This is a genomic window from Aliiroseovarius sp. (genome assembly GCF_030148435.1).
Taxonomy (GTDB): domain Bacteria; phylum Pseudomonadota; class Alphaproteobacteria; order Rhodobacterales; family Rhodobacteraceae; genus JASBTN01.
In genome coordinates this window covers 1-54,723 of sequence record NZ_JASBTN010000050.1, presented here as the reverse complement: position 1 = coordinate 54,723, position 54,723 = coordinate 1, and the positions used below count along the sequence as shown (strand labels likewise).

Sequence of the window (54,723 nt, the reverse complement as noted above, 5' to 3'; positions counted from 1 at the left end):
TCGTTGATGCGCTGAACGGCGCGGATTTCCTGGACGGCGAAGTGCACGAGCTTCCTGAGGAAGGCAGCCTGGCGCCGGACAGCTACGAGGTGCGTCCGGGCGACACCCGCGCCGACGTGATTGCACGTATGGCAGCCGCACAGGCAGAGCGTCTGGCCGCGGCCTGGGAGGCCCGTGCCGAAGGCCTGCCCTATGCCAATGCCGAGGAAGCGTTGATCATGGCCTCCATCGTCGAGAAGGAAACCGGTCTGGCCGAGGAACGCCGACAGGTGGCGAGCGTTTTCGTCAACCGCCTGAACCGGGGCATGCGGTTGCAGACGGACCCGACCGTGATCTATGGCATCACAAAGGGGCAGGGCGCTCTGGGCCGTGGGCTGCGGCAAAGCGAGCTGCGTTCGGACACGCCGTGGAACACCTATGTGATTGACGGGCTGCCGCCGACCCCGATTGCCAATCCGGGGCTGGAAGCGATCGAGGCCGCTTTGAACCCGGACAGCACGCCCTACCTGTTCTTCGTGGCGGACGGCACCGGGGGGCACGCCTTTGCCGAGACATTGGACGAGCATAACCGAAACGTCGCCAAGTGGCGTAAAATCGAGGCGGAACGGGCCAATCAGTAGGCCGGTGTCGGCGGAGAAAAAGTAAATAAATCATGAACATGCCGGGCGCTCCAAGGGGTGCCCGATTTGACAGGGCGCCCGGTCTGATGTAGACCCTGTGGCATGCTAGAAGAAATGGGCAGCGGCCCCGGGAGCACCCCGGCGGCCGCTTTTTCATTTCGCTCGTGCGGGGTCAGCATGAGAGGCAAGAGCACCCATGACTTTGAATACGCCCACAGGGAAGGAGATGGCTCCGGAAGAGATTCTGGAGCTGATAGAACGGCACTTTCTTCGTGCCTTGGCTGCGTTGGACGAGGCGCTGCTGCGGTTGAAGGATGGTGAAAAAGACGGCGCCCAGAATGTCGCGAAGACGACCAAGGAAGCCCGAATGGCGATGCAGAGTGTGATTGAAGAAAGGAAACGAGTTGACCAGGTCCGTAAACATGCAACCGGCACATGTGCCGAAGGAGAGCTTGACCTTGACGCAGCACGCGATGAGATCGGGCGCCGACTGGCTGTCCTGCAAGCCCAAGAGCGAGCAGGAAGCCTTTCTGAACAGTCTGAGTGACGGCGCGCTGATGGCGCTGCCCTATCTGTTCGAATTCTGGGCCCTGCCGCACCAGTTGCCGCCCGACGGCGACTGGCGCACCTGGGTGATCATGGGCGGGCGCGGGGCGGGCAAGACCCGCGCCGGATCGGAATGGGTCCGGGCCGAGGTCGAGGGGGGCTCCCCCCTGGCTGCCGGGCGGGCACAACGCATGGCGCTGGTGGGCGAGACCTTCGACCAGGTGCGCGATGTGATGATCTTTGGCGACAGCGGCATCCTGGCCTGTTCGCCGCCGGATCGGCGACCCGTGTGGGAGGCCTCCAAGCGGCGCCTGGTCTGGCCCAACGGGGCCACGGCGCAGGCCTTTTCCGCCCATGAGCCCGAAGCGCTGCGTGGGCCGCAGTTCGACGCGGCCTGGGTCGATGAGCTGGCAAAGTGGAAAAAGGCCGAAGAGACATGGGACATGCTGCAATTCGGTCTGCGCCTGGGCCGTCACCCGCGTCAGGTCGTCACCACCACGCCGCGCAATGTCGCAGTGCTGAAACAGATTCTCAAAACGCCTTCGACCGTCACAACCCATGCGGCGACTGAAGCGAACCGTGCCTGGCTGGCCGAGAGTTTCCTGGAGGAAGTGCGCGCGCGCTATGCGGGTACGCGGCTGGGGCGGCAGGAACTGGACGGGGTGCTGCTGGAGGACGCCGAGGGCGCGCTCTGGACCCTTTCGGGGCTGGAGGCCACGCGGACCGACGACCTGCCCGAAGGCATGCGCGTCGTTGTCGCCGTGGACCCTCCGGTCACTGGTCACGCGGGATCTGACGAATGCGGCATAGTGGTGGCTGGCGCGGTCACGGACGGCGACCCGAAGGATTGGAATGCGGTGATTATGGAAGATGCCAGCGTGTCGGCCTCCAGTCCGACCCAATGGGCCCGGGCCGCTTTGGACGCCGCCGCGCGTCACGGCGCGGACCGGGTTGTCGCCGAGGTGAACCAGGGCGGCGACCTTGTGGAAACCGTGCTGAGGCAGATCGACCCGCTGGTGTCGTTTCGCGCGGTGCGGGCGACCAAGGGCAAGTCCGCGCGGGCGGAACCCGTGGCGGCGCTGTACGAACAGGGACGGGTGCAACACGCCCGGGCCTTCGACGTGCTCGAAGACCAGATGTGCCGTATGACCTTGCGGGGGTATGAAGGCAAGGGCAGCCCCGACCGCGTCGATGCGCTGGTCTGGGCCCTGACGGAGTTGATGATCGATCCCGCCGCCCATTGGCGCCGCCCGCGCATGCGAACGCTCGGTTAAAGAGTTTTTTAACTCTTTCTGTGAGAGTGCCCACATCGGAAAGACGAGCGGCAAGTTATTGAGCCGCCTCGATTATTCCACCAGCCGCGGATCCGCCTTTGAGGGCGCGAAGAGGCGGCAACACGAAACGAGAGATGAGACCGGATCGGCGCAGCCCCTGTGCCGGAACGGGGAAGGTTTGCCCTGGCAACAGCCCGGGGAAGCACAGCCGAGAACTTAGGAGCTGACCGGAATGGTGTTTGATTTTCTGAAGCGCGGCAGTACCGATGCGCCCGAGACCAAGGCCTCGGCTGCGGGTCCCGTGATCGCCTATCACGGCTCGGGCCGGGTGGTCTGGAGCCCGCGGGACAGCGTGAGCCTGATGAAGACCGGTTTTTCCGGCAACCCGGTCGGGTTCCGTTCGGTCAAGCTGATTGCAGAGGCGGCTGCGGCCCTGCCGCTGGTTCTTCAGGATGCCGAACGCCGCTACGAGGAGCACCCGCTCCTGGACCTGCTGCAACGTCCGAACCAGGCACAGGTGCGTGCCGAACTGTTCGAGGCACTGTTCGGCCAGCTTCTCCTGACTGGGAACGGCTATCTGGAGGCGGTTGGCGGCGAGTCCGGCGCGCCGGGGGAGCTGCATGTGCTGCGTTCGGACCGGATGAACCTGGTGCCCGGCGCCGATGGCTGGCCGGTGGCCTATGATTATACGGTGGGCGCGCGCAAGCACCGTTTCCACCTGGGCGACGGCGTTTCGCCAGTCTGCCACATCAAGCTGTTCCACCCGCAGGACGACCACTACGGGCTGAGCCCGTTACAGGCGGCCGCGGCCTCGATCGACGTGCACAATGCGGCGAGCCACTGGTCCAAGGCGCTGTTGGACAATGCCGCGCGGCCCTCGGGCGCGATCGTCTACAACGGGGCGGACGGCCAGGCGCAGCTTTCGGCGGATCAATACGACCGCCTGCTGAACGAGATGGAGCGCTACCACGTCGGCGCCCGCAATGCCGGCCGCCCGATGCTGCTGGAAGGCGGGCTGGATTGGAAACCGATGGGCTTCTCGCCCTCGGACATGGAGTTCCAGAGCTCGAAGGAAAACGCGGCGCGCGACATCGCCACTGCCTTCGGTGTGCCGCCGATGCTGTTGGGCATTCCCGGTGACGCCACCTACGCCAATTACCAGGAAGCGAACCGGGCCTTCTATCGCCTGACGGTTCTGCCACTGGTGAGCAAGGTGACAGCCAGCGTGGGCCATTGGCTGAGCGAATTTTCTGGCGAGGCCGTGACGCTGAAACCAGATCTGGACCAGGTCCCCGCGCTGGCCGTCGAACGCGACCAGCAGTGGAAGCGCGTGGCCGAGGCCGACTTCCTGTCCAAGGACGAGAAACGCGCCCTGCTGGGGCTGCCGAAACTGTCGGACGGTGCTGAAGAAGGACAAGAAGAATGAGCGGAAACTACGAATTCCTGAGCCACACAGACTTGGGTCTGGAGCACAAGTTTGCCCGCCTGGGTGCGACCGCCGAGGTCGAAGAGGGCGTGCTGATCGAAGGCTACGCGAGCTATTTCGGCCAGGCCGACAACGGTAATGACGTTGTGACCAGGGGCGCCTACAGCAAAAGTCTGGCCGCGCTCGCGGCCAGGGATCGCACTGTAAAGATGCTGTGGCAGCATGATCCGTCGCAGCCGATCGGCATCTGGGACGAAGTGCGCGAGGATACGCGCGGTCTGTACGTCAAGGGCCGCATCCTGACCGACGTGGCGCGTGGGGCCGAGGCCGCCGCGCTGATCGGGGCGGGTGCGATCGACGGGCTGTCGATCGGCTACCGCACGGTCAAAGCCACCAAGAATGACAAGGGCCAGCGGCTCTTGCACGAGCTGGAGCTTTGGGAGGTGTCGCTTGTCACCTTTCCGATGCTGCCCAGTGCGCGGGTGGGGGCCAAGGGCGAAAGCCTGGAAGCCGCCCAGCTGCGTGAACTGGCCGCGACCCTTCAGGGCGCGCGCCGCATGCTGGCCCGCAAACCCTGAGCCAGCGATCCGAACCCCTGAAAAGGATCCCTAGATGAGCAAGAATGAGACGAAAGCTCAGGGCCGGTCGACTAAGGCGACCGGGCAGACCCCGGCTGATGAGGTAAAGACCGCGTTGGCCGATTTTGTGAGCGATATCAAAGAATTTCAAGACGACATTTCCACTAAACTTCAACAACAGGAAGAGCGACTGACCATGCTGGACCGGAAATCCCTGAACCCTGCCGCGCGCCCCGCGCTGTCCGCTGCCGCCGACATCGAGGCCCCCCATCAGAAGGCTTTCGAGGCCTATCTGCGTTCCGGCGATGATGACGCGCTGCGTGGCCTTGACCTGGAAGGCAAGGCCATGTCGAGCGCCGTGGCTGCGGATGGAGGCTATCTGGTCGATCCGCAGACTGCGGACACGATCAAAAATGTGCTGGAAGGCGCTTCCTCGATCCGGGCCATTGCCAATGTCGTCAATGTCGAAGCGACCTCGTACGATGTGCTGATCGACCTTTCGGATCTGGGCTCGGGCTGGGCCTCGGAAACCGGTTCCACCACCGAAACCGGAACCCCGACGATCGAGCGCATCACCATCCCGCTGCACGAGTTGTCGGCCCTGCCGAAAGCTTCGCAGCGCCTGCTGGATGACTCGGCTTTCGACATCGACACCTGGCTGGCCGGCCGTATCGCCGACAGGTTCGCCCGCGCCGAGGCGGCTGCTTTCATCAACGGTGATGGCACCGACAAGCCGACTGGTATCCTGACCCACCCGACCCTGGCCAACGACAGCTGGACCTGGGGCAATATCGGCTATGTTGCCACCGGCACCTCGGGTGATTTCGATGCCACCAACCCGGCCGACGCCATCGTTGACCTGGTCTATTCGCTTGGCGCCGAGTACCGCGCCAACGGCGCCTTCGTGATGAACTCGAAAACCGCAGGTGCGGTGCGCAAGCTGAAGGACCTGGACGGCCGCTTCCTGTGGTCGGACGGCCTGGCTGCGGGCGAACCGGCCCGCCTGATGGGCTATCCGGTGGTGATCGCCGAGGACATGCCCGACATCGGCGCCGATGCCATGTCGATCGCCTTTGGCGACTTCGCTGCCGGCTACACTGTTGCTGAACGTCCCGACACCCGCATCCTGCGCGACCCGTTCTCGGCCAAGCCGCATGTGCTGTTCTATGCGACCAAGCGCGTCGGCGGTGATGTGAGCGACTTCGCCGCGATCAAGCTCTTGAAGTTCGGCCTCTCGTAATCCGACTTCCTGAAGTTCGCGCCCGGGCAGCCCCGGGTGCGTTCCCCGGGCGCGCGCCAAGACCCCGTGTTGTCTAGCTGCTCCCCCTCCGTCCGAGCAATACGGAGGCGCGCGCCCATCCCACCCGATTTTGACGAGAGGGGCCCGGAATTTCGGAGATGATCCATGATGTTAGTCGAGCAGACCACAGTGCCGGGCGCGGCTCTGCCGGTCGCGGAATTCAAAGACCACCTGCGGTTGGGCACCGGGTTTGCCGATGACGGGGTACAGGACGGCGTGCTGGAGGCCTATCTGAGGGCCGCAATGGCCGCGATCGAGGCCCGCACCGGCAAGATCCTCCTGACCCGTTCCTTCAGCTGGACCCTGACCGCCTGGCGCGACCTGGCCGCCCAGGCCCTGCCGGTGGCCCCGGTCAGCGCCATAACCGGCGTGAGCATTACCGACCGCCTGGGTGTGGATGAGGTGATCGCCAGCAACCGTTATGTGCTGGAACCCGACATGCAGCGTCCGCGCCTGGTATCCACCGGGATCGTGCTGCCCGCCATTCCGGTCGGCGGCCAGGTCGAGATCGCCTTCGACGCCGGTTTCGGCCCCGCCTGGGTCGACATCCCGGCGGATCTGAACCAGGCGGTCATGCTGCTGGCCGGCCACTATTACGAACACCGTCACGACAGCGCGTCGGACGACGGGGTGATGCCCCATGGTGTGAACATGCTGATCCAGCGCTACCGCACCGTGCGCCTGTTCGGCGGGGGAGGTGCGCTGTGAGCGGGCCGGTCCTGAACCGCAGGCTGCTCCTGGAAGAGGCGCAGATGACGCCGGACGGCGCGGGCGGTTTCGACCGCAGCTGGGTCGAGCTCGGCGTGCTCTGGGCGCAGATCAAGCCGGGCACCGGCCGGGAACGGGGCGCCGAACATCTGACGGTCTCGACCATCGCGTTGCGCATAACCGTGCGCGCTGCCCCGGATGGCGCCCCCTCGCGGCCCAAGCCCGAACAACGCTTTCGTGCGGGCAACCGGCTGTTTCGCATTCTGGCGGTGACGGAAAGCGACCACACGGCGCAGTTCCTGACCTGCTTCTGCCAAGAGGAGGTCTCGGCATGAGTTACGGCGTTTCGGCGGCTCTGCAACAGGCGGTCTACCAGCGGCTTGTGGCGGATACGACCCTGGGCGGGCTGGTCTCGGGGGCGATTTATGACAGCGCGCCGCCGGGCATCGTCTCGGGCACCTATGTGAGCCTGGGGCCGGAGGACGTGCGCGCGCGGTCCGACATGACCACCTACGGCGCCCTGCATGAGTTCACCATCAGCGTCGTTACCGATGCGGCGGGGTTTCAGCAGGCCAAGGAGGTCGCGGTGGCGATCAGCGATGCGCTGGTCGATGCCTCGCTGGTCCTGGCCCGAGGGGTGCTGGTCTCTCTGAACTTCCATCGTGCACGGGCACGGCGGGTCGAGGATGACGACATGCGTCGCATCGACCTGGTCTTCCGTGCGCAGGTCCAAGACAACTGATTGATAAAGCGGAGTTATTCCTATGGTTGCCCAGAAAGGCAAAGACCTTCTCATCAAGCTCGACATGACCAATACCGGCACGTTCGAGACCATCGCGGGACTGCGCGCCACGCGCCTGAGCTTCAACGCCGAAAGCGTCGATGTCACCAGCCTGGAAAGCCAGGGCGGCTGGCGCGAGCTGCTTGGCGGGGCCGGGGTCAAATCGGCCGCGATCTCGGGCTCGGGTGTGTTCAAGGACGAAACCACCGACGAACGTGCGCGCCAGATCTTCTTCGACAACGAGGTGCCGAGCTTTCAGGTCATCGTGCCCGAGTTCGGCGTGGTCGAGGGCCCGTTCATGATCACTTCGATCGAATATGCCGGCAGCCACAATGGTGAGGCGACCTATGAACTCAGCCTGGCCAGCGCTGGCGAGCTGACTTTTACGGCGTTCTGATCATGGCCAATCCGTGGACGGGAGAGGTGGCGTTGATCATCGATGGGGAGCGCCATGTGCTGAAGCTGACGCTGGGTGCGCTGGCCGAGCTGGAAGAGGCACTTAAGACGGGCTCGATCGTCGAACTGGTCGAACGGTTCGAAAGTGGCGGGTTTTCCACCCGTGACGTGCTGGCGCTGATCGTGGCCGGGCTGAGGGGCGGAGGCTGGCGTGGCCAGCCTGTCGACCTGATGTCGGCCGAGATTTCCGGAGGGCCGGTCGAAGCGGCGAAAGTGGCGGGCCAGCTTCTGGCCCGGGCCTTTGCCCTGCCTGGTGAGACGTGAGCGAGGCGCCGCGGTTCGACTGGCCCGCCCTGATGCGCCTGGGCCTGAAGGGGCTGGGTCTGCGCCCGGCCGAGTTCTGGGTGCTCACCCCGGTCGAGCTGATGATGATGCTGGGCCAGGACGGCGGTGGCAGCGCGCCCCTGGGCCGCGCCCGGCTGGAACAACTGGCGCGCGCCTTTCCGGACAGGCAGCCAGACGCGGCACCGCAACTGAACGAAGGAGAATGAAATGGCACGGTTCAACGAAATCGGCGGCTTCGACGCCGAGGTTGATGCGCTGGAGACTTCGCTGGGCGGGGCTGGTGCGATGGCAGCGACCTTCAACACGGAGCTGCGCAATATGCAGGCCACGGTGGCCGATCTGGGCACCGACGTGAACGTGCTGTCGCGCGGGATCTCGGGCGGGTTGCGCAAGGCCTTTGACGGGCTGGTGTTCGACGGCATGAAACTGTCGGATGCGCTGCGCTCTGTGGCGCAGAGCATGGTCGACGCGACCTATAACGCGGCAATCCGACCGGTGGCCGGCCATTTCGGGGACCTGATCGGGGCCGCCGTCGGCGGGGCCATGAACGGGATTCTGCCCTTTGCCGACGGTGCGGCCTTCAGCCAGGGGCGGGTCACGCCCCTTGCCACCGGCGGCATCGTCTCGGGACCGGTGACCTTCCCGATGCGCGGCGGCGTGGGTCTGATGGGCGAAGCTGGTCCCGAGGCGATCATGCCGCTCACCCGTGGTGCCGATGGCCGCCTGGGCGTGCAGGCGCGGGGGAATGCAGCCCCGGTCAACATCACCATGAACATCTCGACCCCGGATGCGGCAAGCTTCCAGCGGTCGCAGAGCCAGATTGCCGCCCAGATGAGCCGCGCCCTGTCGCGCGGCCAGCGGCATCGCTGAGCGAAGGAGGGTAACACATGAATTTCCACGACATCCGCTTTCCACCCAATCTGAGCTTCGGTTCGGTGGGTGGCCCGGAACGGCGTACCGAGGTGGTGACGCTGGCCAACGGGTTCGAAGAACGCAACACGCCCTGGGCCCATTCGCGCCGCCGCTACGACGCCGGTGTCGGCATGCGCAGCCTGGACGATATCGAGACCCTGATCGCCTTTTTCGAGGCGCGCCGTGGCCAGCTTTACGGTTTCCGCTGGAAGGACTGGTCGGACTTCAAATCGACACTGCCCAACAGCGCGCCCGGCTTCGAGGACCAGGTCCTTGCCTGGGGCGACGGCGAGACCACCGAGTTTCAGCTGAGCAAGCGCTATGCCTCGGGAGCGTTCGAATATATCCGCCCGATCACCAAACCCGTTCCCGGCACGGTGCGTGTGGGCAACCAGGGCTCTGAATTGCAGGAAGGCCTGCATTGGGAGATCGACCTCTTGACCGGAGTGATCACCTTCGACACGCCACCCGACATCAATTCCGAGGTCACAGCCGGGTTTGAGTTTGACGTGCCGGTGCGGTTCGACACCGATCTGATTCAGACCTCGGTTGCCAGTTTCAAGGCCGGTGATGTGCCCAATGTGCCGGTGGTGGAGGTGCGTGTCTGATGACTCTTTCCGCAGAATTCGAGGCGCATCTCGCCTCCGGCCTGACCTCGGTCGCTCGCTGCTTCAGGCTGGAACGGCGCGATGGCACCGTGCATGGATTTACCGACCACGACGTGGACCTGACATTCGGTGGCACGCGTTACAAGGCCGACACCGGACTGACTGCACGCGCGCTGCAGCAGACCACAGGGCTGTCGATCGACAATACCGAAGCGCTGGGAGCGCTGTCCGACGCCTCGGTGAGCGAAGCCGACATTCGCGCCGGTCGCTATGATGGTGCGCGGGTTGAGGCCTGGTTGGTCAACTGGAACGACACCGACCAGCGGCTCATGCAGTTTCGCGGTACGATCGGCGAAGTCACGCGCGGGGCGGGGGGATTCCAGGCCGAACTTCAGGGCCTGACCGAGGCGCTGAACCAGCCGCAGGGCCGCGCCTATCAGGCGCCGTGCAGCGCGGTCCTTGGCGACGGACGATGCGGTTTCGATTTCGACGCGGTACCCGGCTATCAGGCCGAGGTCGCGGTGGAAGTGGTCAAGGCTGGCGTGATATTTCGTTTTGCCGAATTGTCGGGATTCACGGATCGCTGGTTCGAGAAAGGTCGGTTCGAGGTGCTGACCGGTCCCGCTGCCGGGTTGGTGGGCGTCGTCAAGAACGACCGCCTGTCCTCCGACGGGCGCGAGATCGAACTCTGGGAGGCATTGCGCGCACCGGTCTCGACCGGGGACATGCTGCGCATTCAGGCGGGATGTGACAAGCGGTTCGAAACCTGCCGCCTGAAATTTGACAACGCGGTGAGCTTTCGCGGCTTTCCGCACATTCCTGGTGAGGATTGGTTGATGACAACCCCGGTCGCCCCCGCGACAAATGGCGGGGGGGCTCTGGTCGTCGCATCGACCGGAACCGCGGGGTCAGGGGGCGGCGATGACTGATCGGGGCCATGTGCTGGCCGAGGCCGCCCGGGGGTGGATCGGAACCCCCTATCGTCACCAGGCCAGCGTACGCGGTGCGGGCACCGATTGTCTGGGATTGGTCCGGGGGGTCTGGCGTGAGGTGCTGGGCGGCGAACCGCAGGAAGTGCCGCCCTATACGGCCGACTGGTCGGAGCCCTCGCGCGAGGAAACCCTTTGGACCGCCGCGCGGTCCCATATGTCCGAGAAGCCCGTCGGCGAGCGGGCAACCGGCGACGTGATCCTGTTTCGCATGCGCGACCGGTCCGTGGCCAAGCATCTGGGGATCGTGGGCCGGACCGGTCCGCACCCCACTTTCATTCACGCCTATTCGGGGCATGGGGTGGTCGAAAGCCCGCTCTCAGCTCCATGGGCGCGCCGCATCGTGGCGTGTTTCGCATTTCCGAAGGGGATTTGACTGATGGCAACGATTGTTCTGTCTGCGGCCGGGGCCGCGCTTGGAGCTTCGGTCGGGGGCGGGGTTCTGGGGCTGAGCTCGGTGGTGATCGGGCGGGCGATCGGGGCCACTCTGGGCCGGGTGATCGACCAGAGTCTGCTGGGCGCGGGTTCCGACCCGATCGAGACGGGCAAAGTCGACCGCTTTCGCCTGATGGGGGCCTCCGAAGGGGCGCCGGTGCCACAGGTCTATGGCCGCACCCGTGTGGCGGGACAGGTGATCTGGGCGACGAAATTCCAGGAACACAAGGCGCGTTCCGGCGGCAAGGGCATGGCGCCCAGTCCCAAGACGGTAGACTACAGCTATACCGTCAGCTTGGCCGTGGCACTTTGCGAGGGCGAAATCACCCGGATCGGCAGGATCTGGGCCGACGGCGCGGAAATCGCGCCCGTGGACCTGAACATGCGCATCTATACCGGCGGCGAGGACCAGTCGCCCGACCCGAAGATCGAGGCGGTGCAGGGCGCGGGCCAGGCGCCGGCCTATCGTGGCATCGCCTATGTGGTGTTCGAGGATCTGGACGTGACCCGGTTCGGCAACCGTATCCCGCAGCTGAATTTCGAGGTGGTCCGCCCCGAGGCTCCCACCCAGGAGGGTGAAATTGCCCGCGGCACCCAGGCCGTGGCCATCATGCCCGGTAGCGGTGAATATGCCCTGGCCACCACCCAGGTCACGCGGCAGAGCGCGCCGGGGGTCTCGGTCGCGACCAACAGCAACTCGCCGTCGGGCAAGACCGATTTCGACACCTCGCTGGAGGTGCTGACGGACGAGCTGCCCAATTGCGGCGCGGCATCGCTTGTTGTGTCCTGGTTCGGCGACGATCTGCGTGCCAACAGCTGCACCCTGCGTCCGAAGGTGGAAAGTCGCGTGTCAGATGGCAAGGAAATGCCCTGGATGGTCTCGGGAGTGGCCCGTGCGGGGGCGGATGAGGTGCCAACCGATGCGGCCGGTTCGTTGATCTATGGCGGCACGCCCTGCGACCAGTCGGTGAAAGAGGCGATCACGGCGCTGGCAGACAGCGGCAAGTCGGTCACGTTCTACCCGTTCATCCTGATGGACCAGACCGAAGGCAATACGCAGACGGATCCCTGGACCGGCGCGACCGGCCAGCCGCACCTGCCGTGGCGCGGGCGCGTGACCCTGTCGATCGCGCCCGGTCAGGACAATACGCCGGATCAGACCGCCGCCGCCGAGGCCGAGGTCGCCGCCTTCTTCGGTACGGCCCAGCCGGGCGATTTCACCGTGACCGCGAACGGCGTCAACTACACCGGCCCGGCCGAATGGTCCTATCGCCGCATGATTCTGCACTACGCGCATCTCTGTGCCAGTGCGGGGGGCGTGGATGCTTTCCTGATCGGCTCGGAAATGCGGTCGCTGACGCAAATCCGGGGCGCGGGCAACAGCTTTCCGGCGGTGGCGCAGCTGGTGCAACTGGCCGCCGATGTGCGGTCGATCCTGGGGCCGGAGGTCAAGATCGGCTATGCCGCCGACTGGTCGGAGTATTTCGGCTACCACCCGCAGGACGGGTCGGGCGACCTGTTCTACCACCTCGACCCGCTTTGGGCCGACGACAATATCGACTTCATCGGCATCGACAATTACATGCCTCTGTCGGATTGGCGCGACGAGGAGGGCGAGGCGGATGCGGCCCATGGTTCGATCTACAATCTCGACTACCTCAAATCCAATATCCAGGGCGGTGAGGGCTACGACTGGTTCTACAGCACCGAGGCGGCAGAAAAGCTTCAGCTGCGCACACCGATCACCGACGGCGCATATGATGAACCCTGGGTCTGGCGAGCAAAGGACATTCCCAACTGGTGGACCCGCACGCACCATGAACGGGTGGGGGGAGTGCGCAGCGAAGCACCGACGCAATGGCTGCCCGGCTCGAAACCGATCTGGTTTACCGAACTGGGCTGCGCCGCCGTCGACAAGGGAACCAACCAGCCCAACAAGTTCCTCGACCCAAAAAGTTCCGAAAGCAGCCTGCCCAAATTCTCGAACGGGCGGCGCGATGACTATATCCAGCGTCAGTATCTGCGCGCCATGTTTGACTACTGGGGCGATCCGGCCAACAACATCACCGATGTTGAGACCGGCGTGCAGATGATCGACATGTCGCGCGCTCATGTCTGGGCCTGGGATGCGCGGCCCTTCCCCTGGTTCCCGGGCAATGTCGACCTGTGGAGCGACGGTGTGAACTACCCGTTTGGCCATTGGCTGAACGGGCGGGCTTCGGCGCGTTCGCTGGCCTCGGTCGTGGGCGAGATCTGTGAGCGGTCCGGTGTTGCCGATTATGACGTGAGCGCGCTGCACGGGGTGGTGCGCGGCTACGCCGTGAATTCGATCTCCGGCGCGCGGGCGGCGTTGCAGCCCCTGATGCTGGCCTATGGGTTCGAGGCGGCTGAACGGGAAGGCAAGCTGGTCTTTGCCTCGCGCAACGGGAACACCGACCAAGTGCTGGACCCGGAGGGGCTGGCCGTTACCGGCGAGCAGGACGTGACCCTGTCGCTGACCCGTGCGCCGACCGCCGACATGGCCGGACGCGTGCGGTTGAACTTCGTCGAGGCAGAGGGCGACTACGAGGTGCGGTCCTCCGAGGCTATCTTCCCCGACGAGGTCAGCCGCGCGGTGTCGCAATCCGAGTTTCCACTGGTGCTGCTGCAAAGCGAGGGTCAGGCGATCACCGAACGCTGGCTGGCCGAGGCCCGCGTGGCGCGCGACCGGGCCAGTTTTGCCCTGCCGCCCTCTGCCACCGGCGTGATGGCGGGTGACGTGGTCGAGATCGCGACCGAGGCGGGTTCCGAAACCTACCGCCTGGACCATGTCGAGCAGTCCGGCGTGGCCATGGTGAATGCGGTGCGCATCGAACCGGGGCTGTACGAGCCGTCGGACGCGGTAGAGCTGATGGTGCGCCCGAAACCCTTCGTGCCCGCCGTGCCGGCCTTCCCGCTGTTCATGGACCTGCCGCTGATCACCGGCGACGAGGTCGAACACGCGCCGCACCTGGGCGTGGTCTCGCAACCCTGGCCGGGCTCGATCGCGCTCTATTCGGCGGGGCAGGACGCGGGTTATGAGCTCAACACGCTCCTGACCGGCAACGCCACCATGGGGGTCACGGAATCCACGCTTTTTGCCGCGCGCCCCGGGCTGGTGGACCAAGGCCCGGCCTTGCGCCTGCGCATGTCGAACGGCACGCTGGACAGCGCCTCTCTGACCGAGGTGCTGAACGGCGCCAACCTGGCGGCCATCGGGGACGGGACGCCCGCGAACTGGGAGATCTTCCAGTTTACCGACGCGACCCTGGTCGAGGAGGGCGTCTACGATCTTACCGGCCGGCTGCGCGGACAGCTGGGCAGCGATGCGCTGATGCCGGATCAATGGCCGGTCGGCAGCTATGTCGTGCTGCTGGATGATGCGGTCGGGCAGATCCAGCTCAATGCGAACGAACGCGGGTTGGCGCGCCATTACCGCGTCGGCCCCGCCGGGCGCCCCTATGACGACCCGGTTTACCAGTACCGGATTGAGGCCTTCAGCGGCATCGGGCTGCGCCCCTATGCGCCGGTGCATCTTCAGGCCACGGCCAATGGCGGAGACCTCGATGTGGGCTGGGTCCGCCGCACCCGGTCCGAAGGCGACAGCTGGCAGAATGCCGAGGTGCCGCTGGGAGAAAGCGCCGAAAGCTACCTTGTGCGGGTGCTGGATGGCGAGAGCCTCCTGCGCGAGGAAACGGTTGTCACGCCGGCCTGGACCTATACGGCCGCCGCGCAGGGGGCCGACGGGGTGGGGCCCACGTTCAACATCGACGTGGCGCAGGTGTCGGACCGGTTCGGCCCGGGTCTGTTCCGCCGCCTCACGGTGGGCGGCTGACCATGCGCCCGCTGGGGCATGGAGACCTGTCAGCGGCGGGCTGCGCATTGCTGAGCGTGGTCCCCGCAGCGCGCCCGGCGCTTCTGACCCGCATGCTGGTAGAGGCGGAGGCCGCGGATGCCTACCGGCGCGACACCGGGCGGCTGCATCCGCTCTGGGGCAATGGCTCTCTAATGTCTGTGGCCATGGTCCGCCCGCGCAGGCGGGAGCCCTTCCTGGACGATCCGGACTATGCGGCCTGTCTGGCGATGATCTTTGACGCGGTTCTGGAACGGGCGGGGTGAGGGCCCTGCGCATGCATGCGAAGAGGTTTCACCCGGAGCGGCTGCGTCTCAGCGAGGTTTTCGCTCACTCCAAGCTAACCCTGCGCGCAGGAAATGCAGGTGGGCACGGTGGGGTCCAGCTCCAGCCGTCTCGGAGCGATGTTTTCCCCGCAGTCGGTGCAATAGCCGAACTCGTCTTCATCCATGCGGGCAAAGGCCGCGTGAATGCGCATCCGGTGGGCCTCGCGCCGGGCTTGGGTGGCCTTTGCCATGGCCTGGCCTTGTAGCGCGTCCATGCGACTGAGGCGGCCGACGGATTGCTGGTCCAGCGTCACCACCTTCTGCGCCTCGGCACCCAGATCATCCTCGTGATCCAGGGCGGCCAGTTCTTCCAGCAAGCGGGCGCGAAAGCGTTTCACGTCGCTGTCATTCATAGCCGAAATCCCTTGCATCACCCTTTGCCATTTGGTTTTGACAGCCTATCTGGTGTAAAATGAACGGGCAACATGCCCCGTCACTTGCCCGACCACTTGAAGGAGGCCCCCATGGCCGAGATGCGCGCAGAGCTGACCAAACTGGACCCGGTCTGGGATCGGATTACCCGCGAGGCGAAGGAAGTGATCGCCGACGAACCGCTGCTGGGCGGGCTGATCGGTGCCTGTGTGCTGCATCACAGGACGCTTGAAAAGGCGCTGTCCTACCGCTTTGCCGCCAAACTTTCGTCGAACGAAATGTCGATGGTGCTGCTGCGCGAAATCGCGGATGAAGCCTATGCCGACAGCCTCGACCTGGCCGAAGCCGCGCGGGCCGATATCTCGGCGATCCTCGAACGTGACCCGGCCTGCCACCGCATGTTGCAACCTGTCCTTTATTTCAAGGGGTTCCAGGCAATGCAGGCCTATCGTCTGGCCCATTACCTGTGGACACACGGGCGCAAGGATCTGTCCTATTTCATCCAGATGCGCTGTTCCGAGGTATACGGGATCGATATTCACCCCGGCGCGCGGATCGGCAAGGGGATCATGATCGATCACGCCCATTCGATCGTCATCGGCGAAACCGCAGTGGTCGGCGACAATGTCTCGATGCTGCACTCGGTGACACTGGGCGGCACCGGCAAGGAGGATGAGGATCGCCATCCGAAAATCGAGGATGGCGTTCTGATCGGCGCCGGGGCGAAGGTGCTGGGAAATATTCGCGTCGGACGCGGCACGCGCATTGCGGCGGGGTCTGTCGTGTTGAAAGACCTGCCCCCCCATGTGACCGTTGCCGGTGTGCCTGCCAAGATTGTCGGCGAGGCCGGGTGCGACAACCCGTCGGTGGAGATGGATCAGACCTTGGAAAGTTGCATGAAGAAGCAGATGTAATTTGTTGACAATAAACACAAAAGGCCCCGGAGATTTCCGGGGCCTTTTGTGTTTTCGGGGGCTGGATCAGGCGAGCATTGCCACCGGATTTTCCAGATTGTCCTTGATCGCGTTCAGAAGGTCCGCGCCCAGGGCACCATCGATCACCCGGTGATCAACCGACATGGTGACGGACATGACCGTGGCGACAGCCAGCTCGCCCTCGGCATTGACCACGGGTTTCTTCACGCCCGCGCCCACGGCCAGGATGCCGGAATGCGGCGGGTTCACGATGGCGTCGAAATTGTCGATGCCAAACATGCCCAGGTTCGAGATCGCGAAGCTGCCGCCCTGGTATTCATGCGGCGCAAGCTTGCGCTCACGGGCGCGGGAGGCGAGGTCCTTCATCTCGGCGGAAAGCGCGGAAAGCGACTTCATGTCGGCGTCCTGCAGAACCGGGGTGAACAGACCGCCCTCGATGGCGACGGCGACGGCCACGACCGAGGCCTTCATCTGCAGCACCCGGTCGCCGGCCCAGACGGCATTGGCTTCGGGATACTGTTGCAGCGCGACGGCGCAGGCCTTGATGATGAAGTCATTGACCGACAGTTTGACCCCACGGCCTTCCAGCTGCTTGTTGAGCTGGCTGCGGAAGGCCAAGAGCGCATCCAGCTGGATGTCGCGGCGCAGGTAGAAATGCGGGATGGTCTGTTTCGCTTCCGACAGGCGGGCGGCAATGGTCTTGCGCATCCCGTCGAGGCTGACCTCTTCGAACTCGCGACCCTCGTACATGCGGGCAACCACGTCGGCCGAGGGGCCGGTGGGTGCGGCGGCAGCAGCCGGAGCAGCGGCAGCCGCGGCGGGTGCCGGGGCCGGTGCAGTGGCGGTCGCACCTTCGACGTCGGCCTTGACGATACGGCCTTTCGGCCCCGAACCGGTGATCTGGCTCAGGTCCAGACCCTTGTCGGCGGCAATGCGACGCGCCAGCGGCGAGGCGAAGATGCGGGTGCCATCACCGGCCTGCGGCGCTGCCGGGGCAGGCGCTGCGGCAGCGGCAGGGGCGGCTGCAGGAACTGCTTCCTCAGCCGCAGCAGCGGGCGCTGCCGGGGCGCTGGCCGCAGCGTCGTCCAGGCTTTCACCCTCTTCGAGCAGGATCGCGATGGGGCTGTTCACCTTCACGCCTTCCGACCCGTCGGGCACCAGGATCTTGCCGATCACACCTTCATCGACTGCTTCGAATTCCATCGTCGCCTTGTCGGTTTCGATTTCTGCCAGCAGATCGCCCGAGGAGACCTCGTCACCCTCCTTGACCAGCCATTTCGCAAGCGTACCTTCCTCCATCGTGGGGGACAGGGCGGGCATCAGGATTTCAGTAGCCATATCTCTGTCTCCTTACCGGTAAGTGACGGCTTTGACGGCGGCGATCACCTCTTCGGTGGTGATCAGGGCCAGTTTTTCCAGGTTCGCGGCATAGGGCATGGGCACGTCCTTGCCGGTCATGTTCAACACCGGGGCGTCGAGATAGTCGAACGCCTGTTCCATCAACACCGCCGAGATATGGTTGCCGATGGAGGCCACCGGCCAGCCTTCTTCGACTGTGACGCAGCGGTTGGTCTTCATCACCGAGCGGATTACCGTATCCGTGTCAAGTGGGCGCAGGGTGCGCAGGTCGATGACCTCGGCCGAGATGCCGTCCTCGGCCAGCTTGTCAGCGGCTTCCAGCGCGTATGTCATGCCGATGCCGAAGGAAACGATGGTCACATCAGAGCCTTCACGCCAGATGCGGGCCTTGCCGAAGGGCACCGTGAAGTCATCCATCACCGGCACATCGAAGCTCTGCCCGTAAAGCAGCTCGTTTTCCAGGAAAACGACCGGGTTGTCGCCGCGGATCGCGGTTTTCATCAGGCCTTTGGCGTCGGCGGCCGAATAGGGCATTGCAACGTGCAGGCCGGGGATCTGCGCGTACCAGGCGGCGTAGTCCTGGCTGTGCTGGGCGCCCACGCGGGCGGCAGCGCCGTTCGGGCCGCGGAACACGATCGGGCAGGTCATCTGACCGCCGGACATGTAACGTGTCTTGGCCGCCGTGTTGATGATGTGGTCGATCGCCTGCATCGCGAAGTTGAAGGTCATGAATTCCACGACCGGGCGCAGACCGCCCATCGCGGCACCGGCGGCAAGACCGGCAAAGCCGTGTTCGGTGATCGGCGTGTCGATCACGCGCCTGGCGCCGAATTCGTCCAGCAGGCCCTGGCTGACCTTGTAGGCGCCCTGATACTCGGCGACTTCCTCGCCCATCAGGAACACGCTGTCGTCGCTGCGCATTTCCTCGGCCATGGCATCACGCAGGGCCTCGCGCACGGTGGTCTTGCGCATTTCGGTGCCTTCCGGGATTTCCGGATCTTCCGGCACCACGGTTTCGACCGGCGTCGCCGGGGCGGATGCGGTGGCCGGGGCAGGGGCCTCGGCTGCGGGGGCTGCGGCGGGGGCCGGAGCGGCCAGGTCATCGGCGCTTTCGCCTTCCTCGATCAACACGGCGATCGCGGTGTTGACCTTGACCGCCTCGGTGCCCTCAGCCACCAGGATCTTGCCCATGATGCCTTCGTCCACGGCCTCGAATTCCATCGTGGCCTTGTCGGTTTCGATTTCCGCGATCACGTCACCCGAGGTTACGGTGTCGCCTTCCTTGACCAGCCATTTGGCCAGGGTGCCTTCCTCCATGGTGGGGGAGAGGGCGGGCATGAGAATTTCGGTTGCCATTGTCGTGTCTCCTCCGGGGATCAGGCGTAGATGTCCGTCCACAGTTCTTCGACTGCGGGCAGGGGGCTTTCCTTGGCGAACTCGGCCGAGTCGTTGACGATGGCCTTGATCTCCTTGTCGATCGCCTTGAGGTCGTCTTCGGTCGCGTGTTTGCCGTTCAGAAGCAGGGCGCGCACACTTTCGATCGCGTCATGGTCTTCGCGCATCTTCTGCACCTCTTCGCGGGTCCGGTATTTGGCCGGGTCCGACATCGAGTGGCCGCGGTAGCGATAGGTCTTCATTTCCAGAATGTAGGGGCCCTTGCCCGCGCGGCAGTGGTCGGCGGCCTTCTGGCCGGCTTCCTTCACCGCCAGAACGTCCATGCCGTCGACCGCCTCGCCGGGGATCGAGAAGCTCTCGCCGCGCTTGAACATGTCGGGCATGGAGCTGGCGCGCTTCACCGCGGTGCCCATGGCGTATTGGTTGTTCTCGATCACGTAGATGACGGGCAGTTGCCACAGCGCCGCCATGTTGAAGCTTTCGTAGACCTGGCCCTGGTTGGCCGCGCCGTCACCGAAATAGGTAAAGGTCACGCCGCCGTTTTCCTTGTACTTGTCGGCAAAGGCCAGCCCGGTGCCGATCGGAACCTGGGCGCCGACAATGCCGTGGCCGCCGTAGAAATGCGCCTCTTTCGAGAACATGTGCATCGAGCCGCCCTTACCTTTCGACAGGCCGCCAGAGCGCCCGGTGAGCTCGGCCATGACGCCCTTGGGGTCCATGCCGCAGGCCAGCATGTGGCCGTGATCGCGGTAGGAGGTCAGGCGCTTGTCGCCCTCTTTCGCCGCGGCTTCCAGCCCGACGACGACGGCCTCCTGGCCGATATAGAGGTGACAGAAGCCGCCGATCAGCCCCATGCCGTAGAGTTGACCGGCCTTTTCCTCGAATCGACGGATGAGCAGCATCTCGCGGTAATAGCCGAGCAGCTCTTCCTTGGAAGTGTTTGGTTTCTTGGCGCTTTTGCGGGCAGCCATGAAGCATCCTCCTCTTGGTGCCGGGCCCGTGATCATCACCGCGCCGGACAATAGTTTAGCATTAAACAATCTTATACAGGAGGTGATCTCAAATTTCACCGAAAATTTCCGCAACGTCACGCAGCGCTGCCATGCACCAAACGCAACCGTCTGGCGAGTATTGATTTCAAAGGAAAATTCCGGAGTCAGTGGCGCGGCTCAGCGCAACACGACCTCATCCGCGCGCACCATGCCCAGCACTTCGCGGCCCTGCTGGTCCAGAAGATCAAGATCCAGGTAGTCGTCGGACAGGCGCAGGGTCTTGTTCGACAGCGCGTTGATCTCGGCAATCAGGCGGTCGCGCTCCTCGCGCAGATCTTCGGCCTCGGCGTCGATCTGGATGCGCCGGAACAGACCGTAATCGCCCTGTACGGAAGCAAAAGTGAAATAAAGGCCGAGTCCGACAGTCACCACGAAAAAGATGACGCCACCTAATCCTGTCTGTCTGCGCGGTCCGCTCATGTCTGCCTCACCATGCGCCTCTGTCGGGCGGTTTCGAACAGTATGACACAGGGTTGATGAGCTGTGAATCCCAAATCGAATCGTTCCAATGAAAAAAGGCGGCCCCGTGCAGGCCGCCTTTTGCCAGTGTGTTCCGGCCGGCGTCAGCCCGCGACCGAGGCGTCATAGATCGACTGGATCGTGTCCTTGATGGTCTCGTTGAACGCCTCGTCCGACTGCCGGGCCGACAGGCCTTCGGTCAGGGCGCGCGAGAAGCTGGCGATCATGCCGGTGTTCTGTGCCAGGCGCGAATTGGCCTCCTCGCGCGAATAGCCGCCCGACAGCGCCACGACACGCAATACGCGCGGGTGGTCGATCAGCGGTTTATAGAGATTGGCGGTTTCAGGCAGGGTCAGCTTCAGCATGACTTCCTGGCCTTCCTCCAGCGCGTCCAGCTGCGCGGTCAGGGCCGCCAGCAGCAGCGCTTCGGTCTCGGCCTTGTCGGCGATCGAGATCGAGATCTCGGGCTCGATGATCGGCACCAACCCGTGGGTCAGGATCTGCTTGCCCACCTCGAACTGCTGGTTCACCACCGCGTCCACGCCGGCCTTGTTCGCCGCCGAGATGACCGAGCGCATCTTGGTGCCGAAAACCCCGGCCGCAACCGCGCGTTCGCACAGCGTGTCGAGTTCCGGCATCGGTTTCATCACCTGAGCGCCGTTCTCTTCTTCGGCCAGCCCCTTGTCGACCTTCAGGAAGGGCACTACGCCGCGCTCTTCCCACATGTAGGTGGCGGTGGGTTTGCCGGCGATCTCGCGGTCCATGGTCATCTCGAACAGGATCGCGCCGACCACCTGATCCCCGGTGAAGGCCGGGGCCTGGCTGATGCGCGCGCGCATGGCGTGGATCAGGTCGAACATCTCGGCGTCCGAGCCGTATTCGCTTTCCTCGATGCCGTAGAGGCGCAGCGCCTTGGGGGTCGACCCACCCGATTGGTCCAAGGCGGCGATGAAGCCGTTTCCGTCGCGAATTTTGGTGAGTTGATCCTGGTTCGGCATCTCAAGTTCCCCATGGGTCTGATGAATGGCTTTTGACCAGCCTCTACCGCAGGGGGGCGCGGGTTTCAATCGCGGTGGCGCTAACGGGTCCACGCAGCGGGTTTGGGGCGGGCGACCGGTGGATGCCCACCCCCTGTTTTGTCCGCGCCTTGTGCGTCACTTGGTCAGGATCAGCTTGCCCGCGCGGGTAATGGTCAGCGTGTAGACCATGTCATTGAGCACGATATGCGCGCTCTTGCCGCTGTCGGTCAGCGCCAGTGCATCATGAGTCGGGCGGGTCTGGAAGTCGGCGGGACGGGTGGGGGCGGTCATGGGTGTGTTCCTTCGATCAGGTCCAGCAGGGTTTCGATGAAAGACATTGGGTCGCGCTCCTCATGGTGATGGAAAAGGGCGTCGGGCTGGGGGCTGGACAAGAATAATCTGACAAAAACACTAAGAAAAAGCAAGCAGCAAAATGAAAGCCCCGTCAGATCGACGGGGCTTTCAGGAAAATCCCATGTTTTCAGCCTGTTCAGCCTTCCAGCGCGGCCACGCCGGGCAGGGTCTTGCCTTCCATCCATTCCAGGAAGGCGCCCCCGGCGGTCGAGATATAGGTAAAGTCCTCGCCGTGACCCGAGGCGTTGATCGCCGCCACCGTGTCGCCGCCACCGGCGACCGAGGTCAGGCTGCCTGCGCCGGTCTGTCCGGCGATCACGTCGAGCATGGCGAAAGTGCCTTTCTGGAACGGCTCCATCTCGAACACGCCCAGCGGGCCGTTCATGATCAGCGTGCGCGCGTTTTCGATCACGCCCTGGATATAGGCGACGGTTTCCGGTCCCGCGTCCAGGATCATCGCATCGGAGGGGCAGGCATTGACTTCTACCGTTTCATTTGCGGCATTCGCGGCGAATTCACGCGCCACGACGATGTCGCGCGGCAGCACGATCTCGCAGCCCGCGTCCTCTGCCTTGGCAAGAATCTCGCGCGCGGTGTCAGCCATCTCATGTTCGGCCAACGACTTGCCCACGTCCACGCCCTGCGCGGCCAGGAAGGTGTTGGCCATGCCGCCGCCGATCACCAGGTGGTTCACCTTGGCCACCAGGTTGCCCAGCAGGTCCAGCTTGGTCGAGACCTTGGCGCCGCCGACCACGGCCACCACCGGACGTTCCGGTGCGCCCAGGGCGGCTTCGAGCGCCGACAGCTCGGCCTGCATCAGGCGCCCGGCGCAGGAGGGCAGCAGGCGGGCGATGCCTTCGGTCGAGCCATGGGCGCGGTGAGCGGCGGAAAAGGCGTCATTGCAGTAGACGTCGCCAAGCGCTGCGAGGGAGGCCGCGAACATGGGCTCGTTCCTGGTTTCCTCGGCGTGGTAGCGGGTGTTTTCAAGCAGCAGTACCTGGCCCGGTTCCAGCGCGGCCACCGCCTGTTTGGCAGGCGCGCCGATGCAATCCTCGGCAAAGCTGACGGGCAGGTCCAGGGCGGCCTCCAGCGCCGGGCGCACGATGGCCAATGACATGTCCGGCACGCGTTCGCCTTTCGGACGCCCGAAATGCGCCAGCAGCACGGGTTTGCCGCCCGCCGCGACGATGTCCTTCACCGTGGGCACGATACGCCGGATGCGCGTGTCGTCAGTCACCGCGCCATCCTTTACCGGCACGTTGATATCCACGCGGCACAGCACAACCTTGCCGTCCAGCTCCATGTCGTCGAGGGTCTTCCAGGCCATACGTCGTCTCCCAGGTGTCATTCGGCCCCCAGACACACCAAAAGCGCGCCTAGGTCAATCTGTCATGCAGGTGGCTCTTTCATCTTGTGGCCCGCGCGCTTAGTTTGGCGCCAACAAACGAACAAAGGAGAGCCTCATGGCCGACTACAAAGACCCCGAAAACACCATCCTGATGGAGCTGAAGGACGGCACCGTCGTGATCGAGCTGCTGCACGACATCGCTCCCAAACATTGCGAGCGCATGAAGGAACTGGCGCGGTCCGGCCAGTATGACGGCGTGGTGTTCCACCGGGTAATTGACGGGTTCATGGCGCAGACCGGCGACGTGCAGCACGGCAAGGACGCCGCGAACCTGCGCATGGCGGGCACCGGCGGCTCGGACCTGCCCAACCTGCCGGCCGAGTTCTCGGGCATTCCGCACGACCGCGGCACCCTGGGCGCGGCCCGGTCGCAGAACCCGGATTCGGCCAACAGCCAGTTCTTCATCAACTTCTCGGACAACCACTTCCTGAACCGCCAGTACACGGTCTATGGCCGCGTGACCTCGGGCATGGAACACGTGGATGCGATCACGCGCGGCGAGCCGCCCGCGAGCCCGGACCTGATGATTTCCGTGAAGGTGGCCGCCGATGCCTAAGGATCGTCTGATTGCCCTGGTGGCCTTCCTGTCGGGCGCGGTCCTGGTGGTGGGCTACATGCTCTGGGCGACGTTCTTTTCATCTCCCGTGACGCCGGACACCCCGGTTGCCGAGGCCGCGGCCACGGCGGACACCGCCAATCCGCGCGTCGAACTGGTGATCGAAGGCGAAGGCGCCAATGGTGCCGTGGTGCTGGAGCTGTTCGCGGATGTGGCCCCGAAACATGTCGAGCAGATCCTCGCCCTGGCGGCCGAAGGCCAGTATGACAACGTGGTGTTTCATCGCGTGATCGAGGGCTTCATGGCGCAGACCGGCGACGTGCAGTTCGGCAAGGTCGGCGGCGACATGCGCATGGCGGGACGGGGCGGGTCCGACCGCCCGGACCTGCCCGCCGAGTTCTCGGAGATCGCGTTCGATGCGGGCATCGTCGGCATGGCGCGCTCGCAGAACCCGAACAGCGCCAACAGCCAGTTCTTCATCATGTTCGACGCGGGATATTTCCTGAACGGTGATTATACCGTTGTCGGCAAGGTGGCCGAGGGTATGGATGTGGTGAACTCGATCAAGCGTGGCGAAGGTCAAAACGGGGCGGTAATCGGCCAGCCTGACGTGATGAAGACCGTGCGCGTGATCGAAGCCCCCGCCGAATAGACGGACACGTCCAATCAAACAGCTGTGAAAGGGGGTGGCGTTGCCGCCCCCTTTCCTGTTTCGCTGGGAACAACTGCTACAGGAGGTTCCCATGCGCATTGCCCTGACCGTTCTGCTGATCGCCGCCGGCCTGCTGGTCCAGGCCCATATCCCCGAGACCCAGGCCAGAGTCCCCGTGCCCTACGAGGCAACGATCATCCCGGCGGCGCTGTACCTCCTGGTCGGCGAGAAGGACTGCAACACGTCCCGGGTCTGGGACGTCTGAGATGCGGGTCCTGCGCCTCGCCGCCCTGATCGGCGCCTTAGCCGCGCCCGCCACCGCCGATCCGAGTTTCTGGCAATATGAATGGCCGAACACGGATTTCACCAACACTTCGGTCGATAACTGGGGCGAGATCCTGTCGGGCGGGCCGCCCAAGGACGGCATCCCCTCTATCCAGGATCCCGAGATGATCCTCGCCACCAGGGAAAACCGTATCGGTGCGCGCGAACCCGTCATTACCCTGGAGTTGCCCGGCCAGACACCCCGGGCCTATCCGATCCGCTATCTGACCTGGCATGAGATCGTGAATGACCTGGTGGGGGATGTGCCGGTCGCCGTGACCTTCTGCCCGCTCTGCAACTCCGGTATCGTCTTTGACCGCCGCGTCGAAGAAGGCGTGCTGAGCTTCGGCGTGTCCGGCAAGCTCAGGAATTCGGGCATGGTCATGTATGACCGCGAGACCGAAAGCTGGTGGCAGCAGGCGATCGGGACCGGCATCGTCGGGTATTTCACCGGTCGCGACCTCAAGCAATTGCCAAGCTGGTTGGAAAGCTGGGCCGAGTTCACCAAACGCAACCCGGACGGGCTGGTGATGGATCAGCCGAATTGGCCGCGCAGCTACGGGCGCAATCCCTATGTGAGCTATGACAGTTCGGCCCGGCCGTTTCTATACAGCGGCGAATTGCCCCCGCACGACATTCCGGCGCTGGAGCGCGTGGTGCGGGTCGGAGACCGCGCCTGGCCGCTGTCCCGTCTGGCCGAGCTGGGCGAGGTCAGCGAAGGCGGTGTCGTGATTTCATGGACGTCCGGCCAGGCCTCGGCGCTGGACAGCGGGCGCATCGAGCAGGGACGCGACGTCGGCACGATCCGGGTCCGTGATGCGGCGGGCAGGGACGTGCCCCATGACGTCATGTTCGCCTTTGCCTTCCACGCGTTCTTCCCGGACGGGACCTGGATGCTTGGCGGTTGATGTTGCCAGATGGGGTGCCTTCGGCACGCTCGATTCATGGGGTGGGGGCGCTGCCCCCAGGTGACAAGCCCTGACGGGACTTGTCACGCTCCCCCGGGATATTTTGGGCAAGATAAAGAGAAAGGGCGCCGTAGGATGGCGCCCATTTCCGGTCTTTGGTCCGCTCAGTTGCCGCGCCGATGGGTAAACATGGCGGCGGTTTCGGCGGCCATGCGGATGGCTTTGGACTTGTTCACCGTTTCCTGGAATTCGGCCTCGGGGTCCGAATCGAAGACCACGCCGCCGCCAGCCTGGATATAGAGTTTCTCGTCCTTCACCACGGCGGTTCTGAGCGCGATACAGACATCCATGTCGCCTCCGGAACTGAAATAGCCCACGCCGCCGCCGTAAACGCCGCGTTTTTCCGGTTCCAGCTCGTCGATGATCTCCATCGCGCGCACCTTTGGGGCGCCGGACACCGTGCCCGCGGGCAGGCCGGCCAGCAGGGCCGACAGCGCGTCATGATCTTCTGACAGTTCGCCCACCACGTTCGACACGATATGCATCACGTGGCTGTAGCGTTCGATGATGAATTCTTCGGTTGGGCGCACGGTGCCGATCTTGGACACCTTGCCGGTGTCATTGCGCCCGAGGTCGAGCAGCATCAGGTGCTCGGCCAGTTCCTTCTGGTCGGCCAGAAGGTCGGCCTCCAGCGCCCGATCCTCTTCCGGCGTGGCCCCGCGTGGGCGGGTGCCGGCGATCGGGCGGATGGTGACTTCGCGATCGAACACCCGCACCAGGATCTCGGGGCTGGCGCCGATCACCTGGAAGCCACCGAAGTTGAAGTAGAACATGAAGGGCGAGGGGTTGGTGCGCCGCAGCGAGCGGTAGAGCGCGAAGGGGGGCAGGGGGAAATCCTGGGTCCAGCGCTGGCTTGGCACCACCTGAAAGATGTCGCCTGCGCGGATGTATTCCTTGGCTTTCTCAACCGCCGCCAGATAGTCGGGCTTGGTGAAATTGGACACCGGTTCGCCCAGCTTCATCGCCTCGCCCAGGTCGCGGCTTTCGCCAACGGCGGCGCGTTCAAGATCGCGCAACGCGTCCATGACCCGTTCGGCGGCCTGGGCATAGGCGGCTTTCGCCGTGAGGCCCGAGCCGACGAAGGCGGGGGCCACCAGTGTTACCTCGCCCTTGACCCCGTCCAGCACCGCCACGACCGAAGGACGCAGCATCAGCGCATCCGGCAGGCCCAGCGGGTCGGGGTTGACGTCGGGCAGGTGTTCGACCAGCCGGATCATGTCATAGCCGAGGTAGCCGAACAGGCCCGCCGCCGCGCCGGGCAGGTCCTCGGGCAGGTCGATCTCGCTTTCCGCCAGCACCTGGCGCAGGGTGTCGAGCGGGTGGCCCTCCATCGGTTCGAACCCGTCGGCGTCGAACCGGGCCTGGCGGTTGATGCTGCTGCCCTCGCCCCGGCATTGCCAGATCAGGTCCGGCTTCATGCCGACGATGGAATAGCGCCCGCGCACCTCGCCACCGGTGACGCTTTCCAGCATGAAGCTGTCCTTGCGCGCTTCGGTCAGCTTCATCATCAGGCTGACCGGCGTGTCCAGATCCGCGGCCAGGCGGGTGTAGACCACCTGGTTCCTGCCCGCGGTCCAACCGGCTTCGAACGCGTCGAAGGAAGGGGTGAGGGCCATCGGATACTCCTTACGGGAACTGGGCGTTCACCGCGTCGATCACGGCGCGGTCGAGGGTGATGCCAGCCTCGCGCTGCAGCGCGTTGGCAAAGGCGATCTCCAGGTCGGTGCCCAGTTCCTGGGAAAGACGCTCGTTGAAGCCCTGTTTGACCAGCCGGGCATCGTCCGAGTCCAGGTCGGCGGCCGTGATCGCGTCGACACGGACCAGGATCACGCCATCGAAACCGGGCACGACCCGCCAGGCGCCCTGGTCCATCTCGAACACGGCGTCGAGCAGTTCGGGCGGGGCTTCCGACACCACGTCGGTGCGGGCAAGGCCGGTTTCCACCACTTCGGTCAGCCCCTTGCTGTTGGGGGAGGCCCCGCCGTCGAAATCGGCCAGAAGCGCCTCGGCCTGCAGGGTCAGCAGGCGCTGTTTCTCGCCGTCGGTCCAGCCGTCCACGGCCACCTGGCGCGCCTCGTCCAGGGATTGCACGCGGGGGGCGTCGATACGGTCTGCGCGCAGGGCGAAGATGCCGCCATCGGACATCAGCGTGATCTGCGGGAAATCCGAGGTTGTCACGGCGCCAGCCGCCTCGCGGAAACTGTCATAGGCGGCGATGCCCTCCGCGCTGCCCTGGGTCCAGGCCAGGGTGCCGAGCGTCAGGTCGAAGTCGGCTTCCAGCTCTTCCAGCGTGGCGCCACCGGCCAGGATTTCGTCCAGTTCCTGAACCATTGCTACGATCTGACGGCGGGCGGTGTCGGCGGCATATTCGCCTTGCAGCTCCTCGCGGGCGTCTTCGAAACTGGTGTTCTGGGCGGCCAGCACGGCGTTCATGCGAAAGAGCGCCGGACCCAGGTCGCTGTCGGCAGGTCCGGCGATGCTGCCGGGCTCGGTCAGGGCGAAGACGGCTTCGCCCGCGTCGTCCAGGTCATCAAGGGTCACGTCGCCCATGTCCGTGTCGGCCAGCGCCAGACCGCGTTCGGCCACCAGCGCCGGGAAGTCGATCTCGCCCGATGCCAGGCGGTCCACGGCGGCCTGCGCGTCCTCGGCGGTGCCGAAGACCAGCCGTTCGACCAGGCGGCGTTCGGGCACCTGGTATTCGTCGATACGTTCGTCATAGAGCGCACGCAGGACGGTTTCGTCCACTTCGATGGTCGGGATCACCTCTTCCGGGTTCATCCAGACATAGGTCAGCTGTTTGGTTTCGGGCAGGGTGAAGGGCTCCGGGTTGGCCTCGTACCAGGCGGTCAGCTGGTCGTCTGTGGGGGCGCCCGGCTCGGTTTCGAGCTTGTCGAGCTCCAGCGGTGTCCAGGTGAAGCTGCGGGTCTCGCGGGCATGGGCGTAAAGCGCATCGATATAGGCCGATTGCGGAACGACGCCGCGCTGCACCGCCATGCGCACGATCGACAGGGCGGTATCGACGCGCAGCTCGCCTTCGAACTCGGCGGCGGTCAGGCCGCTTTGCTGCAGGGCGAATTCATAGGCCTGGCGGTCGAAACTCCCGTTCGCGCCCTTGAAGGCATCGATCTGCACCACCTGGTCGCGCACCGCCTTGTCGCCGACCGAGAACCCCAGGCGCGCGGTCTCGTTCTCAAGCGCGACGGTGGCGATGATGCGGCCCAGAACCTGCTGGTCCAGACCGAAAAGCCGCGCCTGTTCCATGGTCAGACGCTGACCGGTCTCGGCCTCGACCGCGCGGAACTCGGCGTTCAGTTCGCGAAAGTACCGGTTGGCATCGATTTCCGTTTTGCCCACCTTTCCGATCGTCCCGGCAGAGGTGCCGAAATTCGTGGCGCCGAAGCCCACCAGACCCACCATGACAAGACCCATGAGGATCCATCCCAGCGTGCGCGATACCCGTTTGGCGGCCATGATCCGTCCTTTCCCGTTGCGGTCCAGCCGGTTTTACGTCGCGCGCGTTGGAATGCCAAGCGCTGGTGACAGGATTCAGGGGCTATTTTCAGCGGTAAAGTCGCGCAGGCGGTCCGCAAGCGTGGCGATGCCCGCACGGTCGATATTGGCAAAGGCGATACGCAGTTGCCGGTCGCCGGCCGGATCGCCTTCGGGCATGAACATGGAGCCGGGCAGGGCGAGGATGGAGGCCTCTTTCACCAGCCGCTGGCAGAGCTCTTGCGAAGGGGTATCGAACGGGTGTTCCACATAGGCGAAATAGGCGCCGCAGCCCAGGATGCGCCAGCCGGTCAGGGTGGAGAAATGCTCTTCTACCGCGGCGCGGCGGTCGAGGATTTCCAGCCGTTCCCCGCCGACCCAGTCCGACAGGTGGCGCATGCCCCAGAGCGCGGCGTGCTGGCCAAGCTGGGCCGGGCAGATGGTGACGGTGTCGAGGAATTTCTCAACCTGAGCCAGTCGTTCGGGGCTGGCGACCATGGCCCCGACCCGGTGGCCGGTCAGCCGGTAGGCCTTGGAGAAGGAATAGAGCTGGACCAGGTTTTCCTGCCAGTCCGGGGTCATGAACAGGTCATGTGGCGCCGCGTCCCGGCTGTCGAAATCGCGATAGGTCTCATCGATGATCAGCACGATGTCATGGGCCTGGGCGAGGGCAAAGAAGGCACGCACCAGTGCGGCAGGGTACTCCACCCCGCCCGGGTTATTCGGGGTCACGAGCGAAATCGCGCGGGTGCGCGGGGTGATCAGCGCCTCGGCCGCCTTCGGGTCGGGCAGAAGGTCATCGCCGGTGGCCAGTGGCACGGCTTTGATGCCGCCCATGTCGAGCCACATCTTATGATTGAAATACCACGGTGTCGGCAGGATGACCTCATCGCCCGGCGCGGCGATGGTGGCCATGGTCGCGGCAAAGGCCTGGTTGCAGCCCGAGGTGATGGCGACGTTTTCGAAGGCGATTTCCCCGCCATAGGCGGCGGCCCATTGATGCGCCACCTCGGCGCGCAGGTCGGGCAGGCCCAGGACGGGGCCATAAAGATGCGCGCTGTCCTCGTTCAGGGCGGCATCCGCGATGGCCCGACGCAGCTCCGGATGTGGCGGATCCACCGGGGCGGCCTGGCTCACGTTGATCAGCGGCCGGTCGGGCGGGAAGGTCACGCCAAGGGTCCAGCGCCGCGCCTCCATCACCGGCGGGGGGGTGGTGGCCTGGATGTTCGGATTGAAAACGGGCATTGCGAACTCCTGGGGTGGGCGTCCTGTGGCTGTTGTCCGGGGACGTTAGCAAGGGTTCGCATGGCCCGAAAGGGAGGATTGGGGGCTCTGCCCCCAAACCCCCGGGATATGTGCGGAAAGATGAAAGGGAGGGCAGGCCCTCCGGGTCAGTCGGCCAGGGTCACAAGCGCGTGGCGCTTCTTGCCGGCCGAGAGTTTCATCGGCTGGGCCAGGTCGTCGGCGCTGACCATCAGCCCGGGCGAGGACAGGGCCTCGTCATTCACCTTGGCACCGTTTTCGGCAATCAGGCGCTTGGCTTCCTTGCCGGATTTCACCAGGCCGGATTTGACGATCAGCTGCACGATCGAGATGCCGTCGCCGATTTCCTCGGCGGTGAGCGCAATGGTCGGCAGGTCGTCGCCGGTGCCGCCCTTTTCGAACACTTCGCGGGCGGTGGCCTCGGCTGCTTGCGCGGCTGCGCGCCCATGGGCCAGCGCGGTGACTTCACCCGCCAGCACGATCTTGGCGTCGTTGATCGCCTGGCCCTCTAGCGCACCAAGGCGGTCGCATTCCGCGACCGGCAATTCGGTGTAGAGTTTCAGGAACCGGCCCACATCGGCATCGGTGGTATTGCGCCAGAACTGCCAGAATTCGTAGGGGCTGAGCATGTCCGCGTTCAGCCAGATCGCGCCATCCTGCGACTTGCCCATCTTCTTGCCGTCCGAGGTGGTCAGGAGCGGAGAGGTGAGCCCGTAGATCGCGCTGTCCAGCACCCGGCGGGTCAGGTCGATCCCGTTGACGATATTGCCCCACTGGTCCGAGCCGCCCATCTGAAGCAGGCAGCCGTAGCGGCGGTTCAGCTCCAGGAAGTCATAGGCCTGGAGGATCATGTAGTTGAATTCGAGGAAGCTGAGGCTCTGTTCGCGATCCAGACGGGATTTCACGCTCTCGAAGGACAGCATGCGGTTCACGCTGAAATGCCGCCCGATGTCGCGCAGGAATTCGAGGTAGTTCAGCCCGTCGAGCCATTCGGCATTGTTCAGCATGAGCGCTCGGGTCGGCCCTTCGCTGTCATAGTCGATATAGGAGGCAAAGACCTGCCTGATCCCGGCGATATTGTCGTCGATCTGCGCTTCGGTCAGCAAGGGGCGCTCGTCGGCGCGGAAAGACGGATCGCCCACCTTCGTAGTGCCGCCACCCATCAGCGTAATCGGCTGGTGCCCGGTTTTCTGCAGCCAGCGCAGCATCATGATCTGGATCAGCGAGCCCACATGCAGCGATTTCGCCGTGGCATCAAAACCGATATAAGCGGGAACCGGACCCTTTGCCAAAGCCTCGTCCAGCCCCTGATAATCGGTGCAGTCGGCCAGAAAGCCGCGTTCGATCATCACGCGCATGAAGTCTGATGTGGGGTGGTAGGTCATGTCGTCTCGGTCCATCTTGGGCGTTGAACATTCCGTATAGAACGGGTCCGGGAAAAGGGAAAGAGCATGTTGGCAGATGGGCCGGTCTGGGCGTTGGGGGCGATGTCGGGCACTTCTCTGGACGGGGTGGACGCGGCGCTTCTGCTGACCGACGGGGTGCGGATTTTCGACTTCGGCAATACCGGCTATCGCGCCTATGGGGACGAGGAACGCGCGGTGATCCGGGCGGCCCTGGGGGCCTGGCCGGGCGCGCCAGGGGTCGAGGCGGCGGCCGAGGTGGTCGAGACCGCCCATGCGGTTCTGTTGTCCGGGATCGAAGGCGCGGATCTGGTCGGCTTTCACGGCCAGACCCTGGCCCATGAGCCGCAGGGGCGCGGCACCCATCAGGCGGGCGACGGGCGGGTGCTGGCCGAGGTGCTGGGCAAGCCGGTGGTCTGGGATTTTCGCTCGGCCGATGTGCGGCTGGGCGGCGAGGGGGCGCCGCTTGCGCCGTTCTTTCACTTTGCCTGTGCGAAATGGGCCGGGCTGGAGGCGCCTGTCGCCGTCCTGAACCTTGGCGGCGTGGGCAATGTGACCTGGGTCGATCCGTCGAAAGAGGCGCCCGAGGCGGAGGGGGCTCTGCTGGCCTTTGACACGGGCCCCGCCAATGCGCCGATCAACGACCTCATGACCAGGCGGCGGGGCAAAAGTCTGGACGAGGGCGGGGCGCTGGCCGCCACCGGCGAGGTGGTTCCTGAGGTTATCGACGCTTTTCTTCAGGACGCCTATTTTTTCAAGGTGCCGCCCAAGTCATTGGATCGCGACAGTTTTTCCGGGTTGGGAGAAGCCGTGTCTCATCTGTGCGACGCCGATGCCGCTGCCACGCTGGCAGGCTGTGCGGTCGCTGCCGTGGCACGCGGGATGGAGCATTGCCCGGCCCCGCCCACCCGGCTGCTGGTGGCCGGAGGCGGGCGGCACAATGCGGTCTTGATGGCGGGGCTGTCGGTGCTGCTCGATTGTCCGGTGGAGCCGGTCGAGGCGATCGGGCTGGATGGTGACATGCTGGAGGCGCAGGCCTTCGCCTATCTCGCCGTGCGCGTGGCGCGTGGATTGCCGACCTCCTGTCCGGCCACAACCGGGGTCAGCGCTGCCGTGGGCGGTGGCGTGGTCAGTGAACCGGCGGGGTGAAACACCCGCGTCCCCCCGTGCCGGAAACGCGCCGGCCGAGCAAGACGAGGCAACCGCCGTACCACCGACATTGATCTGATGAGCGTGCCGGGCCGGAGGGTATTACAATTGCTCGACCGCCACTTTCTGCGGATAGAAGGCCAGGTGGTCCTTGATGCGCTCCACCGCGGGTTTCGGGCTTTCATAGCTCCAGCCCGCGTCCGAGATCACCTGGCTCTTGGTGTGGATTTCGTAATAGGTGGCATCGCCCTTCCACGGGCAGTGCGAGGTGGAATCCGACCCCTCCAGCATTGCCATGGCCAGGTCTTCGCGCGGGAAATAGATCACCGGGGGAAAGTCGCCCTCGGTCAGTTCCAGCGCATTGGTGCTTTCGCCCAGAACGGCGCCGCCGGCGCGCACCACCCAGGTGCCCTGAGCCTTGCGGATCCTGATGTGGTCGGCCATGTCGTTCCTCCCTGACCGGCGTGCGGTCGTGTTCGTGCTTGTGTCGGGTTCTATACGCAAAGCGTGTCCGAATGAACCACCCCGGCGCGCGACGTGGCGTCGCGCGATCCAACGAACCCGCCCGGACCGGTCAAACCCGGCTGCCGCATTTTGCGGGGGCAATGTTTCCAGATTGTGTCACCCTGGACCGGAGCGGCGGCGTCACAGGGGTGCGCAAGCGGCAGTCAGCCACGACTTTGCGGCAGGCGAGACCTGATCCGACAGTTTTGCCAGCACTTCGGCATGGTAGTTGTTGAGCCAGTCACGTTCATCCTTCGACAGCATCTCGACCACCACCAGGCGACGGTTGATCGGCACCCAGGTCAGGGTCTCGAAACGTAGCATCTCGCGTTCGGCATCCCCGGTGGTCGGCGCCTCGGCCCGTTCGACCACGATCAGGTTTTCCAGGCGAATGCCAAAGGCGCCGTCGCGGTAGTAGCCGGGTTCGTTCGACAGGATCATGCCGGGCACCAACGCCACCTCCGAGACTTTGGAAATCCGTTGCGGCCCCTCGTGCACGGACAGATAGCTGCCCACGCCGTGTCCGGTGCCGTGGTTGAAATCCTGATGCGCCACCCAGAGCGGGAAACGCGCCAGGGCGTCCAGGTCGCGGCCTGCCAGCCCCTTGGGCCAGCGCGCGCGGGAAATTGCAATCATGCCCTGCAAGACACGGGTAAAGCAGGTTTTTTCCTCATCTCCGACCGCACCGATTGGCAGGGTGCGGGTAATGTCCGTGGTGCCGTCGTGATACTGTCCACCGCTGTCCACTACGATCAGTTCGCCATTTTCCAGAAAGCGCGATGTGTCCTCCGTCACCCGGTAATGCATCACCGCGCCATTGGGACCGGAGCCCGCAATGGTCTCGAAACTGATGTCCCTCAATGCATTGCCCGCGCGGCGCTGGGTTTCCAGCTGAGTGGCCACGTCGATCTCGGTGATCCTGGTCGAGGGCACCGTGGCATCGAACCAGGTGAGGAATTCCACCATCGCCGCCCCGTCGCGCAGATGGGCGCGCCGGGCGCCTTCGACCTCAACCGCGTTCTTTGCGGCCTTGGGCAGAATGCAGGGATCCTGACCCCAGGCGACCGCGACCCCGTCACGTTCCAGGATGCGGCTGACCGCCACCGGTGCCGTGCCCTTGTCGACCCGCACCGGGCCTTCGAGATCCGCCAGACCCTCTTCGAAAGCCGTGTCCGGATAGAGCCGCACATCCGGCCCCAAATGCGTGCCGATCGAGGAATCGCGCGCGGGGTGGGTGAAGAAATCGACCCGGGCACTGTCGTGGAGGATGGCGAATCCCTGCACCACGGGAATGTGCGGAATGTCGTCGCCGCGAATGTTCAAAAGCCAGGCGATGCTGTCCGACAGGGTCAGAACGGCGGCCTTCTGCCCGGCCTCGCGCAGGGCCGCGGCCAGATCGGTGCGTTTGTCCTCATGGCTTTTGCCTGCATATTCAAGGCCGTGCGGGTGGATATGGCCCTGGGGGGCGGCCGGGCGCTCTTCCCACAGCTGGTCGACCAGGTTTTCGCACGCCACCAGTTCGAACCCCTCGCCGAGCGCCGTATGCAGCCGGTCCATCTCGGCTGCCGTATGCAGCCAGGGGTCGAAGCCGATGCGCCCGCCGTTCGGCAGCTGTTCGACCAGCCAGGGGCCCGGCTGCACCTCCGGCCAATCCACCGGGGTAAAGTGATCCAGGCTCACCTGCGAACGCACCTGGTTGCGATAGCGCCCATCGACGAAGATGCCGGCCACATCGGCCAGCGCGATGCAGAACCCGGCCGAGCCGGTGAAACCGGTCAGCCACTCCAGCCGCTTGTCGCAATCGGCCACGTATTCACCCTGGTGTGCATCTGCGCGCGGCACCAGAAAACCATCCAGCCGGTCCTGTGCCATCAACCCGCGCAAGGCCGACAGGCGGGTAGGGCCCTGAGTGGGATCGGCGGTGACTTCGAAGCTCTGGAACATCGGTTTCTCCTGGGGTAGGTGGCGCGCAGTTTGGCGGTGATTGCCGTCAAGGGAAAGCGGATTCTGGGCTTGATGTGGGGCGTGGCATGGCTACCCCGGGCGCCCGGAACTTCAGGTGGCAGAGCCCGAACCGTAACGAGGCAAATCCCGGCGAATCTTCGAATCCCCGGCGGCTGAACTGTCGGAATGCGTTCAGATCGCCTTCTTGATCCCCATCAGACGCGCCCGCGCGCGCGGGTCGCTGTCGAACAGCGCGGCAAGCTGTTCGGTCATCGCGCCGGCCAGCTGTTCCACGTCCGTGATCGTCACCGCGCGGTCGTAATAGCGTGTCACGTCATGGCCGATGCCGATCGCCAGCAGTTCGACCTGCTTGCGCTTCTCGACCATGGCGATCACGTCGCGCAGGTGTTTTTCCAGGTAATTCGCGGGGTTCACCGACAGGGTCGAGTCGTCCACCGGCGCCCCGTCCGAGATTACCATCAGGATCTTTCGCGCCTCGGGCCGCGCGGTGATGCGCCGATGCGCCCATTCCAGAGCCTCGCCGTCGATGTTTTCCTTCAATAGCCCCTCTTTCATCATCAGCCCCAGGTTCGGGCGGGTCCGGCGCATCGGTGCGTCGGCCTGTTTGTAGATGATGTGGCGCAGATCGTTCAGACGGCCCGGCTGCTGCGGACGGCCCTCGGCGAGCCATTTCTCACGCGCCTGCCCGCCTTTCCATGCGCGGGTGGTGAAACCGAGGATCTCGACCTTGACCTGGCAACGCTCCAGCGTACGGGCCAGCACGTCGGCGCAGATCGCGGCGATGGAGATCGGCCGGCCCCGCATCGATCCCGAGTTGTCGAGCAGAAGCGTCACAACCGTGTCGCGGAACTCGGTGTCCTTTTCCTGTTTGAAGGACAGCGGCGTGGTCGGGTTGGCCACCACGCGGGCCAGACGCCCGGCGTCCAGAATGCCTTCTTCAAGGTCGAACAGCCACGAGCGGTTCTGCTGTGCCTGCAAGCGGCGCTGCAGCTTGTTGGCCAGACGGCTGACGGCGCCTTTCAGCGGCTCCAACTGCTGATCCAGATAGGCGCGCAGACGCTCCAGCTCGGCCGGTTCGGCCAAATCCTCGGCGCGTATTTCCTCATCAAAATCAGAGTGATAAACTTGATAGTTCGGGTCCGCATCGGACGCGGGGGCAGGCGGGGGCGGCTCCAGTGGAGCGTCGCCCTCGGGCATTTCCGCCTCGTCCGACATTTCGTCATCGGCCAGGTCATCCATGGTGATCTGGGCCTCGGTCTGGTCCTGTTGTTCTTCCTGAGACTGCTCAGGATTGGCCTCGGCCTCGTCCGACTGGTCCTCGGACTGCTGGTCCTGATCGTCCTGATCCTCGGGATCAGCCTCGGGCTCGGCCTCGTCCTGGCTCTCGTCCTCCTGATCCGGATCCTCGCCCAGCTGGTCGCCATAGCCCAGATCTTCGATCACCTGGCGGGTGAATTTCGAGAAAGCCTTTTGGTCTGAAAGGGTTGCGTCCAAATCTTCAAGCGTATGCCCCGCCTGTCCCTCGATGAAATCGCGCCAGAGGTTCATCACATTGGAAGGGCCTGCGGGCAGATCGCGCCCGGTGGCAAGGTGGCGTACGAGGTAGCCGGCGGCGTCGGCCAGCGGCGCGTCGGCGGCGGCGGTGATGTTTTCGAAGCCCTTGCGGAAGGCTTCCGCGTCCAGCTTGTGGTCGATGTTCGACGCGGTGCCGGGCATTTCCCGTGCACCCATGGCCTCGCAGCGCGCGGTCTCCATCGCCTCGTAAATGTCGCGCGCCATCTGACCCGCGGGGGCATAGCGCGCATGGGTGGCGTCGTCGTGGAACTTGTGTTTCAGCGCCAGCGCATCCGCCGTGCCACGGGCCAGCAGCACCTCTTCGCGCGTCATGCGACGCGTCACCTGCGGCAGGCGCACGCTGTCCCCGGTCAGGCCGGGCGGATCCACCGAATAGGTAACTGACAGATCGCCATCATCCGCCATCACCTTGGTTGCCTCGGCCAGGGCCTTCTTGAACGGATCGGCGGGGTTGTCGCTGGGTTTGTTCATGGTGCCTCCCGGGCCATATCCACGGGGGCCGTGTGGTGCGGACACCCCCCGTGCATATGTTTATACATCACCCCATGCTCATCGAGGCAGCGCTTTCCGGCAGTTCCTCGTCGAAACAGCGCTGGTAGAACTCGGCGACGATCTGGCGTTCCAACTCGTCGCATTTGTTCAGGAAGGACAGGCGGAACGCGTAACCGACCGAGCGGAAGATGCCCGCGTTCTGAGCCCAGTTGATCACCGTGCGGGGGCTCATGACGGTCGACAGGTCGCCGTTCATGAAGGCAGTGCGGGTCAGGTCGGCCACAGTCACCATCTGCGCGATCGTCTGGCGGCCCTTCTCCGTGTTGTAGACCGGGTTCTTGGCCAGCACGATATTGGTTTCCGCGTCATGGGAAAGGTAGTTCAGCGTGGCGACCAGGCTCCAGCGGTCCATCTGCGCCTGGTTGATCTGCTGGACGCCGTGATAGAGCCCGGTGGTGTCGCCCAGGCCGACCGTGTTGGCCGTGGCAAACAGGCGGAAGGACGGGTGGGGCGTGATGACCTCGTTCTGGTCCAGAAGGGTCAGCTTGCCGTCATGCTCCAGCACGCGCTGGATCACGAACATGACGTCGGCGCGGCCCGCGTCGTATTCGTCGAAGACGATGGCGGTCGGGTTGCGCAGGGCCCAGGGCAGGATGCCTTCCTGGAACTCTGTGACCTGCTTGCCGTCGCGCAGCTTGATCGCGTCCTTGCCGATCAGGTCGATGCGCGAGATGTGGCTGTCCAGGTTTACCCGCACGCAGGGCCAGTTCAGCCGCGCGGCGATCTGTTCGATATGGGTGGATTTGCCGGTGCCGTGATAGCCCTGGATCATGACGCGGCGGTTGTGGGCGAAACCGGCGAGGATTGCCAGCGTGGTGTCCGGGTCGAACTTGTAGGTAGTGTCCACTTCGGGCACGCGGTCGGCGCGCTCTTCAAAGCCCTTAACGACCATATCCGTGTCGATGCCGAAGATGTCGCGGACCGAGATTTCCTCGGTCGGTTTCTGCGTGTGATCCATGTCTGTGTCCGCCGTGTTCAAGCCCGTTCGCTGGGCATCCTGTCCATTTGGTCAACCTCGGTTTGGTGCCTCAGATTCCCGCTCGGCGCAAGGGGAGCGGCTGGAAAATCGTGGCGTCATGGCGGGTTGTTGCGCCAGGATGATGCGGCGAGGCGGAATGCGCGGGGAAAACCGCACCAACCGGGCAATGCCCATGTCATAACCGCTGAGCCGACCGTTTTTCCGGGTTTCGCGAACCGTCTTTCATCTTTCCCGAAATATCCTCGCCGAAGGCAACCAGAGCAGCGCAGCTGCTCTGGCTACGCCCAACGGCCGCGGTGGCCGTCAGGCCGCCACGGCGGGCGGGAGCCCTGCCGGTGCAAGGAAAAATCGGGCCGAATGGGCCCCGGGTCACATAACCGCCTGTTCCACCTACTTGAAGCTGCGGCTTTCCTTGATCTGGTCCCAGGCCCAGACGACCTCCTGCAGCTGTTCTTCCTGGCTGCGGTCGCCGCCGTTCATATCCGGGTGCAGGACCTTGATCAGCTTCTTGTAGGCCTTGCGGATTTCCGCTTTGGTCCAGTGATCCTTGGCCTCCAGGATCTCCACCGCGCGGCGTTCCTTGGGTGGCAGCTTGCGTGTGCCGGTGATCGACTTGCCCGGGTTCTGCGTCGCGTTCTCGCCCAGAACCTGATGCGGATCGTCCACGCCCAGCCGCGCCCAGGCGCGTTGCTCATCGGTCTGTTTGCCGAAAGGCTTGGTCTCGCGCTCCCAGACGCGGTCCTTGTCCGATTGCGCGTTGATCTCTTCTTCCGTGGCGCCGTTGAAGAAGTTCCATTTCAGATTGTACTCGCGCACATGGTCCTTGCAGAACCACAGGAATTCGTCCAGGTGATCGGGGCTGCGCGGTGCGCGGTACTGGCCGTGTTCCTGACAACCGTCATGTTCACAGACCCGGGTCGAGGTCTCGAACGCGCCCGACATGCCGCGTTTGCCACGCGGGTTCTTCTTCTTCGCCGTCTTGACGGACATATCAAAGCCAAACGGATCGTCTTTGGTCATTCGCGCACCTGTAACTGGTCTTTTCGACTCGGGTCCGAGAGTTTAGACGTTTTCACGTCAGATAGAAGAGGGAAGCACGGAAAAATGAGCAGGTCCGAGGAAATTCGCGAGAAATTGGAGGCCGCCTTTCAGCCGCGCATGCTGCAGGTGGTGAACGAAAGCAGCCGCCATCAGGGCCATGCCGGAGACGACGGGTCGGGCGAAAGTCATTTCCGCGTGGTGATCGCGGCAGAGGCCTTCGCCGGGCAAACCCGCGTGGCCCGTCACCGCATGGTGCACAAGGCGCTGGGTAGCGAGCTGACCTCGGCCATCCACGCGCTTTCCCTGGAAATTACCGAGTAATTATTCCGCCGCGACCTTTCCCTTGTCGCGATCGCCTTTCGTGCCCCCGAGTGGTTTGACCGCCTCGGGCAGTCCCTGCGCGGCATGGGCCGACGGCAGGCTGGGGGCGTTGATTTCGACGGTTTTTTCGACCTCAAGCGGCGCGCTGTCCGACGTCGCTTCGTCAGTCTCCACCGCAAGGGGCCGGCGGAACACCAGCACGTTGCGGAACACGGTGGTCTTGCCGGTCAGGCCGGAACGGGTCTCGCTGGGCAGGGTGTCGGCGCGCTGGTATTCCCAGCCGTCCGCGGCGAGGCTGTTCATCAGCTCCGACAGTGCATGGGCGAACTGGGCCTCGGCCCCTTTCACACCTTTTGCCTTCACACCTTTCATCGGTGCCGGCACCACTTTGTACTCGTAGCTCATGACCCTGTCCTTCTGACGCAATGGGGCAGACCTTACACGATTCGTGCAGCCCCTGTCCAAAGGGAGAGGGAGGGATGGGCAATTCCCCGCGTGTTGTTGAAAATTCCACGTGAGAGCAAGGAGTTGCGAGGAGATCTTCGAGTGGACCGGCGTCCGGTGCGGGGGGATGCAATAAGGCCGGGAGGACCCGGCCCATTGGTCAAGAAGAATGGTGTGGCCCTCTGTCCGACCGGACTGTCAGAGCCCCAGTTTCCGGCTCACCAGCTGGTTCACCGCCTTGGGGTTGGCCTTGCCGCCGGTGGCTTTCATGACTTGCCCGACGAACCAGCCCGCCAGTTTCGGGTTGGCTTGCGCCTTTTCGACCTGGGCCGGGTTGTCGGCGATGATCTGGTCGACCGCGGCTTCGATCGCGCCGGTATCCGTCACCTGTTTCATGCCGCGTTCCTCGACGATCTGCGCCGGGTCGCCGCCTTCGGTATAGACGATCTCGAACAATTCCTTGGCGATCTTGCCGGAAATCGTGTCGGCCGAGATCAGCTCGATGATGCTGCCCAGCTGGGCCGGGCTTACCGGGCTTTCGGTAATGCCGTGATCTTCCTTCTTCAGGCGGCCGAACAGCTCGTTGATCACCCAGTTGGCGGCCAGCTTGCCGTCGCGGCCCTTGGCGACCTGTTCGAAATAGGCGGCGTTCTCGGCCTCGGCGGTCAGCACGCCCGCGTCATATTCCGACAGGCCGAAGTCCTTCACGAACCGTGCCATCTTCTCGTCCGGCAGTTCCGGCAGCGAGGCAGCGATGTCATCGACCCAGCCCTGTTCGATCTCCAGCGGCATCAGGTCCGGGCAGGGGAAGTAGCGATAATCATGCGCCTCTTCCTTCGAGCGCATCGAGCGGGTTTCGTTCTTGTCGGCGTCATAGAGGCGCGTTTCCTGGACGATCTCGCCGCCGTCCTCCAGGATGGCGATCTGGCGACGCGCCTCGACGTCGATGGCCATCTGGATGAAACGCATGGAGTTCATGTTCTTGATCTCGCAGCGGGTGCCGAGATGGCCGAAGTCCTGGGTTTCCATGTATTTTTCATACTGGCCGGGCCTGCAGACCGACACGTTCACGTCCGCCCGCATCGAGCCTTCCTGCATGTTGCCATCGCAGGTGCCGAGGTAGCGCAGGATCTGGCGCAGCTTGGTGACATAGGCGGCGGCCTCTTCCGGGCCGCGGATGTCGGGGCGGCTGACGATCTCCATCAGCGCGACGCCGGTGCGGTTCAGGTCAACGAAGGACTTGTTCGGGTCCATGTCGTGGATCGACTTGCCCGCGTCCTGTTCCAGGTGGATGCGTTCGACGCGCACCTTGCGCGCGACGCCCGGGCCCATGTCGACGATGATCTCGCCTTCCCCCACGATCGGGTGGTAGAGCTGGCTGATCTGATAGCCCTGCGGCAGGTCCGGGTAGAAGTAATTCTTGCGGTCGAAGGCTGATGTCAGGTTGATTTCGGCCTTCAGGCCCAGGCCGGTGCGCACCGCCTGTTCGACGCAGAACTCGTTGATCACGGGCAGCATGCCGGGCATGGCGGCATCGACGAAGGCGACGTTCGAATTGGGTTCCGCACCGAATTGTGTCGAGGCGCCCGAAAACAGCTTCGCCTTCGAGGCCACCTGCGCGTGGACCTCCATCCCGATGACCAGTTCCCAGTCTTCCTTGGCGCCGGCAATGACCTTGGGCGCGGGGGCTTCGTAAGCGAGGTGATCCAGCATGGTGTCTTCCCGTAATGGCGTGTTCCCTGCCTTCTAGGGCAGGGGCCGGAGAGGGGCAAGACCCGGGGGCGCTCAAACCGCCTTTGCGCGGTAGGGGATCTGCTGGGGTGCGTCGTCCTTCAGGATCGAGAAACTCAGCCGCCCCTGCGCATCCCGGTCGGCGGAATAGGTCAGCACCTCGTCCACATCGTTGTCGCGGGTAAAGGTCAGGACTTTCGGTGCGATCTCGGTCACATCCTCGGCCGGGCGCAGCTCGTTGGTGCAGATGATCAGCTGATCGCCCACCTGGCAGGTCCGTGCGGCGGCGCCGTTCAGGATGCACTGGCGCTTGCCGCGGGTGCCATAGATCACATAGGTCGAGATCCGCGCGCCGGACTGCTTGTTCCAGATGTCGACGAATTCCATCGGCAGGATGCCCGCCGCCTCGCAATGGTCCGGGTCCAGGGTGATCGAGCCGTGGTATCCCAGATCGGCCTCGGTGACATGGATACCGTGCAGCTTGGCGGTGACGAATTTCTTCATGGTTGGGCCTTCCCTTCGCGTTCGGGCGGTTATGATGGAAGGTTGACCCTGGGTCAACTTTAACGCTGCGGTGCGGCGGTTTTCCCCCATCGAGATGGACAGCGGCGCCCCTACGGCGCAGACTGGCATGCGACGGCTCGTGGCGGCCCGTGACGGAGTACATGTGATGAAGCCCTTTGTTCCCCTTGTCCCCCTCTTCCTGCTGGCCGCCTGCGCGGGCGGAGTGACCGCGTCGAAATCGGCGCCGGTCGAGACCCCCATGCGCTGGGATCACGTCGCGGGGTCCGGGGCCTGGACCGAGGCGACCATGGCCGCACTCGCGAGCCACGGGGCCGCGCTGCCCGCGCTGGTGCCGGCGGATGTTGCCGAATGGTGCCCCGGTTACGAAAAACAGGACGTGGTCGGGCGCAGCGCTTTCTGGGCCGGGTTGATTTCCGCCTTGGCGAAACATGAAAGCACCTGGAATCCACGCGCCGTGGGTGGGGGCGGGCGCTGGTTCGGGCTGGTGCAGATTTCACCCGGAACCGCACGCGGATATGGCTGCGTGGCACAGACCGGCGAGGCGTTGCGGGACGGGCCTGCGAACCTGTCCTGCGCCGTGCGCATCATGGCCGATACGGTGCCGCGCGACGGGGTTGTCAGCCGCGGCATGCGCGGCGTCGCGGCGGATTGGGGGCCGTTCCATTCGGCCGTGAAACGCGAGGACATGCGCGCCTGGACCCGGTCGCAGAGCTACTGCGCCGGGTAGGAGCGCCGCGCGGACCCCGGACGCCCGGCGTCCCTCAGGCCAGAGGGCTCTGGCCCCCCAGCCGCTCGAACAGGCTTTCTTCATCGGTGTTGTTGAAGAAGGGCACCTCGCGCGGGGCACCGAGGTCGGGCAGGTTGCCGATGATCTCGGACAGGACCACCTCGGTGATGAAGGGCAGGTCGAACCGGCGCACGTCGTCCAGAGGGATCCACTGCAGGTGGCTCAGCTCCTCTTCGGCGCCGGAAAAATCATCCGGGTCGGTCTTCAGCCGCGAAGCATCCGCGAGGAAGAACCGCGCGTCAAAGCGGCGCGGGCGGCCCGGCGGCGTAATGGCGCGAAAGACGAAGGACAGCCCGTCGGGCGAGGGGATATATCCGGCCTCGGCGAAACCTGTCCAATCCTCGGGCACCTCGCCGGGCCACTGCCCCGGTTCGCCAAGGATTTGCCCGGTTTCCTCCCACAACTCGCGGACCGCCGCAGCCAGACAGGCCGGGGCGAGGGCCGGATCGGCATCCTCTCCCAGCCGGGTCAGGCAGGGTTCCGCCCCGGCGCTGGCCAACGGCACCCTGGCATCCGCCATGTCCACGGCACCGCCCGGAAAGACAAACTTGTTCGGCATGAAGGCGGCTTTCGCCCCGCGCTGGCCCATCAGCACACGCGGGCGTGTCTCGACATCGCGGATCAGGATGACCGTTGCCGCGTTGCGGATGATCTTCGACTTGTCCAAGGGACCTCCCATCTTCCCGTCCTGCGCCCGCGGGCGCGCTTACTGCGCCGCTTCCACCGGCTGCCCGGACCTGGGTGGCGCACCGAACCCATGCATGCGCTTGGCCCATTGAATCCCGACCATTGCCCCCTTGAACCGGGGCAGCAGATAGAGCGACAGCGCCACCGCGCCCACGGTGAACACCGTGGCCAGCGTCATCGGTTCGGGGCGGAACTGCACATAGGCGATGTGGATCATCGGGGCCAGCAGGTGCCCGACCACGATGATCGTCAGATAAGCCGGCCCGTCATCGGCGCGCTGGTGATACAGCTCTTCGCCGCAGACCGTGCAGGTGTCGCGCACCTTCAGATAGCCCTTCAGCAGCGGCCCCGTGCCACAGGAGGGACAGCGCCGTCGCCAGCCCTTCAGAAGGGCAGGCTTCAACGGCCGTTCGCCGCCGGCATCGACGGTCTCGACCGCTATGTCGGCCCCGATCGCGGGCTGTGTGTCCGTCATGGTCCTGGATCCTGTATTCTCGAGTCGCGCGACTTCCCCATACCCTAAGCACACCCCCTTTGGGAACCATGGTGCAAAACGACCCAGCGTCCTCCTGACGCAGAGCCTTTCGGAAAAATTGAAAACAGCGCGACGGAAAGCCGCCGCCCGCCCGTTTCATGATCACAACACGGGACGAAACGGATCGTCACGAGGCCGGAACGAACCGGCCGCCCGAGGGGGCAGACACTTAAATACGGGACCAAAGGAGAGACCCAATGAAACGCACGACCAAAACCGCATTGATCGCCCTGATCGCCGCCGGCGCCGTGGGCGCAACGACCCTGAGTGCCTCGGCCTTCGGTGGGCCACGCGGCGGAATGGAACGCGGTGGCTTCGGTGGCGGCAAGTTCATGCAGATGGAGTTTGCCGACCTGGACGCCGACAAATCCGGCCTGATCACCGTCGAGGATCTGCAGGCCAACGCCAGGCTGCGGTTCGACGCGGCCGATGCCAACAAGGATGGCCAGTTGGATTCGGACGAGATGGCAGCGCAGGCCAAGGCCCGCATGGACGAGCGGATGAAGGCGGCCGAAGAGGCCGGTCGCAGCGCCCGTCGTGGCGCCCCGGACGCAGAGACGATCGAAAAGCGCATGGGCTGGATGATCGAGGAAATGCTGGACCGTCGCGACACCGACAAGAACGGCACGCTGTCCTTTGATGAGGTCTCGCCGGATCAGGCCAGGCTCGACCGCATGATCGACCGGTTCGACACCGATGACGACAACGCGATCAGCGCGGCCGAGTTTGATGCGGCGCAAAAAGAGATGTGGATGCGCGGCAAGGGCCGGGGCGGTCAACGCGGTCATGGCGACCGGGGTGGCCTCTGGCGCTCCGGGCAAAACAACTGAGCAGGCGGGGGCCGCGCCGGGTGTCTCTGGGGACCATCCAGTGACATTCCCGGTCCCCAACCCGGCGCGGAACTCCCGTTGCGTGTGAAATGATGAACGGGTACGCAAGACGGAATGGACATGGCATTCGACGCAAATTCCGATGTGACGGACGAGGCCCTTCTGGTCGCCTATGGCAATGGCGATGCAGAGGCCGCGGCGATGCTGACCATGCGACTGACCCCCCGGGTGCTGGGCTTTGCCGCCCGTATGCTGGGGGGCGATCGCGCCGAAGCCGAGGACGTGGCCCAGGAGGCCATGCTGAGGCTCTGGAAAGTGGCGCCCGACTGGCGCCAGGGCGAGGCAAAGGTGACAACGTGGCTCTACCGGGTCGTGAAGAACCTCTGCACGGATCGGCTGCGCAAGCGGCGCGGGGTCGATATCGATGCGATCGCGGAACCGGCGGACGACGCGCCGGGGGCCGTCGCAGGGATGATCGAGGCCGACCGGGCCGCCGCCCTTCAGGCCGCGTTGAACCAGCTGCCGGACCGGCAGCGTATCGCGGTCACGCTCAGGCATCTTGACGGGGCGTCGAACCCGGAGATTGCCGAGGTTCTTGAGATCAGCGTCGAGGCGGTCGAAAGCCTGACCGCCCGGGGCAAGAGAGCGCTGAAGGCCATCCTGGCCGGCAAGCGCGAGGAGTTGGGTTATGACGAACACTGACCGTGATGACGACAAGATGCTCGAAAGCTTCTTCGAGGCGGGCCGTGCCGATGCGCCGGTGCCCTCGCAGGATCTGATGGCGCGCATCCTGGCCGACGCGCAGGCGAACATGCCGGCCCCGGCCCCGATCGCCACGCCCGCACGGCGCGGTCTGTTGGCCGGTCTGCTTGCGGCGGTGGGGGGCTGGCCCTCGGTTGCGACCATGGCGACGGCGGCGGTGGCCGGTGTCTGGCTTGGTTTCGTGCAACCCGATGCGCTGAACAGCCTGTCCGGCGGAACCCTCTTGCCCGGCAGCACCGCGACCGCCTATGAGGTGGATGACCTGATCCCCAGCTATGGCAGCTTCGACGTGCTGCTGACCGAGGAGGGCTGAGATGAGCGCTACCCCCGAACAACGCCCCCCCGAGGCGCAGAATTCCCCCCGGCGCACCCGGCGTCTGGTCAAGGTGATCCTGACCCTCTCGCTGACCCTGAACCTGCTGGTCCTGGGGCTGGTTGTGGGCGCCAAAATGCGTGACGGCCAGGAGGCCCGGCGCTTTTCCCCGCCGGACCGGGCGATTGCCCGCGACATGGGCTTCGGCCCCTTCATTGGCGCTTTCCCACGTGAGAGCCGTCGCGAGATGGCCCAGGCCCTGCGTGAACGTGCGGGCCCCTTCCTGGACAACCGCCGGGCGCTGGTGAACGAGATGCAGGAGATCCTGAACACCCTGCGGGCCGAGCCCTTCGATGCCGAGGCTCTGAACGGGCTGCTTTCGGCCCAGGGAAACCGGATCCGCGAGCGTGCCGAGATCGGCCGTGGTGTGCTGATCGAACAGATCGGCAAGATGACCCCGCGCGAACGGGCGCGTTTCGCCGATGATCTGGAACGAGGGCTGCGCCACTCGATGGACCGGGTCCGTTCGGACTGGAAGGACCGGGCGCGCGACCGCTATTGACGAAACTGCTCTGCATTTTGCACGGCAGGGCCCTGCGGGGGCCCGCCTTGGTGTTTCAAGGCGGCGTTCAGGCGGCGGTCTGTACCATCGTGACCTGGTTGCGCCCCTCCGCCTTCGACGCGTAAAGCGCCCGGTCAGCCCGCTCCAGAAGCGTATTCACATCCCCCACAAGCCGATCACCGATCGCCACGCCGATCGACATGGTCACAGGGATGTCCATCCCCCGCGACGGGGAATGCACCGGGGTGTCGCCGATCATCCGGCGCAGCCGTTCGGCGGCCACGCCGGCCTGGGCGGAGGTGGTGGCGGGCAGGGCGATGATGAACTCCTCGCCACCTGTCCGCGCCAACAGGTCGATCTCGCGAAGGTTCTCGCGCAGGCGGCGCGCCACCTCGACCAGAACTTCGTCGCCGACCAGGTGGCCATATGTGTCATTGACCGACTTGAACCGATCCAGATCCAGTGCCATCACCGCAAAGCTCTGCCCGGTGTCGCGCGCCTCCCGCGCGATACGGTCCAGGTAGCCCTGGGCATAGCGCCGGTTGTAGACGCCGGTCAGCGGGTCGGTCACGGCAAGGCTCAGGTGGCTGTCGAAATCGGCCCGCAGGGCATCAGATTCCAGTTTGCGGTGCAGAAGAGGGCGCAGGCGGATGGCCAGTTCCTCGGCATCGAAGGGGCCGGTCTGCACTGCATTGGCCCCCAGGTCCAGCGCCATGGAGGTCAGGTGCGCGGGATCCTCTTCGCTCACCTTCACGATGATCACCGCATGACGTGTGGCCTGGCGCGAGCGCAGCTCGCTGACCAGTGGCAGGCCGTCGCCAGGCGTATCGATCGAGGCGGCGACGACGAAGGCGTCCGGCGTCGTGCCGGCGGGCATCTGTCCAATCGCCTCTTCCCGGCTCATCAGCGTCACGCGGTCCCGGGTCATGCGGCCCAGCCCCGCGCGCCAGTGGATCGCTGTTTTCATGTCCGGCGCCACCAGCGCCAGCCGGGCCTGGCAGGCGAAGCCCTTGCCGATCTCGGCGAAGCCCAGCTCCCGCGCCGTGTCGCGCCGCCGGTCCAGCTCGTCCTGCGCGGTGCGTGCGCGCATCAGGTTGCGCGCCAGAGCCTGCAGCGTCGCATCGTCATAGGGTTTGGTGACAACCTCATCGGCCCCGGCGCGCAGCGCGGCCAGCCGCATCGCGCGATCGGGCCCTGCCGCCACGACCACCACCGGGATGCGCGCAAGCAGCGGGTCTGCCTTCAGGTTCCCCAGCAGCTGCACGGCGCCGCCATCGACCAGGCTTTCGCCCAGGATGATAAGGCCGGGCCGGTCCCGACGCGCCATGCGCAGGACCTGCGCGGCATTGTCGGCCTGCAGGATCGCGTGACGCGCCGCCTTCATCGTGCCCTTGAGCATGATGCGGCTTGTGGTAACGCCATCTGCGATGAGGATGCGTCCTGCCATGGAAATCCTGCCAATCGGTTTCGTTTGCGGTTCGGTCTGGTAATAGTTTGCTCAAATTGGTTAAGAAAACCTTTCCAAGACTTAATGAGGTTTGGATATGAGGCAAGAATGTGCCGAAACAGTGGCACTACAGGCCCTGGCCTGGCTGGTTGGCAACGAGGATCTGTGCCCGGTCTTTCTGGGCTCCACGGGCGTCAGCGAGGGCGAGTTGCGGTCCCGCGCCGGGGAGGCGGATTTCCTCGCCTCGGTGCTCGATTTCCTGATGATGGACGACGCCTGGGTCATGTCCTTCTGCGACTCTGCCGGGCTGGCCTACGAGGCCCTGATGCGGGCCCGCATGGCCTTGCCCGGCGGGGTGCAGGTGAACTGGACCTGACCCGCCGCGACTGGCCTGGCCAGATCGGGCCAGATCGGGCCAGGCCGGGTCAGAGGTCGATTTCGACCATCCCGTCCGGTTCTGCCGCGCGGCTCTGGCACAGGATCATCTCGCCATCGCGCTGTGCCTTCGACAGCACGAAGTCGCGATGTTCCACTTTGCCCGAGATCACCCCGCACTTGCAGATGCCGCAAATGCCGTCGGCGCATTTCACATCCACGTGAATCCCCGCCTCGCGAAGCGCGTCCGTGGCGGCCTCGTCGGCGGCAACCTGTACCTCGCGCCCCGATCTGGCGAGTTTCAGGGTAAAGGCATGGTTCTCGTATTCCGGAGTTTGCGGCGGGCTGAAATACTCCAGGTGGCGGGCCTCGTCGGGGTAGCCACCGGCTTCGGCCGCCTCGATCACGCTTTGCATGTAGCGGTCCGGGCCGCAGGTATAGACATGGAAACCCTCTTTGTATTGCAGGAGGTTGGCCAGGTCCGCCCGGGTGCCCTCATCCGAGAAGTGGGTGTGCACCCTATCGGCCCAGGGCAGGGTGGCGAGGTCGTTCAGGAACCCCGCGGAGGCCCGGGTCGAGCAGGAGTAGTGCAGCGCGAAATCCCGCCCCAGCGCATGCAGCCGGTGCGCCATGGCGATCATCGGCGTGATGCCGATGCCACCGCCCATCAGCATGGAGAACCGTGCGTCCTCGACCAGCGGAAAGTGATTGATCGGGTGCGAGACGAAGACCCGGCGCCCTTCCTCGAAAATGCGGTGCATCAGCTTCGATCCGCCGCGCCCGTCCTCCTCGCGCAGGACCGCGATCTGGTATTTCGACGGGTCCGCAGGGTCGCCGGACAAGGAATACTGCCGGAAGAATTCCGGGGCCACCACCACGTCGATATGCGCGCCCGCCGTGGCGGGGGGCAGGGGGGCGCCGTCCGGTGCGCTGAACTCGTACTTGGTCACGTCGGCTGTCATCGCCTCGACCTTCGTGACGGTCATTTTCAACACCGGCGCCTCCGCCTGATCGGCGGTATAGACATGTTCGGGCGGCTCGCCCGCCGCGCGGCGGCGCTTGTGTTCCGCGGCCGAAATCATCTCCTTGTAGGCCCGGATGCCAGCCTCTCGATCGGCCGGGAACGGCCAGTTGTAGGGCGGGGGCGCGAGCGGTGCCGGGTAGACGGCGAGGGTCTGGTCCTCGTAACGAAGGTTAAGCCCCCTGGACAGCTCGCGCCGGTTCACCGGGTGTTCGGAAGGCGCATAGGGCCCTTCGTTCACCATCTCCAGATCCCACCACCAGGTCTTGACCGGGTTCACTTCGCCATTTCCGGCCCAGTCGTCGAGCCTCGCCAGCGGCCCCGCCAGCGTCCCGGGCGCCTTCGTCGCCGCCCAGCGGAACGGCGCTTCGGCAAAGAGACCTTCCAGGTTCCACGGGCAGGTCTTCATGCAGCGCCCGCACATGGCCCCGTTCTTCTGCGCGACCCGGTAGGTGGTGCATTTCTGGCTGTCGGATTTCCAGATCTCGTAGCCGTTGAACATGCGTTTCGGCCCCGCGGTGATCGCCCCCGAGGGGCATTCGCGGGCACATTTGTTGCAGGCCTCGCAGAAGGCTTGCAGACCGAAGTCGATCGGCTTGTCATGCACCATCGGCATGGAGGTCGTCACCACGCCGGATTTCAGCCGCGGGCCGAGGTAGGGGTTCAGGATGACCTCGCCGATGCGGGAGACCTCTCCCAGGCCCGAAAGCAGCAGCAGGGGGGGCTGCAGCACCTCGTCATCCATCACCGAATGCACCCGCGCACCATGGCCCAGGCGGCGCAGGTGTTCGGCCAGAACCCCGCCCAGCAGCGAGAAGCGCAGATAGGCGCGCATCGACTGGGCACAGGCGATCCAGTCATCCCCGCTGGCGCCCTCCATGGTTTCATGCCCTTGGTCGATGATGATCGAAATGGCATTTTCGTGATAGGGATCAATGGGTTCCCCAATGGCGTCATGGCTGTAATAGGCCCAGTCGGGACATTCCGACAGGCCCACGGCATCGCAGCCCAGGAAATAGAGCGCGCCCTTGATATTCGCTGCGTTGCGGGCCGGGTCCATGGTGGACGGGTGCACCTCGCGCGCCTCCCCATCCTGCAGCAGGATGAAAGCGCCCAGCGAGGGGCGGAAGGCGAAGGCGGCAGCCGACTTGCGCACGTAGTTGCCGTTTTTCGAGCCTTCCTGTGCGAGAGGGCCGAGGTCGCCGAACAGCGAGCGGGCAAACATGTTGGCCCGTTTCGGCACCCGCGCGACATTGGCGCGGTCGATGTAGGTGGTGGGAACCTCGACGCGTTTCAGCTTTTCGAACGGGTGGGCGCCGTCTCTGAAACGGCGGCTTTGGTAGGGATCGACATTGCGCCTGTTGCGGGCATGAGCGCCGAACCCGCTGCGCCATGTCGCGGGTGGTTTTGCGTTTGCGGCCAGGGGCTTGTCCGGGGACAGTTCAAGCGTCGTGGTGATCGCCGACAGGCCGTAACGGCACCCGTGGAACGGGTTCACGGCGATGTCGCCCTCGACCGTGGCCAAGCCTGCCGCAACCGCCAACTGGCCAAGGTGAACGTCCGAGGCGGCCTGGCTGTGGGCGCGCGCCTCCCAGCCCAGCAGGCGGATGTAATTGGCCAGAGAGACCGACGTTTCCATGCCGCGCAGACAGGCGCGGTGGGACTGGGCGTCGCGTAGCCAGTCGGTGCCTTCTTCTTCCGCCCCCGGATCACGGGGGTATTCGTATAAAAAGACGATGGCGTGGGTGTGATGGCGGCAGTCCGCAGGCGGCGCCTTCAGGCTTTCGCGCAACCCGGCCATGATCACGTCTACCCCGGCGGCGTAGGTCTTGACCTGCATGGTCTCGATCTTGCTGGCCAGCCGGTCCACGTCAGGGTTCTTCAGCGGCGTCTCCAACCAGGCGGAGCCGGGGATTTCACAGATGCCCACCATTGCCGCGTCACAGTAATAGCCAAACGACTTCAGATGGTTGGCGCGCTCCATGGGGTCCGCGGGGATGACCCCGCGCTCCCGTTTCACCAGCCCGTCGCGGGTGGCATCCAGCATTGCCTGGTATTCCTGCATCGCGTTGACGATCGACAGGGGATCCTCAGGGCGTCGGAAGTTCAGCCCTGGCATCGGGGCGAGCCGGTCGAGCCCCTCTGCGGTTTCGATTCGGGTCAGGCGTTCGAGCGGGTAGGGCCCCAGATGGGGCGGGCGGTCGCGGTAGGAGCGGAGTTTCATGTTACAGCCTCTTCAGCGGGGTGTCATCGCCCTGACGCAGTTTTGCGAGCAGGCGGCGCAGCTCGGACAGCTCGTCGTCGGTCAGGCTGGTTTCGGTACGGATGCGGTTGGCCAAAGCCATCGGGACGGCTTCGTCGAGCTTCCCGCGGCCAAGCTCGGTCAGGGCCACGCGGGTCGTGCGCTTGTCGCCGGTTCCGTGGTCGCGGGTAACGAGGCCGGCGCCCTCCATCTGCTTGAGCGCACGGGAGGTGGCGGTGCGGTCGATCCCGATGAATTCGGCGATGTCGGAGGGCTGGCTCAGCCCTTCGTCGCCAGTGGCAAGCAACACGCACCATGTGATCCGGGTCAGGTCGAGGGCCTTCAGGGCTGCTTCGAAACGGCGTTCCTGCAGGCGGGCGGTAACGGTCAGCTGATAGCCGATGGCGTCATGGAGGCGGTAGGGTGCGCGATCTGTCATGATTGACAATGTCAACTAAAGTGGTTGTCAATGTCAACTATATTGTCGTCAGGGCCGCGGCGCCCCGCGTGGCAAGGCAAGGCAAGGCAAATGGCCCTAATCAATACTACAAGAAAAAACGGGCGCCCGGCCGGGCGCCCGTTTTGACATTATTTTCCCGTATCTTACGGAATGATCCGGGTGTATTTTGTCCCTTCGACCGTGGCGCCCGCGATCAGGCCGGCCTGGCCGAAAACCACCGCGACCACTGGCGACAGCGAGGTGAGCGTATCCGCCGACAACCGGTCGCCTTCGTTCTGGATCGCGTATTTGATGTCCCCGCCTGCCGACCAGCCGGGGGACGTGCGGAAACCGCGCAGCGACTCGTCGGTCATGAAGAACAGCACATGGGCATATTGCTGGGCGCCAATCTGCAAGCCGAAGCTCGCTTCGGTCTGAACATAGTAGTCCACCGTTGTCCCGCCCACGCGCAGAGCCCCGCGGCCATAGGCGCCGCCAATGCCGAAACCCGCCTCGGTGATCAGGGGCATGACCAGCATGCCGACCGATTTGTCGGCCAGTTCCTGGGTGCCCGGGTAGCGGTTGTAGAGATAGTTCAGCGTGGCTTCGACCCGTGCGTCGATCGCCGCCCCGCCGGTCGATCCCACGCCATTGGCGCAGGCCGAGGTCATCAGGGCTGCTCCGCCCGCACCGATCAGGAAACCACGTCTGGAAAATGTACTCATCTGCCCATCCTTGCCTTGCCCCGCCGCGGGGCGTTTCATTGCACGGGTCTGGTGCCCGAATTGGGGCCAAGAATAGGGCAGGTCCGGGGGTTTGTCACCATATCTTGCGGTAGCATGGCAGGATTTCGCTTCTACTCGCGGCTGGCCTTGTCGCGGCTGACGAAGGCATCGATCGCGGCGGCGGGCAGGGGGCGTTTGGTGGCCGCGTCCTCTTCCAGGCAGACCACGATACAATCCCCAGTGGCGCGCAGCGTACCCTCGCCGTAGATCGCATATTCCATCCGGAATGAACTGCTGCGGAAACTGGCCGTGCGGGTCACGGTGACATAGCGTTCGCCCAGGAACATCGGCGCGTGATAGCGGGCCGAGTTGGTCATCACGACCAGGGTCGGGTCGCCGGGCGAATAGGTCGACAGGTGATAGGCGGCAAAATAGGGAATGCGCAGGCTTTCGAACCAGCGGAAATAGGCGACATTGTTGACATGGTTGAGCGCGTCGAGCTCGTGAAATCGCACCACGTCGGCCATGCCGAACTGCCAGCCTTCGGGCACGCCGGCGGCAGCCAGGTGCTGAGGCGAAAGAGGGGTGAGGAACGGCAGGTCGGGCATTATGGTCACAGGCGGGTCTCCTTTGTCACAGAGATGCCAGCAGCGTCCGGGCAGGGCAAGCACGACGCGGCGTTCGGGCCGGATGCCGTGCACCAGGGAGCCATGTTGGACGAAACACGTTCACCCGGCACCGTCCGATCGCATCGAAATGGCCCGCGTCCTTTCACGCCCTGAGATCGACTCAACCGGTAACAAGCAGAAAGCCGGCCTTTCCGCGTCAGGCAGGGGCGGGATCAGCAGTGGTTGATGAAAGAAGGCGTGGAGCGGGTAGCGGGAATCGAACCCGCACCTTAAGCTTGGGAAGCTTAACCGCTGTTGGCTGTTTGCCGCCTTCAATCAAGCGGTTAGTAGGTGCGTCTGTTGCGTTTTGTAGGCAATTTGCAGGCAAATATTAGTTGCCTACAAATTGGAGCGGGTGAAGGGAATCGAACCCTCGTCGTTAGCTTGGGAAGCTACTGCTCTACCATTGAGCTACACCCGC

Annotated in this window: 58 protein-coding genes and 1 tRNA gene (1 of these 59 only partly in view); 31 read left to right on the top strand and 28 right to left on the bottom strand. The window is 64.7% G+C overall.

The features are described 5' to 3' along the window. From mltG to Q1V43_RS08855, 18 genes are all read left to right on the top strand, one after another. Positions 1-620: the 3' portion of an endolytic transglycosylase MltG gene (mltG, locus tag Q1V43_RS08940; protein ID WP_300516714.1), read on the top strand. Its footprint begins 532 nt before the window's first position; 620 of the gene's 1,152 nt are visible here — the last part of the coding sequence; the start codon falls outside the window, past its left edge; it ends in the stop codon at positions 618-620. A gap of 196 nt (positions 621-816) precedes the next feature. After that, positions 817-1,167, top strand: coding sequence for a hypothetical protein (locus Q1V43_RS08935; protein ID WP_300516711.1), 351 nt, complete (start codon positions 817-819; stop codon positions 1,165-1,167). Next, positions 1,094-2,440: a terminase family protein gene (locus tag Q1V43_RS08930; protein WP_300516709.1), complete on the top strand. Its 1,347-nt coding sequence runs from the start codon at positions 1,094-1,096 to the stop codon at positions 2,438-2,440. Before Q1V43_RS08935 ends, Q1V43_RS08930 begins: the two co-directional genes overlap by 74 nt. A gap of 232 nt (positions 2,441-2,672) precedes the next feature. Continuing rightward, complete coding sequence (locus Q1V43_RS08925) at positions 2,673-3,866, top strand: phage portal protein (RefSeq protein ID WP_300516706.1); 1,194 nt, start codon at positions 2,673-2,675, stop codon at positions 3,864-3,866. Next, the gene (locus Q1V43_RS08920; protein WP_300516703.1) at positions 3,863-4,444 is read left to right on the top strand and encodes an HK97 family phage prohead protease; all 582 of its coding nucleotides are present in this window, start codon (positions 3,863-3,865) and stop codon (positions 4,442-4,444) included. Before Q1V43_RS08925 ends, Q1V43_RS08920 begins: the two co-directional genes overlap by 4 nt. A gap of 34 nt (positions 4,445-4,478) precedes the next feature. Next, positions 4,479-5,684 carry a phage major capsid protein gene (locus Q1V43_RS08915; protein WP_300516701.1) on the top strand — a complete coding sequence of 402 codons (1,206 nt, stop codon included), beginning with the start codon at positions 4,479-4,481 and terminating at the stop codon, positions 5,682-5,684. A gap of 165 nt (positions 5,685-5,849) precedes the next feature. Beyond that, positions 5,850-6,452 carry a head-tail connector protein gene (locus Q1V43_RS08910; RefSeq protein WP_300516699.1) on the top strand — a complete coding sequence of 201 codons (603 nt, stop codon included), beginning with the start codon at positions 5,850-5,852 and terminating at the stop codon, positions 6,450-6,452. Further along, positions 6,449-6,787, top strand: a complete 339-nt coding sequence (locus Q1V43_RS08905) for a head-tail adaptor protein (RefSeq protein ID WP_300516697.1) — start codon at positions 6,449-6,451, stop codon at positions 6,785-6,787. The genes Q1V43_RS08910 and Q1V43_RS08905 overlap by 4 nt, the downstream gene beginning before the upstream one ends. Next, entirely contained in the window at positions 6,784-7,194 is a 411-nt protein-coding gene (locus Q1V43_RS08900) for a DUF3168 domain-containing protein (RefSeq protein WP_300516695.1), read from the top strand. The genes Q1V43_RS08905 and Q1V43_RS08900 overlap by 4 nt, the downstream gene beginning before the upstream one ends. A 22-nt stretch (positions 7,195-7,216) precedes the next feature. Further along, on the top strand, positions 7,217-7,630 hold the full coding sequence (locus Q1V43_RS08895; RefSeq protein WP_300516693.1) for a phage major tail protein, TP901-1 family: 414 nt from the start codon (positions 7,217-7,219) through the stop codon (positions 7,628-7,630). 2 nt (positions 7,631-7,632) lie between these two features. After that, on the top strand, positions 7,633-7,953 hold the full coding sequence (locus Q1V43_RS08890) for a gene transfer agent family protein (RefSeq protein WP_300516691.1): 321 nt from the start codon (positions 7,633-7,635) through the stop codon (positions 7,951-7,953). After that, complete coding sequence (locus Q1V43_RS08885; protein ID WP_300516689.1) at positions 7,950-8,180, top strand: rcc01693 family protein; 231 nt, start codon at positions 7,950-7,952, stop codon at positions 8,178-8,180. The genes Q1V43_RS08890 and Q1V43_RS08885 overlap by 4 nt, the downstream gene beginning before the upstream one ends. 1 nt (position 8,181) lies before the next feature. Beyond that, positions 8,182-8,844 (top strand): phage tail tape measure protein, encoded by a 663-nt coding sequence (locus Q1V43_RS08880; protein ID WP_300516687.1) that lies wholly within the window; start codon positions 8,182-8,184, stop codon positions 8,842-8,844. A 17-nt stretch (positions 8,845-8,861) separates the two neighbouring features. After that, positions 8,862-9,494, top strand: a complete 633-nt coding sequence (locus Q1V43_RS08875) for a DUF2460 domain-containing protein (RefSeq protein WP_300516685.1) — start codon at positions 8,862-8,864, stop codon at positions 9,492-9,494. Continuing rightward, on the top strand, positions 9,494-10,423 hold the full coding sequence (locus tag Q1V43_RS08870) for a DUF2163 domain-containing protein (protein ID WP_300516683.1): 930 nt from the start codon (positions 9,494-9,496) through the stop codon (positions 10,421-10,423). The genes Q1V43_RS08875 and Q1V43_RS08870 overlap by 1 nt, the downstream gene beginning before the upstream one ends. Next, entirely contained in the window at positions 10,416-10,859 is a 444-nt protein-coding gene (locus tag Q1V43_RS08865) for an NlpC/P60 family protein (protein ID WP_300516680.1), read from the top strand. The genes Q1V43_RS08870 and Q1V43_RS08865 overlap by 8 nt, the downstream gene beginning before the upstream one ends. A gap of 3 nt (positions 10,860-10,862) precedes the next feature. Then, the gene (locus tag Q1V43_RS08860; RefSeq protein WP_300516678.1) at positions 10,863-14,771 is read left to right on the top strand and encodes a glycoside hydrolase/phage tail family protein; all 3,909 of its coding nucleotides are present in this window, start codon (positions 10,863-10,865) and stop codon (positions 14,769-14,771) included. Between the two features lie 2 nt (positions 14,772-14,773). Then, positions 14,774-15,055 (top strand): hypothetical protein, encoded by a 282-nt coding sequence (locus Q1V43_RS08855; protein ID WP_300516676.1) that lies wholly within the window; start codon positions 14,774-14,776, stop codon positions 15,053-15,055. Positions 15,056-15,129: 74 nt separating this feature from the next. Here the strand turns inward: Q1V43_RS08855 and Q1V43_RS08850 are convergent, their stop codons facing one another. After that, positions 15,130-15,468: a TraR/DksA C4-type zinc finger protein gene (locus Q1V43_RS08850; RefSeq protein WP_300516674.1), complete on the bottom strand. Its 339-nt coding sequence runs from the start codon at positions 15,466-15,468 to the stop codon at positions 15,130-15,132. Positions 15,469-15,579: 111 nt separating this feature from the next. On the opposite strand from Q1V43_RS08850, the gene cysE reads away from it, so the two are divergent. Next, positions 15,580-16,401, top strand: coding sequence for a serine O-acetyltransferase (cysE, locus tag Q1V43_RS08845; protein ID WP_300516671.1), 822 nt, complete (start codon positions 15,580-15,582; stop codon positions 16,399-16,401). Between the two features lie 66 nt (positions 16,402-16,467). Here the strand turns inward: cysE and Q1V43_RS08840 are convergent, their stop codons facing one another. The 7 genes from Q1V43_RS08840 to Q1V43_RS08810 all read right to left on the bottom strand — a co-directional run bounded on the left by Q1V43_RS08840 (position 16,468) and on the right by Q1V43_RS08810 (position 23,387). After that, on the bottom strand, positions 16,468-17,760 hold the full coding sequence (locus Q1V43_RS08840) for a pyruvate dehydrogenase complex dihydrolipoamide acetyltransferase (protein WP_300516669.1): 1,293 nt from the start codon (positions 17,758-17,760) through the stop codon (positions 16,468-16,470). Positions 17,761-17,772: 12 nt separating this feature from the next. After that, a complete protein-coding gene (locus Q1V43_RS08835; protein ID WP_300516667.1) occupies positions 17,773-19,137 on the bottom strand; it encodes a pyruvate dehydrogenase complex E1 component subunit beta in 1,365 nt (454 codons plus the stop codon). Between the two features lie 20 nt (positions 19,138-19,157). Then, a complete protein-coding gene (pdhA, locus tag Q1V43_RS08830; RefSeq protein ID WP_300516664.1) occupies positions 19,158-20,147 on the bottom strand; it encodes a pyruvate dehydrogenase (acetyl-transferring) E1 component subunit alpha in 990 nt (329 codons plus the stop codon). Between the two features lie 198 nt (positions 20,148-20,345). Next, entirely contained in the window at positions 20,346-20,648 is a 303-nt protein-coding gene (locus tag Q1V43_RS08825; RefSeq protein WP_300516662.1) for a septum formation initiator family protein, read from the bottom strand. 143 nt (positions 20,649-20,791) lie between these two features. After that, on the bottom strand, positions 20,792-21,685 hold the full coding sequence (locus Q1V43_RS08820; protein ID WP_300516660.1) for a fructose bisphosphate aldolase: 894 nt from the start codon (positions 21,683-21,685) through the stop codon (positions 20,792-20,794). A 156-nt stretch (positions 21,686-21,841) separates the two neighbouring features. Beyond that, the gene (hemP, locus tag Q1V43_RS08815) at positions 21,842-21,997 is read right to left on the bottom strand and encodes a hemin uptake protein HemP (protein WP_300516658.1); all 156 of its coding nucleotides are present in this window, start codon (positions 21,995-21,997) and stop codon (positions 21,842-21,844) included. A gap of 199 nt (positions 21,998-22,196) precedes the next feature. After that, a complete protein-coding gene (locus Q1V43_RS08810) occupies positions 22,197-23,387 on the bottom strand; it encodes a phosphoglycerate kinase (RefSeq protein WP_300516655.1) in 1,191 nt (396 codons plus the stop codon). 136 nt (positions 23,388-23,523) lie between these two features. Between Q1V43_RS08810 and Q1V43_RS08805 the strand changes: the two genes are divergently transcribed. From Q1V43_RS08805 to Q1V43_RS08790, 4 genes are all read left to right on the top strand, one after another. Continuing rightward, complete coding sequence (locus Q1V43_RS08805; protein WP_300516653.1) at positions 23,524-24,024, top strand: peptidylprolyl isomerase; 501 nt, start codon at positions 23,524-23,526, stop codon at positions 24,022-24,024. After that, positions 24,017-24,676: a peptidylprolyl isomerase gene (locus tag Q1V43_RS08800; protein WP_300516651.1), complete on the top strand. Its 660-nt coding sequence runs from the start codon at positions 24,017-24,019 to the stop codon at positions 24,674-24,676. The genes Q1V43_RS08805 and Q1V43_RS08800 overlap by 8 nt, the downstream gene beginning before the upstream one ends. Positions 24,677-24,767: 91 nt before the next feature. Next, positions 24,768-24,941: a hypothetical protein gene (locus Q1V43_RS08795; RefSeq protein ID WP_300516649.1), complete on the top strand. Its 174-nt coding sequence runs from the start codon at positions 24,768-24,770 to the stop codon at positions 24,939-24,941. A 1-nt stretch (position 24,942) separates the two neighbouring features. Continuing rightward, on the top strand, positions 24,943-25,908 hold the full coding sequence (locus Q1V43_RS08790; protein WP_300516646.1) for a DUF3179 domain-containing protein: 966 nt from the start codon (positions 24,943-24,945) through the stop codon (positions 25,906-25,908). A gap of 164 nt (positions 25,909-26,072) precedes the next feature. On the opposite strand, the gene trpE is transcribed toward Q1V43_RS08790, so the two are convergent. From trpE to tyrS, 4 genes are all read right to left on the bottom strand, one after another. After that, positions 26,073-27,584 (bottom strand): anthranilate synthase component I, encoded by a 1,512-nt coding sequence (gene trpE, locus Q1V43_RS08785; RefSeq protein ID WP_300516644.1) that lies wholly within the window; start codon positions 27,582-27,584, stop codon positions 26,073-26,075. A gap of 10 nt (positions 27,585-27,594) precedes the next feature. Beyond that, complete coding sequence (locus Q1V43_RS08780; RefSeq protein WP_300516641.1) at positions 27,595-29,439, bottom strand: peptidylprolyl isomerase; 1,845 nt, start codon at positions 29,437-29,439, stop codon at positions 27,595-27,597. 75 nt (positions 29,440-29,514) lie between these two features. Continuing rightward, positions 29,515-30,702, bottom strand: a complete 1,188-nt coding sequence (locus Q1V43_RS08775; protein WP_300516638.1) for an aminotransferase — start codon at positions 30,700-30,702, stop codon at positions 29,515-29,517. 146 nt (positions 30,703-30,848) lie between these two features. Beyond that, on the bottom strand, positions 30,849-32,105 hold the full coding sequence (tyrS, locus tag Q1V43_RS08770) for a tyrosine--tRNA ligase (RefSeq protein WP_300516820.1): 1,257 nt from the start codon (positions 32,103-32,105) through the stop codon (positions 30,849-30,851). 66 nt (positions 32,106-32,171) lie between these two features. Here tyrS and Q1V43_RS08765 point away from each other — a divergent pair, with 66 nt between their 5' ends. Then, positions 32,172-33,272, top strand: coding sequence for an anhydro-N-acetylmuramic acid kinase (locus Q1V43_RS08765; protein WP_300516636.1), 1,101 nt, complete (start codon positions 32,172-32,174; stop codon positions 33,270-33,272). Between the two features lie 102 nt (positions 33,273-33,374). On the opposite strand, the gene Q1V43_RS08760 is transcribed toward Q1V43_RS08765, so the two are convergent. From Q1V43_RS08760 to Q1V43_RS08740, 5 genes are all read right to left on the bottom strand, one after another. Next, entirely contained in the window at positions 33,375-33,716 is a 342-nt protein-coding gene (locus Q1V43_RS08760) for a DUF427 domain-containing protein (RefSeq protein WP_300516634.1), read from the bottom strand. Between the two features lie 201 nt (positions 33,717-33,917). Continuing rightward, complete coding sequence (locus Q1V43_RS08755) at positions 33,918-35,720, bottom strand: aminopeptidase P family protein (RefSeq protein ID WP_300516631.1); 1,803 nt, start codon at positions 35,718-35,720, stop codon at positions 33,918-33,920. A 192-nt stretch (positions 35,721-35,912) separates the two neighbouring features. Continuing rightward, positions 35,913-37,787, bottom strand: coding sequence for a cobaltochelatase subunit CobT (gene cobT, locus Q1V43_RS08750; protein ID WP_300516628.1), 1,875 nt, complete (start codon positions 37,785-37,787; stop codon positions 35,913-35,915). Between the two features lie 67 nt (positions 37,788-37,854). Next, positions 37,855-38,826: a cobaltochelatase subunit CobS gene (gene cobS, locus Q1V43_RS08745; RefSeq protein WP_300516624.1), complete on the bottom strand. Its 972-nt coding sequence runs from the start codon at positions 38,824-38,826 to the stop codon at positions 37,855-37,857. Positions 38,827-39,237: 411 nt separating this feature from the next. Continuing rightward, the gene (locus tag Q1V43_RS08740; protein ID WP_300516621.1) at positions 39,238-39,867 is read right to left on the bottom strand and encodes a DnaJ domain-containing protein; all 630 of its coding nucleotides are present in this window, start codon (positions 39,865-39,867) and stop codon (positions 39,238-39,240) included. Positions 39,868-39,951: 84 nt separating this feature from the next. On the opposite strand from Q1V43_RS08740, the gene Q1V43_RS08735 reads away from it, so the two are divergent. Further along, positions 39,952-40,209: a BolA family protein gene (locus Q1V43_RS08735; RefSeq protein ID WP_300516619.1), complete on the top strand. Its 258-nt coding sequence runs from the start codon at positions 39,952-39,954 to the stop codon at positions 40,207-40,209. Here Q1V43_RS08735 and Q1V43_RS08730 read toward each other — a convergent pair whose 3' ends face one another. The 3 genes from Q1V43_RS08730 to panD form a co-directional block, all read right to left on the bottom strand. Beyond that, positions 40,210-40,614 (bottom strand): DUF4177 domain-containing protein, encoded by a 405-nt coding sequence (locus tag Q1V43_RS08730; RefSeq protein ID WP_300516617.1) that lies wholly within the window; start codon positions 40,612-40,614, stop codon positions 40,210-40,212. Between the two features lie 237 nt (positions 40,615-40,851). Beyond that, a complete protein-coding gene (gene gatB / locus Q1V43_RS08725) occupies positions 40,852-42,366 on the bottom strand; it encodes an Asp-tRNA(Asn)/Glu-tRNA(Gln) amidotransferase subunit GatB (protein WP_300516615.1) in 1,515 nt (504 codons plus the stop codon). 72 nt (positions 42,367-42,438) lie between these two features. Further along, complete coding sequence (panD, locus tag Q1V43_RS08720; protein ID WP_300516612.1) at positions 42,439-42,888, bottom strand: aspartate 1-decarboxylase; 450 nt, start codon at positions 42,886-42,888, stop codon at positions 42,439-42,441. 166 nt (positions 42,889-43,054) lie between these two features. Between panD and Q1V43_RS08715 the strand changes: the two genes are divergently transcribed. After that, positions 43,055-43,636 carry a transglycosylase SLT domain-containing protein gene (locus tag Q1V43_RS08715; protein ID WP_300516609.1) on the top strand — a complete coding sequence of 194 codons (582 nt, stop codon included), beginning with the start codon at positions 43,055-43,057 and terminating at the stop codon, positions 43,634-43,636. 34 nt (positions 43,637-43,670) lie between these two features. On the opposite strand, the gene Q1V43_RS08710 is transcribed toward Q1V43_RS08715, so the two are convergent. Both Q1V43_RS08710 and Q1V43_RS08705 read right to left on the bottom strand, forming a co-directional pair. Beyond that, the gene (locus Q1V43_RS08710) at positions 43,671-44,375 is read right to left on the bottom strand and encodes an NUDIX hydrolase (RefSeq protein WP_300516606.1); all 705 of its coding nucleotides are present in this window, start codon (positions 44,373-44,375) and stop codon (positions 43,671-43,673) included. A gap of 27 nt (positions 44,376-44,402) precedes the next feature. Further along, positions 44,403-44,858: a DUF983 domain-containing protein gene (locus Q1V43_RS08705; protein WP_300516603.1), complete on the bottom strand. Its 456-nt coding sequence runs from the start codon at positions 44,856-44,858 to the stop codon at positions 44,403-44,405. 257 nt (positions 44,859-45,115) lie between these two features. On the opposite strand from Q1V43_RS08705, the gene Q1V43_RS08700 reads away from it, so the two are divergent. The 4 genes from Q1V43_RS08700 (at position 45,116) to Q1V43_RS08685 (ending at position 47,385) form a co-directional block, all read left to right on the top strand. After that, positions 45,116-45,748: a hypothetical protein gene (locus tag Q1V43_RS08700; RefSeq protein WP_300516600.1), complete on the top strand. Its 633-nt coding sequence runs from the start codon at positions 45,116-45,118 to the stop codon at positions 45,746-45,748. Positions 45,749-45,862: 114 nt separating this feature from the next. Then, positions 45,863-46,450 (top strand): RNA polymerase sigma factor, encoded by a 588-nt coding sequence (locus Q1V43_RS08695; RefSeq protein WP_300516598.1) that lies wholly within the window; start codon positions 45,863-45,865, stop codon positions 46,448-46,450. After that, positions 46,437-46,823, top strand: a complete 387-nt coding sequence (locus Q1V43_RS08690; RefSeq protein ID WP_300516596.1) for a dihydroorotate dehydrogenase — start codon at positions 46,437-46,439, stop codon at positions 46,821-46,823. Before Q1V43_RS08695 ends, Q1V43_RS08690 begins: the two co-directional genes overlap by 14 nt. Before the next feature lies 1 nt (position 46,824). Continuing rightward, a complete protein-coding gene (locus Q1V43_RS08685) occupies positions 46,825-47,385 on the top strand; it encodes a periplasmic heavy metal sensor (RefSeq protein WP_300516593.1) in 561 nt (186 codons plus the stop codon). Positions 47,386-47,452: 67 nt separating this feature from the next. Here the strand turns inward: Q1V43_RS08685 and Q1V43_RS08680 are convergent, their stop codons facing one another. Then, complete coding sequence (locus Q1V43_RS08680; RefSeq protein ID WP_300516590.1) at positions 47,453-48,832, bottom strand: diguanylate cyclase; 1,380 nt, start codon at positions 48,830-48,832, stop codon at positions 47,453-47,455. 97 nt (positions 48,833-48,929) lie between these two features. Here Q1V43_RS08680 and Q1V43_RS08675 point away from each other — a divergent pair, with 97 nt between their 5' ends. Then, positions 48,930-49,208 carry a DUF3572 domain-containing protein gene (locus Q1V43_RS08675; RefSeq protein WP_300516587.1) on the top strand — a complete coding sequence of 93 codons (279 nt, stop codon included), beginning with the start codon at positions 48,930-48,932 and terminating at the stop codon, positions 49,206-49,208. 49 nt (positions 49,209-49,257) lie between these two features. On the opposite strand, the gene Q1V43_RS08670 is transcribed toward Q1V43_RS08675, so the two are convergent. The 5 genes from Q1V43_RS08670 to Q1V43_RS08650 all read right to left on the bottom strand — a co-directional run bounded on the left by Q1V43_RS08670 (position 49,258) and on the right by Q1V43_RS08650 (position 54,723). Further along, positions 49,258-52,452 (bottom strand): 2Fe-2S iron-sulfur cluster-binding protein, encoded by a 3,195-nt coding sequence (locus tag Q1V43_RS08670; RefSeq protein ID WP_300516584.1) that lies wholly within the window; start codon positions 52,450-52,452, stop codon positions 49,258-49,260. A gap of 1 nt (position 52,453) precedes the next feature. Continuing rightward, positions 52,454-52,909, bottom strand: a complete 456-nt coding sequence (locus tag Q1V43_RS08665) for a MarR family transcriptional regulator (RefSeq protein ID WP_300516581.1) — start codon at positions 52,907-52,909, stop codon at positions 52,454-52,456. Between the two features lie 164 nt (positions 52,910-53,073). Next, complete coding sequence (locus Q1V43_RS08660) at positions 53,074-53,634, bottom strand: YSC84-related protein (RefSeq protein ID WP_300516578.1); 561 nt, start codon at positions 53,632-53,634, stop codon at positions 53,074-53,076. A gap of 131 nt (positions 53,635-53,765) precedes the next feature. Further along, positions 53,766-54,242 carry a thioesterase family protein gene (locus tag Q1V43_RS08655; RefSeq protein ID WP_300516817.1) on the bottom strand — a complete coding sequence of 159 codons (477 nt, stop codon included), beginning with the start codon at positions 54,240-54,242 and terminating at the stop codon, positions 53,766-53,768. A 407-nt stretch (positions 54,243-54,649) separates the two neighbouring features. Then, positions 54,650-54,723, bottom strand: a tRNA-Gly gene (locus tag Q1V43_RS08650).

Coding starts and splice junctions, on each gene's coding strand:
- Q1V43_RS08935 (WP_300516711.1), top strand. CDS start 817: ATGACTTTGAATACGCCCACAGGGAAGGAGATGGCTCCGGAAGAGATT.
- Q1V43_RS08930 (WP_300516709.1), top strand. CDS start 1,094: ATGAGATCGGGCGCCGACTGGCTGTCCTGCAAGCCCAAGAGCGAGCAG.
- Q1V43_RS08925 (WP_300516706.1), top strand. CDS start 2,673: ATGGTGTTTGATTTTCTGAAGCGCGGCAGTACCGATGCGCCCGAGACC.
- Q1V43_RS08920 (WP_300516703.1), top strand. CDS start 3,863: ATGAGCGGAAACTACGAATTCCTGAGCCACACAGACTTGGGTCTGGAG.
- Q1V43_RS08915 (WP_300516701.1), top strand. CDS start 4,479: ATGAGCAAGAATGAGACGAAAGCTCAGGGCCGGTCGACTAAGGCGACC.
- Q1V43_RS08910 (WP_300516699.1), top strand. CDS start 5,850: ATGATGTTAGTCGAGCAGACCACAGTGCCGGGCGCGGCTCTGCCGGTC.
- Q1V43_RS08900 (WP_300516695.1), top strand. CDS start 6,784: ATGAGTTACGGCGTTTCGGCGGCTCTGCAACAGGCGGTCTACCAGCGG.
- Q1V43_RS08895 (WP_300516693.1), top strand. CDS start 7,217: ATGGTTGCCCAGAAAGGCAAAGACCTTCTCATCAAGCTCGACATGACC.
- Q1V43_RS08890 (WP_300516691.1), top strand. CDS start 7,633: ATGGCCAATCCGTGGACGGGAGAGGTGGCGTTGATCATCGATGGGGAG.
- Q1V43_RS08880 (WP_300516687.1), top strand. CDS start 8,182: ATGGCACGGTTCAACGAAATCGGCGGCTTCGACGCCGAGGTTGATGCG.
- Q1V43_RS08875 (WP_300516685.1), top strand. CDS start 8,862: ATGAATTTCCACGACATCCGCTTTCCACCCAATCTGAGCTTCGGTTCG.
- Q1V43_RS08870 (WP_300516683.1), top strand. CDS start 9,494: ATGACTCTTTCCGCAGAATTCGAGGCGCATCTCGCCTCCGGCCTGACC.
- Q1V43_RS08865 (WP_300516680.1), top strand. CDS start 10,416: ATGACTGATCGGGGCCATGTGCTGGCCGAGGCCGCCCGGGGGTGGATC.
- Q1V43_RS08860 (WP_300516678.1), top strand. CDS start 10,863: ATGGCAACGATTGTTCTGTCTGCGGCCGGGGCCGCGCTTGGAGCTTCG.
- Q1V43_RS08855 (WP_300516676.1), top strand. CDS start 14,774: ATGCGCCCGCTGGGGCATGGAGACCTGTCAGCGGCGGGCTGCGCATTG.
- Q1V43_RS08850 (WP_300516674.1), bottom strand. CDS start 15,468: ATGAATGACAGCGACGTGAAACGCTTTCGCGCCCGCTTGCTGGAAGAA.
- cysE (WP_300516671.1), top strand. CDS start 15,580: ATGGCCGAGATGCGCGCAGAGCTGACCAAACTGGACCCGGTCTGGGAT.
- Q1V43_RS08840 (WP_300516669.1), bottom strand. CDS start 17,760: ATGGCTACTGAAATCCTGATGCCCGCCCTGTCCCCCACGATGGAGGAA.
- Q1V43_RS08835 (WP_300516667.1), bottom strand. CDS start 19,137: ATGGCAACCGAAATTCTCATGCCCGCCCTCTCCCCCACCATGGAGGAA.
- pdhA (WP_300516664.1), bottom strand. CDS start 20,147: ATGGCTGCCCGCAAAAGCGCCAAGAAACCAAACACTTCCAAGGAAGAG.
- Q1V43_RS08825 (WP_300516662.1), bottom strand. CDS start 20,648: ATGAGCGGACCGCGCAGACAGACAGGATTAGGTGGCGTCATCTTTTTC.
- Q1V43_RS08820 (WP_300516660.1), bottom strand. CDS start 21,685: ATGCCGAACCAGGATCAACTCACCAAAATTCGCGACGGAAACGGCTTC.
- hemP (WP_300516658.1), bottom strand. CDS start 21,997: ATGACCGCCCCCACCCGTCCCGCCGACTTCCAGACCCGCCCGACTCAT.
- Q1V43_RS08810 (WP_300516655.1), bottom strand. CDS start 23,387: ATGGCCTGGAAGACCCTCGACGACATGGAGCTGGACGGCAAGGTTGTG.
- Q1V43_RS08805 (WP_300516653.1), top strand. CDS start 23,524: ATGGCCGACTACAAAGACCCCGAAAACACCATCCTGATGGAGCTGAAG.
- Q1V43_RS08800 (WP_300516651.1), top strand. CDS start 24,017: ATGCCTAAGGATCGTCTGATTGCCCTGGTGGCCTTCCTGTCGGGCGCG.
- Q1V43_RS08795 (WP_300516649.1), top strand. CDS start 24,768: ATGCGCATTGCCCTGACCGTTCTGCTGATCGCCGCCGGCCTGCTGGTC.
- Q1V43_RS08790 (WP_300516646.1), top strand. CDS start 24,943: ATGCGGGTCCTGCGCCTCGCCGCCCTGATCGGCGCCTTAGCCGCGCCC.
- trpE (WP_300516644.1), bottom strand. CDS start 27,584: ATGGCCCTCACCCCTTCCTTCGACGCGTTCGAAGCCGGTTGGACCGCG.
- Q1V43_RS08780 (WP_300516641.1), bottom strand. CDS start 29,439: ATGGCCGCCAAACGGGTATCGCGCACGCTGGGATGGATCCTCATGGGT.
- Q1V43_RS08775 (WP_300516638.1), bottom strand. CDS start 30,702: ATGCCCGTTTTCAATCCGAACATCCAGGCCACCACCCCCCCGCCGGTG.
- tyrS (WP_300516820.1), bottom strand. CDS start 32,105: ATGACCTACCACCCCACATCAGACTTCATGCGCGTGATGATCGAACGC.
- Q1V43_RS08765 (WP_300516636.1), top strand. CDS start 32,172: ATGTTGGCAGATGGGCCGGTCTGGGCGTTGGGGGCGATGTCGGGCACT.
- Q1V43_RS08760 (WP_300516634.1), bottom strand. CDS start 33,716: ATGGCCGACCACATCAGGATCCGCAAGGCTCAGGGCACCTGGGTGGTG.
- Q1V43_RS08755 (WP_300516631.1), bottom strand. CDS start 35,720: ATGTTCCAGAGCTTCGAAGTCACCGCCGATCCCACTCAGGGCCCTACC.
- cobT (WP_300516628.1), bottom strand. CDS start 37,787: ATGAACAAACCCAGCGACAACCCCGCCGATCCGTTCAAGAAGGCCCTG.
- cobS (WP_300516624.1), bottom strand. CDS start 38,826: ATGGATCACACGCAGAAACCGACCGAGGAAATCTCGGTCCGCGACATC.
- Q1V43_RS08740 (WP_300516621.1), bottom strand. CDS start 39,867: ATGACCAAAGACGATCCGTTTGGCTTTGATATGTCCGTCAAGACGGCG.
- Q1V43_RS08735 (WP_300516619.1), top strand. CDS start 39,952: ATGAGCAGGTCCGAGGAAATTCGCGAGAAATTGGAGGCCGCCTTTCAG.
- Q1V43_RS08730 (WP_300516617.1), bottom strand. CDS start 40,614: ATGAGCTACGAGTACAAAGTGGTGCCGGCACCGATGAAAGGTGTGAAG.
- gatB (WP_300516615.1), bottom strand. CDS start 42,366: ATGCTGGATCACCTCGCTTACGAAGCCCCCGCGCCCAAGGTCATTGCC.
- panD (WP_300516612.1), bottom strand. CDS start 42,888: ATGAAGAAATTCGTCACCGCCAAGCTGCACGGTATCCATGTCACCGAG.
- Q1V43_RS08715 (WP_300516609.1), top strand. CDS start 43,055: ATGAAGCCCTTTGTTCCCCTTGTCCCCCTCTTCCTGCTGGCCGCCTGC.
- Q1V43_RS08710 (WP_300516606.1), bottom strand. CDS start 44,375: ATGGGAGGTCCCTTGGACAAGTCGAAGATCATCCGCAACGCGGCAACG.
- Q1V43_RS08705 (WP_300516603.1), bottom strand. CDS start 44,858: ATGACGGACACACAGCCCGCGATCGGGGCCGACATAGCGGTCGAGACC.
- Q1V43_RS08700 (WP_300516600.1), top strand. CDS start 45,116: ATGAAACGCACGACCAAAACCGCATTGATCGCCCTGATCGCCGCCGGC.
- Q1V43_RS08695 (WP_300516598.1), top strand. CDS start 45,863: ATGGACATGGCATTCGACGCAAATTCCGATGTGACGGACGAGGCCCTT.
- Q1V43_RS08690 (WP_300516596.1), top strand. CDS start 46,437: ATGACGAACACTGACCGTGATGACGACAAGATGCTCGAAAGCTTCTTC.
- Q1V43_RS08685 (WP_300516593.1), top strand. CDS start 46,825: ATGAGCGCTACCCCCGAACAACGCCCCCCCGAGGCGCAGAATTCCCCC.
- Q1V43_RS08680 (WP_300516590.1), bottom strand. CDS start 48,832: ATGGCAGGACGCATCCTCATCGCAGATGGCGTTACCACAAGCCGCATC.
- Q1V43_RS08675 (WP_300516587.1), top strand. CDS start 48,930: ATGAGGCAAGAATGTGCCGAAACAGTGGCACTACAGGCCCTGGCCTGG.
- Q1V43_RS08670 (WP_300516584.1), bottom strand. CDS start 52,452: ATGAAACTCCGCTCCTACCGCGACCGCCCGCCCCATCTGGGGCCCTAC.
- Q1V43_RS08665 (WP_300516581.1), bottom strand. CDS start 52,909: ATGACAGATCGCGCACCCTACCGCCTCCATGACGCCATCGGCTATCAG.
- Q1V43_RS08660 (WP_300516578.1), bottom strand. CDS start 53,634: ATGAGTACATTTTCCAGACGTGGTTTCCTGATCGGTGCGGGCGGAGCA.
- Q1V43_RS08655 (WP_300516817.1), bottom strand. CDS start 54,242: ATGCCCGACCTGCCGTTCCTCACCCCTCTTTCGCCTCAGCACCTGGCT.